This is a genomic window from Yersinia enterocolitica subsp. enterocolitica, from assembly GCF_901472495.1.
GTDB classification, from domain to species: domain Bacteria; phylum Pseudomonadota; class Gammaproteobacteria; order Enterobacterales; family Enterobacteriaceae; genus Yersinia; species Yersinia enterocolitica.
On the sequence record NZ_LR590469.1, the window covers coordinates 2,244,616 to 2,302,286 of the forward strand.

The window sequence follows — 57,671 nt, forward strand, 5'->3', positions numbered from 1 at the left end:
ATTCTGACTTTACATTTTTATTACTATCAATCTGCTGCCAGATATTTATTCTGTAACCTTTAATATCGCGAAACAGACTAAAAACGATGACTATTGTCCCTTTCCATCGCAAATAACTGCGACAGGCTATAGGGCATTATCCCGTTAGGTTTATTTGTATGATGATTTTTCCGGATAGGTATTTTTTACCGCTTTTAGTTATCTCAAGCAACCGTGAACTAGTGTTTATTAATATTTTTTTACTAAAATAGAAAAGCATTACTGCAATTATCCACAGTAAAAAATATAGTGAAGAGCTAATTAATCGTTTGCGTTCTATAGCTAATGCCATAGCTACTGAATCCTTTTATTTAACATCTAACTTCAGTATGTTTTCTTTGTAATAGAGATACTGTTAAATCAACCGGCTGCTATAAAAAATCGTCTATGATCAATATAGACCAAAACCTGAAAAATTCATCACTAATTGCAAATTTAATAAAAATGGCTATATACAACAATTGAAAAAATGTAAAATATCAAATAAAATCAATTGCTTAAAATAGACTTCAGGAGAGTTTATATTTGTCGCAAATAAAGTACACAACATATTCTCATTGAAAATTTATGCAGAAAAAAACAATAAAATAAAAACAAAACAGTACAAACCACAAGAGCACTCACCTTATGTAATAGTGTATAAAAATACATAACCACGTCCAAAAATGAGTTTAAATTAACCAAGGCATATATTTACCACCCCATCATCTGCCGGTGTAAAGTTCTCTGTCCGTTGTGTTAACGGTTATTCCATCACGTGGTGAATATCTATTTTTATCTATTTAAAAGTAATATGATCTCCATCAATACATTTATAATATGATGCCAGTTAAAAACCACTCGCCCGCAGTTCTATTATCACGTCACATTATTATTTTATTGTTAAGATTTTATTTATCCCTCATTAATTATCATTGAGTTTACCCTGTTTTTATCATCGCCAAACCAAGATGAGGCTTAACCACTGGCCGCGGATAAAGAGGTTTTTCACTTTCTCGCTCAGGTATCCATATACGTGAGCACACCTTTTCCAATAAAGATTTATTATGACTGAAAACAATTAGGCCTAACGGCCGACGAGCCGCTTCTTCCAATAACACTTGCCAAATTTGAGCCTGAATATGAGCATCAAGTTGTGCGGTGACTTCATCGGCAATTAAATAGCAGGTCCGTGGGTCCAGGGCGCGCAGCAGAGCAATTCGTGCGAGTTCCCCGCCAGATAATTCATCAGGCCGGCGTTTTAGCCAAACTGGGTTTACAACCATTCGTTCAAGCCATTGTGCATCGGGTCGCCAGGCATCGTGCAAACTCTCGCCGGTTGTCCGGTAAGGATTGAAACTTTGTTCTGGGTGTTGTGGCACTAACTGAACCGGGCAATAACCTTTTTTAGCCAGTGGTGCGCCGCCTATTAGAATTTGCCCGGATGTTGCCGACTGCCATTGTGCTAATACTCGCCCCAAGGTAGTTTTGCCAAACCCACTGGGTGCGGAAATCCCCAATCTCTCTCCCAGTTTCAACGAAAATGAGACCGAATCCCATAGCCGTTTCCCCCCTTGATCAATGGTCAGATTATCGACACTAAACATACTCGGCCACCTCCGCCGGTGACATTTTCTGGCTGACAAACTGTTGCTCCGGCAATGCAGCCCAGAGCGACTGTAACCACGGGCTGCCGCCGTTATTTTTCAGCTCTTCAGCGCTCAGCGTTTCATGTAGTTCGCCTTGATGTAATACCGCAATCTTATCGGCAAAGCGCGCCGCCAGAGCTAAGTCATGAGTGACCCATAAAATACCGCGCCCTTGCTGACAAAAAGCACGTAAGTGGGTCAGTAGCTGGCAAGCATGCTCATCATCGAGCCATGAAGTCACTTCATCCGCCAGAATATAACGAGCATTAGTTAAGGTTGCACAACTGGTCAGCACCCGTTTTGCCATGCCGCCAGAGAGTTGTCGAGGGAAGTCATGGACCAACCCCGGTGCGAGATTGTAGGTTTGCAGTTGCAGCGCGACATCTTCCAGCCGCAATTTTACCCCGCTGAGTTGGGCAGCTCGGGTCATCTGTGACCCCACTTTTATCAGAGGATTCAGGGCGCTAACCCCTTGCGGGACATAACATAAAGTTTTGCCGCGCCGTTCAATTTTATCTTGGGCGCACAGAACTTCGCCATCCAGAATAATCTCACCACGGCAACGCATGTTTTCCGGTAACAGGCCCAACACACTTTGCAGTAACAGGCTCTTCCCTTCGCCGCTTCCCCCGACCAGCGCGACCAATTCCCCTGGGTTTACTTCCAAAGAAATATTATTCAGCAAAGGGTGCCAGCTTTTCCGACCTAGCCAGCGATAATGGGCAACATCAATGGCAAACCTTGAAAATCTCAGCATCAGGCTATCCTCACCCACAGTTGTTGCAGTGCTCGGGCAAACTGGTCAAATATCAGTACCAACCCGACCAAAATCAAGCCAGGGAAGAATGCCAGCCACCATGCTCCACTGCTCAGATAACGAAGTGCATCGGCCAATAAAATCCCCAATGACGGTTCATGGGGAGACAACCCGAACCCTAAAAAACTTAGTGCCGCACTGTGTAACACCGCATGGGGGAACATCAGCAACGTGCCAACAATCCATTGTGGTAGTAATAACGGTAGCAGATGATGACGCCAACGGTAAAAATTACTGTTACCTAATCGATGTGAGAGCATCACATAATCAGTTTCACGAATACGTAAAATCTCGGCGCGCAAAATCAAGGCAAGTTTTGGCCAGTGAGTTAATGCCACCGCCAAAATAACGCCGTGCTTCCCTCCCCCCAAAGTGAAACAGATCAGTACCAATAAGAGTAAATGCGGTAAAGCCAGCATACTGTCAATCAATCCACGAATCAGATAATCCAGTGTTTTATTTATTGAACATAAGCTGGCGGTGAGCATCGCCAATAGGCCACTGGCAAAGGCAGCGATCAAACCAATTTGCAGGCTGGTAGTCATTCCCTGAAAACAGCGCAACCACAGGTCACGCCCTAAACTGTCAGTGCCAAACCAATAAGCGGGTGACGGCGGCTGGCGACGGGCCATTAAATCCATTGGAATTTCAATGGGGTATATTGCCCATCCGTAAACAACCAATGCAGCTAATAGTACTAAGGAAACAAAAAGCCGGAATAAAGCTCGGTTTGGGTTATAAGTCATAATTGCCGCGCGGCCCCTCTATTCAAGCGGTGTAACAGGGCATTGGCGATGCTGTTACCACAAAAGACCAAGATGGCGCAAAACATCACAATCCCCATCAATAACGGAATATCGCCGTGTAACCCGGCATCAATAGTCGCCTGCCCCAACCCAGGGTAAGCAAAAACTTTCTCCGCTAATAAAGATCCACCCAACAATTCGCCCACCGAGGCAAATTGCAGACACAGCGCGGGGGTAATGGCATGGCGCAAAATATGGAAATTGACCAATGGCCACCCTTTATCCCCCTGCGCTTGTGCATAGCGAATAAATTCACTGTTCATCACTTCAGCCACCCTGGCACGGGTATGCAGCGCAATATTACCGACACCCAGTAATCCTAACGCCAGCATTGGCAAAATAAGATGATGCAACTTGTCACTCCAGCTGGCTGTTTCAGCATTACTCCCGGGAGTCCACGCACAACAAATCGGCGCCCAGTTCAGTTTCACTGCAAATAATGACAACAGTAATAGACCAATCCAGAAAGTCGGCAATGAGGCTAATAAATAGGACAGACTTGAAATCACACGATCCGGCCAGCGATTAAGGTAGCGCCCCGCCGTCAACCCTAGTAATAACCCGACAATGCCGGAGAATAACCATGCCGAAAATAGCAACGCGAACGAGGTAGCAAAACGCTCTCCGATAACTTGTGAAACCGGCGCGTTATATAACATCGAATAACCGAAATCCCCTTGTAATACTTGGGTAAACCAATGCAGGAACCGCTGCCACAAAGGTAAATCCAGCCCCCAACGTGCTGCAATCAGTGGATACTGCTCCGGTGGCACATGCAGCAAATCACTGCCGATATAGGCGCGTATTGGGTCAACGGGAGAGAAACTCAGTAGCGTAAAGGTGCCTACTGCCGTGACCAGCAGCAGGCAAACTAAACGCAGGGTAAATAGCGAAATCCCCTTCATTACTGACAGGTCCATTTCCAGCTATCGAGGCTATTAAGCAGTGACCATGAGCCGTGGATTTCCGGCGCACCTTTGCCTAAATCGACACAATTATTGGCCAGATACGTATGCTGGATATTTAATAACCATGCCCATGCCGCATCGCCCCGAATACCGGTACCGGTGGTGCCATCCCAATCCACTTGTTGCCAAAATGGTACGGCTTGCTCCCAAGTTTTGGCATCCAGCGCTTGTTGCAGATGTTTATCCACCACTGGGTTCTGGTAGTAGCCAGGATTATAATATTCCACCCCCGCCGCTTTGCTGCTGTAGTGGTGATACAGCTCCATCGGGTCAAGGCTGCCCCAACCAAACAAGGTCGGGTTGGCATGCATATTCCGCTCTACGGTTTCCCAGCTACCGGATTTCAAATCAACTTCAATACCGATAGGTTTGAGCATGGAACGTACCGCCTGCGCTAAGTCGCGGCGAGTGGTATCACCGCTGGCATACCAAAGTGTGATTTTAGCCGGAACACCATTTTTCTCTCTTATACCCGCGCTGTTCAGCTTCCAGCCAGCCTGTTCCAATATCTGTTTGGCTGTTTCAATATCACCATCTTTGATGGCTGAGTCCGGATTATTCCATGGCAACCCCTGCACGCCGCTATAAGCGGGGATGGCATGGCCTTCCATGATTTGGTCAGCCAGCAGTTGGCGGTTAATCGCGTAGTTAATCGCGCGACGAATCGCGACATCGGCGGTGACATCATTACCAATTGGGTAACCCTGTGCATCCTTTTTACCCGCTGGCGTGGTCGGGAACACAATCCCTCGGTTTTCCACGCTCGGTCTGACCCATAACTTCATGTTATTAACCGGGCCAACTGCCATTGATGGAGGAATACGAACTACGCCTAACTGCCCACTTTGTGCGGCGGCAAAAGCGCTGTCCTCATCAAGAAACACGAAAATCAGCTTGTCGAAATCATTTTTGTTGCCCGCATAATAAGGGTTTGCTTCGACAATCATTTGTTGACCCGGCTGGAAACTCACTAAGCGGTAAGGGCCAGCACCAATAGGTTTTTGTGCATAGGTTTTAGCATCATATTTATCCGCTGAAACAATCCCCAGTGAGCCTAATACGTTCACAAAGGTGCTTTGTGGCGCTTTCAGTTGGATACGAACATTAAGAGGGTCAATTACTTCTGCACTGACGAAGTTACCCATGTCAACCTTGCCGCCGCTGGCCGCCGCATTGTTGTAGGTAAAAGCCACATCTTTGGCGGTCAGAGGTGAGCCGTCGGAGAATTTGAGGTCTGGTTTGAGTGTCAGAGTCCAGGTTTTGCCATCATCACTGCTTTTATAATCGCTGAGTAAAAAACCATTCCAACTGAGATCTTCATTTTGTTTGAGTAACGGGCTGTGCAGCAGTAGATAACTGCCATGACTCCAACCGAGCATGGGATCAAAACCTTCGGTTGGTTCGTCACCAATAGCCAGTTGTAGTGTGTGAGTTGGCGTTGCAGCACTGACTGGAACAGAAAAAGCACTTAATAGAGCGGCTGTCAGCAAGGTATTTCGGAGCCATAGACGTTTAGACATGAATCATCCTTTGATAAATTAGCTAGCGAATATAAGGCATTGCCTGTCAGACAAAGATTCAACAAGTAATTAAGCGTAGCACTAAACATTAATATGGGTAATGTGCATTTTATTTAGTATTAATGACTAATTTTAACTCAATTATTAGACATTTAAAGCATTTATATGACAAATGTCAGGTTTATATGAGGAAAATCAAAAAAAACCAAGGTAGAAATAAAATGCCTTATAAATAAAATTGATCCAGGTCTATAAAAGTCACAAAAATAGAGAGATTAAAATGATAGAAATAATCTTTAAGGAGCGAATTAACAACAGACTCACCTATTAGTCAGAGATCACCAAGAGATAAAACCTATTAGTTAGGCTGCTTACTAGTTAAGGAGGCTTAATCAATCTGATAAATGATATCGTAATCCCTTTAGATATTATTATTTATTTAAAATAATCAGAAAGAATGGCCAATAATAAGATAATCCCCAACCGAGAATAAGTATCCGCTGATTGAAACTTACCATAACAGAAGAGAGAAGAGAGTGATTAGGTAGACATTCCTGAGTATATAAATATCTTTAATAACCAATCTGAAATTGACTATTTTTCGTCACCCAACATTGAACGTAAAATAGCACCTGCATCATCAGGGGGAAGTTTCAATATTTGGCTGTACATATCAATGGACATATCGCAGATATTTTCACGATCGACATCAGGCTTTCTTTGATTTGAGGAAGTTGTCAATTAACTGAGTATAAAGGGCTGGCTCTTGCTGTTTCAGGGTCTGGAAGACAGGATACCCCTCAAATGAACGCTCTATCTGCGCTCGATCCTTGCTTCGGAGCCTATTCGGATTAATATAATGGTAATAAATAATATTCCCAACAATAATGGGGATAATAACCTATAAAATAGCGCCTAACTTGCCCCGTTTATTTCTGTTACGTAATCCTGTGGTGATAACACCTAAAGCCGCTGCAACACCAGCAGATATCAAGACCTCCGTCCAATTAACAACCCACTCCCTAATGTTATAAATATTAAAATAGTGAAACTATTTAACCGTGACTTATATTAAAAATCTTAATCAACTGCCAATCCGTCAGAATCAAGGTCTTTACCGGAAAGTTCACTGGGGAGTTTGATACGTCATTTCGTAAAAATAATCACTAAATGACAATTCATAAATAGCACGAGTACTCTCCAATAATGGGGGAAGAATTCTTGATTCACAGTGTGTGGAGTCTTCGGTTGGATATTCGCGCTGGCAATAACCCCGCGGGCTATCAATAAAACCCATTTTAGGCGTTCGCTTGAGCACCAAAACTTTGCCCACGCTAACTGCCGCCTGCGGTTCAATGAAGAAGAAACTGAGCTGCGATACGAACGCGGTGACAGCAATGGCGACCACGACCACCCACAGATAAACAGAGCGCATATAGAATTCCTGCAATGAATAAAACCGCTATTACTCTACCAGCTAACGCGTTATAAGTGCCAAGAATAATAGCGGTAATAACAATGATACGAGGGATACAAAGCCAAACTCAAATAGAACAACCACAACTAACCACAACTGTATTTTCATTCGCGGAACCCACCAAAGGTAGCCCCTCATCACGCCACCCTATCACCCCTCCTATCATCTCTTTAACCGCGTAGCCAAGCTGGCTTAGATTGATTGCGGCACGATGAACACCATTACAGTGCGGCCCGGCACAATAAATCACAAATAGCGTTTCCATTGGATAATGAGAATGCAAAGTTGCCGTCATTAATCGATGGGGAATATTGATAGCTCTTGGCACATGCGCCGACGCAAATGCAGCCTCACTACGTACATCCACCAAAACAAAGTCCACAGTCCCCTGTTGCTGGCTGGAGTAAACATCTGAACAATCCGTTTCAAATGCCAAACGCTGAGAAAAGTGCTGCAATGCCCGCTCTGGAGATGCGGGTGGAATCTGACTAACTAAACTACTCATATAATTTCCCCATTAAATAATCTGAAGCATCACTTTATGAAATAGTGCTAGCCGATTACAGTGGCAGGAATGACAATAAACCACTGAGATACGCCAATGAATCATTCAGCCACCGGGAGTGTGAAACAAGAGCCAGGCCTGGTCGCTACCTTGGCTTATGATGGTCTGTGCTTGTTTGAGTTTGGTATTGCGCAGGAAATATTCGGTCTGGCTCGCCCAGAATTTGATTTCCCTTGGTATCAGCATCAAGTGGTTGGTGTGGATAAACACATTTCTACGGCCAATGGTGGCCTACACATTCACGTGGATGCCGGGTTGGCTTTACTGGAACAAGCTAAAACTATTGTTATTCCCGGCTGGCGCAGTCCTGACGCTCTCCCTCCAACAGCACTTACCGAGGCTTTGCAACGAGCAGCTGCACGCGGCGCGCGTATTATATCTATCTGTTCCGGTGTTTTTGTACTGGCAGCGACGGGATTATTGCACGGCAAAAGCGCCACCACTCATTGGCGCTATACCGACTATTTGGCGCAACGCTATCCCGATATTCATGTCGATGCGAATGTGCTGTATGTCGATGAAGGACAAATTATCACCTCGGCAGGTAGCAGTGCCGGAATAGATGCCTGCTTGCACCTGATAACCCGTGATTTTGGTGCTCAAGTCGCCAATCAGGTAGCACGACGATTAGTTATGGCCCCACAACGCCGTGGTGGACAACAGCAATTTATTCCTACACCGGTCGCTAAAGCACCCCATCGGGATATGGCAAAACTGATGGAGCGAGTGCGTGGGCAGTTAGGCAAAAATTGGACCATCAGCCAGATGGCTGCAGAATTGGCGCTCAGTGAAAGAACCTTTTTGCGACATTTTTGCGCTGCTACCGGTCAAACACCTAAAATATGGCTACAACACGAGAGAATGCACAAAGCGAAAGCGTTACTGGAAAAGGATCAGATTAATATTGCTGGAATTGCGGAGTATTGTGGATTTCAGACGATTGAAGGTTTTAGAAATGCATTTCGCCAAATAGTGGGGATTACGCCTGCGGTATATCGGCGACAGTTTAAATATAATTAGCGTCACTAGCTTATAAGAATAAAATTATATAAGCCGTAGAAAGTAAAAAACCCCGCTCTATAGCGAGGTTTTCTTATGACTGTATAAATTACAGTGCGACTACGTTTACAGCTGAAGGGCCTTTCTGGCCTTGCTCGATGCTGAACTCAACGTTCTGGCCTTCATCAAGAGTTTTGTAATCATTACCCTGGATTGCAGAGAAATGTACGAATACATCTTTGCTGCCGTCTGCAGGAGAAATAAAACCAAAACCTTTACCAGCATCAAACCATTTAACTAAACCAGTCATTTTATTAGACATAAGGTATTTCCTTCATTATTTTGCGCCAATAGATGGCAATTGAGGTCTGCTTATCAAGAGTTACTTATGGGGGCACTAAAGAAGGAAATTCGTCGGAGAAGTGATGTCTAAAAATATCGCTTTAACTAGGAACTACTTTACTTAAATGGCTTACATAAATAGGTCTGTACTACAAACCGATGAAGCTATTAACGCATGCTGAGATATTAATAGCAAGGCTTATTTATTTCGTACATTAATGAATGATGAAAACGAATTATGATAAAACTAACATTGATATGGCTTACATCGGCAATAAATGACACATTCTAGCGGATGAGGTTATGCTCAGATTTCGCTATACTGCCACTGAAAATCGGAAGCCGTCATAAAGGAAAAGCAATGACAATGCGTGAGATTGAAGTAAAGTTTCTTAATGCAATGAGCGAATTGCAGTCAACTTTTGAGAAGCAACATCAGACATGGCAGGCGAGTTACAACGCGCTGCAACATGAGTTGGAACAGTCAAAAGCACGAGAAGCTGCATTGCGGGCTAAAAATGATATGCTGCTGAGAAAGCTCAACACAGCTAATACCTTGCCTGAACAACACTCACTGGTCAGACAGATCAAAATGCTGGGTGCACATCTTGATGCATTGGCGAAAGATGCCGCCGCGTTTAATCATCATCTGAATAATCAGCAGAAAAACAGCGATAATTTTAGTGGCGATAATCAGTAAACATTTCGTTAATTTATCGATAGCGGCGACTGAGCAGCCTGATAATTTTACGTTGTCAATTTCACCTTTAATGGCGCAAAGAAACACTACATGACGTGGATAATTATTGCTGTTTTGATCGTGGTTTTTATTGTGGGTTATAGTGTACTGACTTCAGATACCCGCAAGGCCGTGGATACATTGGCTAATTTACTGAAGATAAAACCGATTTATATTGAATCCATGCTGCAAGAGATGGGGCAGCGTCAAACACAAATGTTTATTCGCTCCACCAGCAATGGCTATGCTGAAGATGTCAGAAAGGCAGCTTATCTGGTTTTTATCTACCAAACCTTTATCAAAGATCCTTCCGATGAAAATGTGATGCAATGGCGAAATACGCTCATTCGTTCGCACATTTCCCCCATACTAACTGCTGAACATACTGAAGCGGCTTTGTTCTATTTTGCTGAACTGGATTTGGATGCTTTCGAATTAGCGCAATTTCGCCGCAATTATAATCTGCAATTTAATCAGGAAACTGACGCCGTATTGCATTGATGATGGCATTACGGCGCGACGAAATTAATGGCGACAAAGGCGGGCAAACTTTACGGGAACATACTGTTCAGGTAGCGCAATAACATTTCTCTTGAGCTAAATCCGTGGGCAATACCGTAGCGATCTTCTGTTTCTCCCGCGAGATAAAGCGGAAACTCCAGATACTTGTCACTGATGCGAAGTGTTGCTGTCGGTGTGGCAAACAACAAACTTTTATCTTTTTGCGCCGGGTGGATAACCAATGCTGTCCTGCCCATGCGAGCTTCCCGGTTGACATAAACGTAATGCTCCGCTTTCCGATAACCGTAAGCCTGATCAACAGTATAATCCCGCTCAAAACCGGCATTCTCCAAGACCCTAGCCACTTCATCTGGCCGTAAATACATTTATTTCCCCTCTTTTTGACTACTATTGAGCGACCTTACCGTAATAAATAAGGGAAACCACGTATTTATTGGCTCAAAGCGACTATTTCGGAATAGTCTACACGCCATCAAGTTCACCCCGAAACCCACAGTACCAAAACCCAGCCCCAAACCATAAAGCCAGATCTTCCCCAGCACCGCGCGAAAGGCAATGCGTTTGCCCGTCACCACCGAAACCGCTGCTTTACGGCTGGCTAACACTAGCGCCAACAGCACGGCCAGGCAGATAAGCCAGGCGATACCCGCTAATCCCGCAGCAGCTCAAACCGAATAACACGACTTTTTTTGGCCCTAATAAATCAGCATATCGCCCGGCATGTGGGCGGCTAACTAAAGTGGCAAAATATTGGGCGCTGATAACCAAACCGGCCAGCAGTGAACTGTAACCCAAATGGTTATGGACAAAACCGGGTAATACCGCCAGCGGCAGGCCAATTGTCAGGTAACAAACGAAAGTAAAAATAACAATCGAGAGGATACGTTTATTGATTTGGCGAGTGCTAAGTGGCGCACTATTCACCACCGCAGGGGCTGAATCAGCAGACATAAACAGGGCTCAAACAAAAAGAATGTATTCTCACCATACGCCGATCAGTTTGCGGGCTGAATCAGATATGCATAATAAAATATTATTTACTTATTATTCCGCGGCTGCTGGTGCTCGCGCCACAGTGAGGGAGTCATCCCCTTGACCCGCATAAACTCACGGTTGAAGTTAGATTTAGTTTGAAACCCTGCCTCCAACATAATATCGATCACCGACAGCTCGGTTGTCGCCAATAACTGCGCGGCCTGTTCAATGCGCAACTGATTGACATATTGTGAGACATTTTGCCCAGTTTGCTGATTAATCGCCTGTGACACTTTTCGCGCGGGCACCCCGACTTTACGTGCCAATTTAGATAAGTTGAGTTGGCTGTCCAGATACAGATTATGGTGTTTTAAGGCCGATAAAATAGTCGAGAACAATTCATCCAGTGGTTCGCTCTCCGGTTTACCCTTTACTGGTACCTCGGTGATAGGATCCGCACGATGAGCGCTGGTGAACAACGTGTAGCACATTACCAATGTAATCAATAAATTACTGATACTGACTATCACCCCTGCCTGATTTCCGGCAAAAAAGGCATAGTCCACACTGATAATGAGGTCGCCCACCCCAGATCCCATTAGCAAGAGAGCCATCAGTAACCATAAACGATAGCTGAGCCAACTTTTTTCTAACGAAACCTGTTGTAAGCGATCCTCACCAGGGCGCAAATAAAGCAGTACTGCCGTGCCATATAGCAAATAGCTGATAATCACAACCGCATCAAGCCACTGTGGTGCCAACCATACGCAAACCACGGTACCAATAGGTGCCAGACCGTGTTTCCACCATTGCCCCCTCCCCACATTCCCTTTCGCAGTGCTTAATAAAGCTAAATAGGTCAGTGGCGGGATAGTCATGGCAACTATCGGTTGTAGGCCATTAAACAGAGTCAGGTGATAACCATAGCGCAACCCAATCAGAGCACTTTGTAATGCACAAACCAACAATAGCAACAGCAGGAAAACGCCTTGCCGATCGGCTCTAATCAAATAAAAAAACAGACCAAAACATAATAAAGACAGTAGAAAAGAGACCGGGATCAGCGGCATACCATTGCCTTAACAAATAGATATAGTGAATAGCTGTTTTGCAGTGTAGACAGCCAGATGATTGAAAACAAGCAGGATCAGGGACTGGATCATGATCGAGGTCGCAACAGAATTTATGACTCGCTACGGTCATGGGAAACCCAATCAATCAGGATGTTACACCATGAAAACTACGTTTTTGTCTCTCTGCTTTCTGCTGTTTTTTCCGCTGACCGGTTACAGTTGGCAAACAGCAGTGACCCATATTTCATTCCATGACCTCCAGCGCCATCGACAACTTGATAGCATCATTTACTACCCCACGGCTGATCAAGGGGAAACTCAATTGCTAAGTGATACTGCCGTTTTCCGGGGCATATCTGTTTTACCCAACGCCCCCCTTGCTGAAGGTAAATTCCCATTGGTGGTACTCAGTCATGGCAGTGGCGGCAACAATACTAGCCTGGCGTGGTTGGCCGATAAGCTGGTGCAGCAAGGTATGGTGGTGGTCGCCGCCAATCATCCGGGCAGTACCACCGGAGATTCAATCCCAGCACAATCAGCCCAATTATGGTTACAAACTGAAGATATCTCTTTTATCATCAGTATGTTACTGTCAGACCCGCACTGGAAATCGGCCTTGGATGAGCAAGCCATCGGGGTGATAGGCCATTCAAAAGGGGGCTACAGTGCTATCGCGACATTAGGAGCTACACTTTCCCGCCCGCATTTTATTGCAAGCTGTCAGCAACAACCTGAGCAGCCTAATTGCCAGTTTTATACCCATGCAGGCGTGACGTTAGACCAGTTATCTGCTGAGAAATTTGAAGGAAATTATTCAGATAAACGCCTACGTTTTGCGATTGCGCTAGATCCGGGGATGGTTCCTTTTTACCAAAAAAGCAGCCTGCTTCACTTAAGTGCTCCACTACTACTGATCAACGCTGACTATTTTATTTCACCGAATGAATCCCTGAATCTGGGCGGTGCAACATGGGTAAAACAACTGAATCAGCCAGGTATTACCGCTGTGACCTTAACCAATAGTGGGCATTTTGATTTTCTACCGCTATGTAAACCGGCGGCGGGTGCTATTTTGGCAGAAGAAGGAGAGGCCTTTATTTGTGCAACACCGGCAGTTGAAAGAGAGAAATTACATCAGCAGACGGTTCAACAAATACTCATTTACCTTCAGCAACTGCATATTTTGCATTGAGATTAGATAACAGAATCAGTGAGAAACAGCGCACAGGCAAGTAATACACCACACAGAGTCATCACACTGAAAATCAGTTCGAATAGATAGCGATTGATCATGATGGTTAGCCTATAAAAAAAGACACCCGATATTAAACGGGTGTCTGGAATTGGCTAGACTGTGCGGGCCGATATCGCCCGCATTCCGGCGTTATTATGCAGCTGGAGCTGTAGCTGATTTTTTAGCAGTTTTGTGGTGTTTTTTAGCTGCCTGTGCTTTTTGTGCTGGTGCTTTTTTCACGTGTTTTTTAGCAGCCTGAGCTTTTTGAACTGGGGCCTTTTTCACCGCTTTTTTAGCGGCCTGTGCTTTTTGAGCCGGTGCTTTTTTCACAGCTTTTTTAGCAGCTTGTGCTTTTTGTTCGGTAGTTTGTTTAGTCGCTTTGTGTTTTTTATGATGAGTTGCTTTAGCTGGTGCAGCTTTTTCTACAGCTGGAGCAGCAGTAGTGCTGGTTGCAGCTGGTGCTGCTGTAGCGGCCGCAGTTGTTTCGGCAGCGAAAGCAACAGAAGACAGACCCATGGTTGCAGCAACGATCAGCGCTAATACTTTTTTCATTTTAAAATCCTCAGAGTTTGTTTCGCTAAGCCCCCGGTGGGGCCGTTGGAAGAATCATAGAGGAATGGATTTTTTCTTTCCGTGAGTGATTGGTTTCGCTGAGTAACCAAATGTACAAATCATGTTCTGACTATTTATACTTTAAATAATTCGAGTTGCAGGAAGGCGGAAAGCGAATAACAAATCGGTCGAGACCGATTTGAACAACATTCATGCTAGCCCGTAAGGTGAGTCTCAAGGATGAGGCTCATTAATCCCGATGAGTTGACGCCAGTTAATGATTCGGGTGTGAGAGAGCAGCCAACACACATGCAGCTTGAAGGATGACGATTACCTATTCGGATTACTCCTGAAGCTGATTGCCCCTTGCTGTGATGGTCTACGCTTAATGTTCATCAAGCAAAACGGAGAGTCAAATGTTCAATAAATCAGAAAAAGTAGAAAGAGATCTCGATCAGGACGTGACCCTTCTGGCGGATACTCTCGACGATGTCTTGCGCTCATCTGGCGACAAAACAAAAGAAGAGCTGGCCAAGGTGCGCCACAATGCTGAAGGTGTATTACGTGATGCACGAGCGCGTTTTAGCGGCTCGACCAGCTTGAAACAGCATGCACGTGATGTTGCCGGTAATGCCGATAATTATGTGCATGATAAACCTTGGCAAGGTGTCGGTATTGGTGCCGCCATAGGCTTGGTACTGGGTGTGCTGCTGGCTCGCCGCTGATATCTGTTCGCAGGCCGATAAACTGACAGCTCCCTCATTGCTGTGTCTGCTGTAGTTTTTGCTGTTTGCTTATCGGTGGCCCGAGTGATATTCACTGCGGGCCATGTTTTTATAACGCCAATCGATGTTTATCAACCTCAATAATTTTCATTTTAACGCTTCCGCTAAAATTACCTTTGCCAGCTTTGCCACCTGTTTATCGGCCTCGGCTTCAGAAATAAAATTGGTAAACCCCATCAGTAGTGCATTATCCACTCGGCTATTTTTTTCTAATGCCCAATCTGATACCGCCTCAATCGCCAGCCCCTGGCGTTGTGCCCGCGCAGCAACAATGCTGTCAGAAAAACGCTTATCCAACCGCGCCAATAATTGAATGCCACCCGCCTGCTGTTCAACCTCAACAACTCCCGCCAGTTGGCGCATAAGGCTGGCGGCCAATATTTCACGGCGCTCAGCATATAAATGGCGCATACGTTTAAGATGGCGATAAAAGTGCCCCTGACCAATAAACTCCGCCACACTGGCCTGTATCAGTGGCGGACTGGCACAGCTACGCAGTTGGCAACGGTGGTTAAAAACAGCCACTTGCTCAGGCGGTACCACCAGATAAGCCAGCCGCAGTGCCGGAAACATCACTTTACTGAAAGTCCCGGCATACAGCACTCGCCCATGTCTATCCAGGCTCTTTAACGGGGGAAGCGGCCGCCCCTGATAGCGAAACTCGCTATCGTAATCATCTTCAATAATCCATGACTGCTGTTGCTCAGCCCACTCCAGCAGTGCAATGCGCCGCGCTAAGCTGAGTGCCACCCCCAATGGGCTTTGATGCGCTGGCGTGATAATAGCAAAGCGAGCATTGGGGCAATCATGGATAGCAGCCGTCACATCCATACCATCGCTGTCCACATTGACCGGATGCGAAATAAGCCCAGCCTCACGGATCAATTGCTGAGTGGCAGGATATCCGGGGTTCTCCAGCCAACCGCTATCTCCCGGCTTCAATACCGTATTAACCACTAGATCCAGTACCGACTGATAACCCGAGCAAATAAATACCTGCTCAGGTTGGCAGCTGAAACCACGAGATAACTGCAAATAATGGGCAATTGCCTCACGTAACGCCGGTAATCCGGCGGCGGGAGGATGCCCGAGTGAGGTGATGGTCAGATTATGCACCTGTTTGGTGATGAGTCGCCCCCATTGCGCGCGCGGAAAAGCATCCAACGCGGGTAGCCCCAGTTGGAAGGGGCGTGCCATCATACGATCAGCCGAGAGAGAATGATTAATCACTACGGGTTGTTCGTCTGGTTCTACAATTTTCAATGGTGATAGAGGCGCATCGAGTAATTGAGCGGAGACATAAGTCCCCCCCTGACCGCGGCTTTGCAAGAAACCTTCAGCAATCAGTTGGGCATAGGCATTTTCCACCGTTCCCCGCGCCACACCCACTTCGCTGGCCAGCACTCTCACCGAAGGCAAGCGCGTGTCCGGTAGCAAAGTGCCCTGCACAATTGCATCTTTAATACGCTGATAAATCTGGCGATATACCGGTTCGGTATGTTGGCGATCCAGCTTAAACAAATGTGAAAATGCTTTCATCATGGCCCACTAAAATAAGTCATTTATGGCCCTATAGTATAGGTCATGGTGTTGCTAGAGTAGCCTTCATTGAAGAGCCAACATCACAGGTACCTATCATGGTTGAACAACGTCTGTATTTTTCTAAACTCTCGCCAGCCACCTACGAAGCACTGGTCAGCGCCTCTATGTCACTCGATAAAAGTTCGTTGCCAAAAATGCTGATAGAATTGATTTTTATGCGGGTATCACAGATCAACGGCTGTGCTTTTTGCCTGGATATGCACGGCAAATTCTTGCGCAACCATGGTTTTGATAACGCTAAAATGGATGTCATCGCGGGCTGGAAACTCAGTAATCTCTTTAGTGAAGCCGAACGTGCGGCACTAGATTGGGCGGAAGCGGTAACTCACATAACTACCAGCGGCACCCCTGACAGCACCTTTAATGCTTTGAAAGCGCATTTTACTGATACTCAGATTTCTGATTTAACTTTCGCTATCAGCATCATGAATGCATTTAATCGATTAGCCGTTAGTCTGCGTCAGTAAGAATATCCTTCATCACCACCTGCCAATCGAAATATTTTTACCCAGCCAATTATTTATAGAATCTGTCGCCAGCCCCGTGCTGGCGGCCTTGCCTCTGAATTGTGCATAATTCACAACAAACAACTACATATGGTGTGGTTGAATTAAATAAACACTAGATATAGTATCTAATCCATCACCAGCGAGAATGAAATCGTGGCTGATAATCAGGGGCAGGTCGTCGAGAGACACTAACAATCTGCTCAATACGCCTTTCCTCAAGATAAAAGGTAAATGCGAATCATGAGCATTATTATTTACAGTAAACCCGATTGTGTCCAGTGCAATGCAACCTATCGCGCTTTCGATAAACAAGGGATCACTTATCAGGTTATTGATTTAACTGAAGACTCACAGGCCTTAAACCACGTTAAATCTCTTGGTTATCAGCAGGTTCCGGTGATTATCGCCGGTGATGATCATTGGTCTGGCTTCCGCCCAGACAAAATAAGCGCATTGGCTCAGGCAGTCAGTGCCTGATGAGGGCCAAAAAATGAATCCGTTGGTGTATTTCTCTAGTTCTTCGGAGAACACCCACCGTTTTGTCGGGAAGCTGGAGCTACCGGCAATACGTATTCCTATTGCAGGGGCGCGGGAAAAGTTACGGATGGAGCAGCCCTATATTTTGTTGGTACCCAGTTATGGTGGAGGCAGCCCGGTCGGCGCGGTGCCAATTCAGGTGATTAGATTTCTCAATGATCGCCATAACCGTTCATTAATTCGCGGTGTGATTGCTGCGGGTAACACTAATTTTGGCGACGCCTATTGCCTGGCGGGGAAAATTATTTCCCAAAAATGTCAGGTTCCGTATCTGTATCGCTTTGAACTACTGGGTACAGCAGAAGATGTGGCAAACGTGCGCAAGGGGGTAACTGAATTTTGGCAACGACAGAACTGAGAATCACCGATTCATCCAGCAGTGAACTTGACTACCACTCACTGAATGCGATGTTGAACCTCTATGATGCCGATGGGCGTATCCAGTTTGATAAAGACCGTCTGGCTGCAAGGCTATATTTCTTACAACACGTGAATCAAAACACGGTGTTCTTCCATAATTTACAGGAAAAACTCGATTATCTGGTGGAAGAGGGATACTACGAAAAAGAAGTGCTGGAAAAGTATGACTTCAGCTTTATCAAGAGCTTATTCCAACAAGCCTATGGCAAAAAGTTTCGCTTCCCGACCTTCCTTGGCGCGTTTAAGTACTACACCAGCTATACCCTGAAAACCTTTGATGGTAAACGCTATCTGGAGCGCTATGAAGACCGTGTTTGTATGGTTGCCCTGACATTAGCTGCGGGTAATCAGCAAGTTGCGCGAGATTTAGTCGAAGAGATCATCACTGGCCGTTTCCAACCCGCCACGCCAACCTTCCTCAATTGCGGCAAGAAACAGCGCGGTGAGCTAGTCTCCTGCTTCCTGCTGCGCATTGAAGACAATATGGAGTCCATTGGTCGTTCCATTAACTCGGCACTGCAATTATCTAAACGTGGCGGCGGTGTCGCTTTCCTGCTGACTAATATCCGCGAAGTAGGCGCGCCGATTAAACGCATTGAAAATCAGTCATCTGGCGTCATCCCTATCATGAAAATGTTGGAAGATGCTTTTTCATATGCCAATCAACTGGGCGCTCGCCAAGGGGCTGGGGCGGTCTATCTCCATGCCCATCATCCGGATATTTTGCGTTTTCTCGACACCAAACGCGAAAATGCCGATGAAAAAATACGGATTAAATCCCTGTCACTGGGGGTGGTTATCCCCGATATTACTTTTGAGTTGGCGAAGAATAATGAAGACATGTACCTGTTTTCGCCTTATGACGTAGAACAGGTTTACGGCGTTCCTCTGTCGGAAATCAGTGTCAGTGAAAAATACCGCGAGATGGTCGATAATAAGCGCATCCGTAAAAGCAAAATTAAAGCGCGCGAGTTTTTCCAGATACTGGCAGAGATCCAATTTGAGTCCGGTTATCCCTATATGATGTTTGAGGATACCGTGAATCGGGCTAACCCGATCAAAGGCCGGATTAATATGAGTAACCTGTGCTCGGAAATTTTGCAGGTTAATTCACCCACTGAATACAACGACGATCTCAGCTATCGCCATATTGGGAAGGATATCTCCTGTAATCTCGGTTCGCTGAATATCGCCCACATCATGGATTCACCAGACTTTGGTAAATCGATTGAAACCGCCATTCGCGGGCTGACTGCCGTGTCCGATATGAGCAACATCCGCTCAGTGCCGTCAATTGAAAAAGGTAATCAGGAATCCCATGCCATTGGCCTCGGGCAGATGAATCTGCACGGCTACCTGGCACGGGAACGTATCTTCTATGGCTCAGAAGAAGCGCTGGATTTCACCAATATCTATTTCTATACCGTGGCATATCACGCCATCCGCGCCTCTAACCAGCTGGCGATAGAACGCGGCAGTCACTTTAAAGGTTTCGACCAATCGACTTATGCTTCGGGTCACTATTTCACCAAATATATTGAGCAAAGCTGGCAACCTAAAACAGCTAAAGTTAGTGCGCTATTTGCCCAAGCGGGTATTTCCGTTCCGGATCAACAAGATTGGGCCGCACTGCGCCAGTCCGTGATGGAGCACGGGATTTATAATCAGAACTTACAAGCGGTGCCTCCGACGGGATCTATTTCATATATCAATCACTCGACCTCCAGCATCCACCCGATTGTCTCTCCAATCGAGATCCGCAAAGAAGGCAAGATTGGCCGGGTGTATTATCCAGCGCCTTATATGACCAACGATAATCTTGAATATTATCAGGATGCTTATCAAATCGGGCCGGAGAAAATCATCGATACCTATGCCGAAGCGACCCAGCATGTCGATCAGGGGCTGTCACTGACGCTGTTTTTCCGCGATACCGCCACTACCCGCGATATTAATAAAGCGCAGATATATGCCTGGAAGAAAGGGATTAAAACCATTTATTACATCCGGCTGCGCCAGATGGCGCTTGAGGGCACGGAAGTTGAGGGTTGTGTTTCCTGCTCACTGTAATACGCATCACTGAATAAACAGAATCGGGTTAATAAGGAATTGTCTATGAATGCAATAAAAACGATAAAACACGTTAGCGCCATCAATTGGAATAAAATTGAAGACGATAAAGACCTGGAAGTATGGAACCGCCTGACGGCTAACTTTTGGTTGCCGGAAAAAGTCCCGCTTTCAAATGACATTCCTTCTTGGGCCAAACTAACGGCTGATGAACAGCAACTGACTATTCGGGTTTTTACCGGGCTGACATTGCTCGATACTATTCAAAATACGCTGGGTGCACCGGCGCTGATTAAAGATGCCATCACCCCCCATGAGGAAGCGGTATTTTCTAATATCAGCTTTATGGAAGCCGTGCACGCCCGCTCTTATAGTTCCATATTCTCTACCCTGTGTATGACATCGGATGTGGACGAGGCCTATCGCTGGAGTGAGGAGAATGGCCCACTGCAAAAGAAAGCAGATATTATCCTGCAGCATTATAATAATGACGACCCACTGAAGAAGAAAATTGCCAGTGTATTTCTGGAATCATTTCTATTCTATTCCGGATTCTATTTACCTATGTATTGGTCAAGCCGCGCCAGATTAACCAATACCGCAGATCTTATTCGGCTGATTATTCGCGATGAGGCAGTTCATGGCTATTATATCGGCTATAAATTCCAGAAAGGATTGGAGAAAGTAGATAATAATCGCCGTCAGGAAATAAAGAATTTCGCTTTCGATTTGTTACAGGACTTATATGACAATGAAATACACTATACAGAGAGCCTATATGATGGGGTTGGCTGGACAGAAGATGTCAAAAAATTCCTCCATTACAATGCCAATAAAGCATTAATGAATTTGGGTTATGAAGCCCTATTCCCCGCCAGTCAAGCTAATGTCAACCCGGCCATTTTGGCAGCATTATCACCCAATGCTGATGAAAATCACGATTTCTTCTCTGGCTCAGGTTCGTCATATGTGATCGGTAAAGCGGTCAATACTGAGGACGAAGACTGGGATTTCTAAGCTTTTCTACCCCACAAAAACTCCCCTTTTCGCTAATATAACAAAGGGGAACTCCCCCTCGCTGGCGACCAGGGCAAGATGGCCGGATTGCCCCAGCCAAATCTAAAACTTCATCTTATCCCCCATTTGGCTACAGGCCAGAGTATCAGGGGGATTCAGCACTTTCATTGCAGGAAATACATTATCAATAATATTGCACATATATTTCCTATATATGTGCAATATTCACACTATTTACACTCAAATTAGCCATTAGATTCATTATCAATATTAGTCAATTTATCTAAAGTAAAAAACCATAGTATTAACGCAGGTAAATTAACAAGTTAAAAACTTATATATTGGGATGAGGACTATTGCAAAAATGATTATAGGAACATTGAGGGTTGTCTCAGATTCTCATTGTGTTAGGGTATATGGCGCTCTATTTTTTCATCAGGATAATATTGATCGAATAAACATAATTCAAAATTGACAGAGGAATACACCAGCTGCATGGCAATTAAACTCGAAGTAAAGAACTTATATAAAATATTTGGTGAGCATCCAGAACGGGCTTTTAAACTGCTTGAATCAGGTAAGAATAAAGAGCAGATATTCGCCAAAACTGGTTTGTCCGTTGGCGTTAAAGATGCCAATCTGGCCATTGAAGAAGGCGAGATATTCGTCATCATGGGGTTATCCGGTTCCGGTAAATCCACCCTGGTACGCCTTCTCAATCGTCTGATAGAACCCACGCGTGGTGAAGTGCTGATCGACGGCGAAGATATTGCCAAAATATCTGATAGTGCCCTGCGCACCGTACGCCGAAATAAGATAAGCATGGTCTTCCAATCCTTTGCCTTAATGCCCCATCTGAATGTGCTCGATAACACCGCATTCGGTATGGAGTTAGCAGGCGTGCCGCAAGTGGAACGTCATGAAAAAGCCTTGGAAGCATTACGCCAGGTGAGTCTGGAAAGCTACGCTCATTCTTATCCCGACGAGTTGTCTGGTGGGATGCGCCAGCGCGTAGGTTTAGCCCGCGCAATGGCCAATAACCCCGATATCCTATTAATGGATGAAGCCTTCTCAGCACTCGACCCATTAATTCGTACTGAAATGCAGGATGAATTGGTCAAGCTACAGGCCAGACATCAACGAACGATTGTCTTTATCTCTCATGATCTGGATGAAGCCATGCGTATCGGCGATCGCATTGCTATTATGCAAGGTGGCGAAGTAGTACAAGTCGGAACACCGGATGAAATACTGAATAATCCGGCCAATGACTATGTACGCACCTTCTTCCGTGGTGTCGATATCAGCCACGTCTTTAGTGCCAAGGATATCGCGCGTCGTCGTCCGGTATCCTTGATCCGTAAAACACCGGGTTTCGGCCCTCGTTCAGCGTTAAAACTGCTTCAGGATGAAGACCGCGATTACGGCTATGTGTTGGAGCGCGGGCAGAAGTTTATTGGCGTGGTATCGATAGATTCACTGAAAAAAGCATTGGCAGAGAACCAATCACTGGACAGTGCCTTATTGGCTGATCCAGCACCGGTTCCGGCAGATATGCCCCTCAGTGAGCTGATTTCACTGGTTGCACAAGCTCCGTGCGCGGTTCCTGTGGTTGGTGAAGACAACAGCTATATCGGTATTATTTCCAAAGCCATGCTGTTGCAGGCCTTAGATAAGGAGACGCCAAATGAGTGATCAAATCCAAAGTAGCACCCCCGTAGACAGCAACCCATGGGCGACGGATGCAGCAACTTCAGCAGCACCGGTCGCGACCGACTCTGCCACTCAGACCTTATCAGCCGCTGCTGACCCCTGGGGAGCGAGCATGGCCGAGGGTAGCCGTGCCGCAGGCAGCGCGAGTCATGAGGTTGCTTCTCAGGCCGTACAGAGCACTGCGACACAAAGTACCGATTGGCTAAACAGCGCTCCGGCAGCAGCGCCTGAACATTTCAGCCTGATGGACCCGTTCCATAACACCTGGGTGCCACTGGATTCGTGGGTTACCCAAGGTATTGATTGGGTGGTGCTGCACTTCCGCCCGCTGTTCCAAGGCATTCGCGTGCCGGTTGATTTCATTCTCAGTGGCTTCCAACACTTATTGCTGGGCATGCCAGCACCGGTGGCGATTCTGGTTTTCGCATTGATCGCCTGGCAGTTCTCTACCTTGGGGATGGGGGTGGCAACCTTAGTTTCCCTGATTGCCATCGGCGCGATTGGCGCGTGGTCGCAAGCGATGGTGACGCTGGCACTGGTTCTGACTTCGCTGTTCTTCTGTATTCTTATCGGGCTACCGCTCGGGATATGGTTGGCGCGTAGTAATAACGCTGCACGAATTATTCGGCCTTTACTGGATGCAATGCAGACCACGCCAGCCTTCGTTTATCTGGTGCCCATTGTCATGCTATTCGGTATTGGTAATGTCCCGGGTGTCGTGGTGACCATTATCTTTGCCCTACCCCCCATTGTTCGCCTGACTATTTTGGGTATTAAGCAAGTACCGGCAGATCTTATAGAAGCTGCTGAGTCCTTCGGCGCGAATCCACGCCAGATGCTGTTCAAGGTGCAATTACCGCTGGCGATGCCAACCATCATGGCTGGTGTCAACCAGACCTTAATGCTTGCATTGTCGATGGTGGTTATTGCTTCAATGATTGCCGTTGGTGGGTTGGGCCAGATGGTGCTGCGCGGTATTGGTCGCCTTGATATGGGGCTAGCCGCTGTCGGTGGTGTCGGTATCGTGATTCTGGCAATTATCCTTGACCGCCTGACCCAATCATTAGGCCGTGACCGCCGCAGCAAAGGCGTTGGCCGCTGGTATGCCACTGGCCCTATCGGGCTAATCACCAAACCATTGCGTAACAACAAGTAATTTCAATTCATTACGCTCAAATTTAAGCGTAATTGTCGCAGACAGTTTGGGCACGGACAGCGCGCAATCACCGCAGCGTACACGTAGTACGTGAGGATGATGAGCACTGCCCAGGTTCAAACTGGCAAGTAAAATAGCTTAAGATGGGGAAAATTATGCGTAAGACCGGAATTTGGGTGTTAGCCCTCACCACACTGATCAGTACTCAGTTATCCGCCGCAGAATTACCGGGCAAAGGCATCACTGTCCAACCGCTGCAAAGCACCATTTCGGAAGAAACCTTCCAGACCTCGCTGGTCAATAAAGCGCTGGAGAAGCTCGGTTACGACGTCCAACCCACCAAAGAGGTTGATTACAATGTCGCTTACTCTTCTATTGCCGCAGGTGATGCCACTTATCTGGCGGTAAACTGGGAGCCGCTGCATAATGATCAATACGCAGCCGCAGGTGGTGATGCCAAATTCTACCGTCAGGGTAACTTTATTGAAGGGCTGGCACAGGGCTATTTGATCGACAAAAAAACCGCCGATAAATACCACATCACCAATATTGAGCAGTTAAAAGATCCGAAAATTGCCAAACTGTTTGATGCCAATAACGACGGCAAAGCCGATCTCACCGGCTGTAATCCGGGCTGGGGTTGTGAAGCTCCGATTAACCACCAGATCCAAGCCTATGGCCTCAGCGATACGGTAACCCACAATCAGGGTAACTATGCCGCCATGATTGCCGATACCATCACGCGCTACAAAGAAGGCAAGCCAATCCTGTATTACACCTGGACGCCATATTGGGTCAGCGACGTACTGGTTCCCGGCCGTGATGTAGTGTGGTTACAGGTGCCGTTCTCTTCCCTGCCGGATAAAACTATCGACACCCAGCTTTCTAACGGAGCGAACTACGGCTTCCCACCGAGTGTGATGCATATTGTCGCCAACAAAAAATGGGCTGAAGCTAACCCTGCCGCCGCCAAGCTGTTCTCCATTATGAAGTTATCAATTAATGATGTGAATGCTCAGAACATGCGGATGCATGCCGGTGAATCCTCAGATGCCGATATCGAACGTCATGTGAATGGTTGGATCCAAGCTCATCAGTCAACCTTTGATGGCTGGGTGAAAACAGCCGCTGAAGCGGGTAATGCGAAAGCTACGCAGTAAATCCTAAATGGGTTTATTGATCTGTTACCCAAGGGGGGAGTTCTATTATTTTGCCCCCTGCGGCTTCAAGTCCGAAGAGTATACCCAAAGTAATTGGAGTTGCAGGTAGGCAGCAAGTGAATGCATCCCAATGAGCTTACCCAAGTAAGTGATTTGGGTAAGTGAGCGTAGCTAACACCCCTGCGGCTTCAAGTCCGAAGAGTATACCCAAAGTAATTGGAGTTGCAGGTAGGCAGCAAGTGAATGCATCCCAATGAGCTTACCCAGGTAAGTGATTTGGGTAAGTGAGCGTAGCTAACACCCCTGCGGCTTCAAGTACGAAGGGTATAGATACAACAAAGCCCTGAGTTAGCAATAACTCAGGGCTTCTGAATGTTGGCGGTGCGGACGGGACTCGAACCCGCGACCCCCGGCGTGACAGGCCGGTATTCTAACCGACTGAACTACCGCACCACGCTGCTGTTCCGGTTAAGAACGAGTGGAATATTACGTATGCAATACAATCTCGTCAACACTTTTTCCAGTAAAATAAACCGTTTGCACAGTTTTTCATCTGGATATCACTTTATTCAGCGTTGGCACTATTTTTCTGCGCTTATGCTGTCGTCCGTCTCTAGTGGCATACGCCAGAGACAGCTGCCGCCCTTTTTCATCACCAAATCCAGACGTGATTCATGAGCGGCTATTTCATCTTCAGTAGCATAGATTATTTTCAACCCAGATGCTGGCCGAGTGATACGTTGAATATCTTCTGAAGACTCATTCTGCGTCTGATCGCCTTCCATTGAAAAAGACAATGACGTCTGACCACCGGTCATCGCCAGATAAACTTCTGCCAGAATCTCGGCATCGAGTAACGCGCCGTGCAAAGTTCGCTTGGTATTATCTATCTGGTAGCGGTCACACAGAGCATCAAGATTATTTCGCTTGCCGGGGAACAAACGGCGTGCCAGCAACAAACTATCGGTGATAGTACAGAAGGTTTCCGTTTTCGGGATATCCTGCTGCAACATGCGGAATTCGTAATCCATAAAGCCGATATCAAACGCTGCGTTATGAATGATTAACTCAGCGCCGCGGATAAACTCAAGAAACTCCGGTGTAATATCGGCAAAGGTGGGCTTGTCGGCCAAAAACTCATCACTAATACCATGAACACCGTAAGCTTCCGGGTCTACCAACCGGTCAGGTTTGATATAAACATGGAAATTTCTACCGGTCAGACGGCGGTTGATCACTTCAACGGCACCAATCTCAATAATCTTATGGCCTTCATAATGAACGCCCAGCTTATTCATACCGGTGGTTTCTGTATCCAGAACAATCTGTCTGGTAGGGGTACCTTGCATATTGCCAGTGCTCATAGCGCTCGTTTATGTCAGACTTAAGGTTTAATGAAACAGATAGGAAGAGTCTACCAGAGATGACTAAACAGGTAGAAATTTTCACCGATGGATCTTGCCTTGGCAATCCAGGCCCCGGTGGTTACGGCGCAATTTTGCGTTACAAACAACATGAAAAAACCTTTAGCGCTGGCTATTTCCTGACAACAAACAACCGCATGGAGCTAATGGCCGCTATCGTCGCGCTGGAGGCGTTGACCTCACCTTGTGAAGTCACACTCAGCACCGACAGCCAATATGTACGCCAGGGGATTACTCAGTGGATTCATAACTGGAAAAAACGCGGTTGGAAAACCACCGACCGCAAACCGGTGCGTAATGTCGACTTATGGCAACGTCTTGATTTGGCTATCCAAACTCACGTAATTCAATGGGAATGGGTAAAAGGCCATGCGGGACATCCGGAAAACGAGCGTTGTGATGAACTAGCCCGTGAAGGCGCAAACTCACCGACGTTAGAAGATACCGGTTATAATCCCGATTGACCCTTCTTACTTGACGTGACTGTATCATCAAGGTTGGTCGCGATAGCTTTTGGTGGCACCCACTGCCCGACTAAACCAAGGTTTACGCGCGCCGAACTTCATCGGATTAAACGTTAACGGAATAGTGCGTTTGCGGGCAACAATCAAGCTGACACACCCCAACGCCGGCAGATGGGTGCTGATAAAGCGCCCACCTTCTTTATGCCACGGCAACACATGAAAGCGCGACAAATATAAAACTTCATAATTTAATAAACTGAGCCAATCCAATAAGCGCATTTGAGTAAACATGCGGCTAACATGGGGTTGCCGCTGGCGCAATAACGGCACCAACTTCCCTGCCCCTAAGAGACTCATGGGATTAAAGTTGCTGATAACCAACCAGCCGTCATCAATCAGCACCCGATCCACCTCACGTAAAATGCGGTGCGGATCAGCAGCATAGGCTAAAGTATGGGACAGTAAGCAAGCATCGACCGATTTTTCAGCAAAAGGTAACTGATATGGGCTGGCAAGCACCTGCATATTTTTGCCCTGCTCCCCCACATTTACCTGATGGGAGATAGCGCATTTATCGCTGGCAATTTCAGCACTCAAATGGCCTATCTTCAGTAAGTGGAAACCAAAGAATTTCGGCCACCAAGGCTGCAACTGCTGTTCAATTGCCGCACGATAATACTCTCCCCAAGGTAACTCAGCCCAACATGCGGGCGCATCGATCTTTTGGCGTGTTTGTGCTGGTTTCATGTTTTAACTTCTTCTTTCAAACTGTTGCCAATAAAAGAGGTATCTAATGAATCTTATCAGCATTCCAGCATTTCAAGACAATTACATTTGGCTATTGGCCGACGAACAAAAACACTGTGTCATTGTTGACCCCGGTGAATCAGCCCCCGTGCTGGCCGCACTGAGTCAAGGCCAGTACCTTCCTCAGGCCATCTTATTAACCCATCATCATAACGATCACGTTGGGGGTGTCGCTGATTTGCGCCGCCATTTCCCCGAAATTCCGGTCTATGGACCACAAGAAACCGCAAATAAAGGCGCGACAATTATGGTAACTGGGGGTGATCACCTGAGTATTGGCGGCCAAAACTACCAGGTTATTGCCGTTCCCGGCCACACACTTGAGCACATCGCATACTACAGCAAACCTTATCTTTTCTGTGGTGATACACTGTTTTCCGCCGGCTGCGGCAGACTATTTGAGGGCACTCCGGCGCAAATGTACGCGTCTATTCAACAGCTCGCACAACTCCCTGATGAAACCTTAATTTGCAGCGCGCATGAATATACTCTCGCAAATCTTAAGTTTGCCCGTTTTATTCTGCCCTCAGATCAAGACATTGCTACATATCAGCAGCAAATCATGCAATTACGAGCAAAAAACCAACCTAGCTTACCGGTAAAATTGCAAATTGAGCGGAAAATTAATGTTTTTTTACGTTGTGATGACATTGATTTACAAAGAAAAATAGGCGTAATATCTCCACCAAACTCACTTGTCTCAGTTTTTTCCGAATTACGTGCACAGAAAGACCGCTTCTGAGCTTTTAGTTGTGTTTTTTATCGAAGCAAAGTATGATTGGTCGTCTTTTAAGCAACTACATTGACACACACATGAAGACCAAAGCGATATTTCTCGCCTCAGTCTTGCTTGTTGGGTGCCAGACGTCCAAGGTGGGCGTTCAGGCTCCTGTACAGCATGCACAGAGTTTGTCTTCGGCAGGTCAAGAGAGTGAAGCAGGAGAGTACACAAATAGCGCCCGAGTGGGCAGCGCGCGATGGCTGGATAGTGATAGTGGCCTCGCGCAGCAAGATTTGTGGAACTTCATTAGCGACGAGCTGAAGATGAAGGTTCCGGAAAATTCCCGGATCCGTGAACAGAAGCAAAAATACTTAAAAAATAAGAGCTATCTCCACGATGTAACATTACGGGCAGAGCCGTACATGTACCTGATAGTCGAGCAGATTAAGAAACGTAATATGCCGATGGAATTGGTACTGCTACCCATAGTGGAGAGCGCTTTTGACCCACACGCGACATCATCCGCCAACGCCGCAGGGCTGTGGCAGATAGTGCCAAGTACCGGTCGAAATTATGGCTTGAAACAAAACCAATGGTATGACGGCCGCAGAGATGTGGTTGCTTCTACCAAAGCAGCGCTTGATATGATGGAGCGCCTGAACAAGATGTTTGACGGTGACTGGTTGTTAACAGTCGCTGCGTATAACAGCGGTGAAGGCAGAGTCATGCAAGCGGTGAAAGCAAATAAGGCAAAGGGTAAACCGACGAACTTTTGGGCATTGTCGCTTCCTCGTGAAACGTCAATTTATGTTCCAAAAATGCTGGCCTTGGGTGATTTAATCAAGAATAGCAAAAAGTACGGTATAAACTTGCCTGATACTGACAAAGACCGTGCACTAGCACGAGTTGATGTTGGTCAGCAGATAGAGCTAACTCAGGCGGCTGAGATGGCGGGGATGTCACTGACAAAGTTGAAATCCTTTAATTCTGGGTATAAGCGCAATGTAACGGCACCAGCTGGACACGGTCCTCGTTATATCATGTTGCCGAAAGCCCATGCTGAGCAGCTTAAAGATTCATTGGCAGATACTGATATTGCCGCCGTTCAACCAACCAAGTTGGCACAGAACAGCACAAAATCGGCATCAAGTTCGCAGTATAAAGTTCGCCCCGGCGATACCTTATCTACGATTGCCAAGCGGTTGAATATCAAGACCAGCGATTTGCAGAGTTGGAACAACTTAAGTACCAAGAGTACCTTAAAAGTTGGGCAAACCCTGCAACTGGCAAGCAATACAACCAGTAGCAACAGCATCACCTATCAGGTTCGTAAAGGTGATTCGTTTGCCAGTATTGCCAAGCGTCACGGTGTAAACACCGACGATGTGATGCGATGGAATTCGGTAGTCAGCAAAGCTAATAAATTGCTGCCAGGTTTGAAATTGACGCTGTTCGTTAACGGCAAATCAACCCCGGACGCATAAAGTCAGAATCGCTATTAACGCTGCTAAAAAGCACCCTTCGGGGTGCTTTTTTTATGGCTGGAACTCAACCAGAAGCGGATTGTGATCCGAGGCTCGTGTCACTAATACTGAAGCATCAGCCAGAGTAAGGCCACGATAAAACACGAAATCGAGCGACTTGCCAAAAGCACGGCTGCGATTATCGGTACTAAACTCAACTTCTTCCAGACCCAAACCTTGGGCAAAACGCTGTAAAGCATTAACCCGTTGGCGACTCCATGCATTGAAATCTCCCGCTAAAATAACTGGGCCACGGTGCATCGCAATTTGTTCACCAATCGGCTCTAACTGTTTACTGTAAACATCAACACCCAGACTAAAATTCACTGCGTGAATGTTCACAACCATCAATAAGCGGCCATCATGAATAGGATAAACAGTAATTAACGCCGACTTAGACAAGCGCAGCAGCGGCTCCCGTTCTCTCAATGGGCAACAGTAGACTGGGTGGGTAGCCGCTAATGTCATCACGCCTGAGGGGTGTTGAGGCAATGCAAACGCAGGAACCTGATCAGCCGCCTGATAATGAGACGTAGCAAACCTCACCAACTCGGGTGTTGTTTGTGCTTCTTGCAGTAGCATCAGTTGAGCATCACGTCCGAATTCTTTAAGTACAGATAGCCATTGCGCCCGCTGCTGCTTAAAGATATTCCACACCATTACACGCAGAAATTCAGTTGTCGGCAATGGTGCGCCTGGCGGTAACCCTTGCCCCAATTGTTTAGCAGAGCCTGGGAAAATCTGTTCAACCGGTTGACCTGCAACATACCGCATTGCATATGTTCGTTTCGGCACTTTAATGGCCTATTCCTTATCCGAAATCACTCTGGTTTGTAAGATAACCGCAGTTGGTAGTTCACTGATTATACGCTCAGATGTTCCGGTCAGTAATGTCTTTTGCCCATGTTGTCTTTTTGATATTGGGATACTCAGGGATAGATTCAATCTATGTTATTCATAATGCACTAATAAGGCCTCTATGAACAAAAAAGCCCGCAATCTATATGCGGGCTGAAAACGAAAATCTGAAAGTGGCGTTAGCTGATAACCACCTGATTTGAGCATTTCTTATCCAGCTTGCCACTTAACCTCACCAAGAGTAATGCAGCAACAACGATTATTCCGCCAATCCATGGGGTCTGGGCTAAACCCACGCGAGTCACTGCCTGCCCCCCAAGAATTGACCCTAAGGCAATTCCTACGTTAAATGCTGCAATATTCAAACCAGAGGCGACATCAACAGCATGTGGTGTATATTCCTCCGCCTTTTGCACCACATAAACCTGTAAACCTGGGACATTGCCAAAGGCAAAAACCCCCATAATCAGTAATGTAATCAATGCCGCGATACTGTGGTTGGCACTGAACTGGAAAACAAATAACAGACCGGCCAATGCAGTAAAGATAAAGCTCAAAGCAGGCACTGCACCATGGCGATCAGCCAGTTTCCCCCCCCAAATATTACCAATCGCAACAGATATTCCGTATGCCAGCAAAATCCAGCTTACCGCAGCAGCCGAAAACCCCGCCAACTCTTGCATGACGGGAGCTAAGAAAGTAAACATGGTAAAGAAACCGCCATATCCTAATGCAGTAATACCGTAAATCAGCAATAAACGTGGGTGAGTGAGTACCTGCAATTGCTGCTTGATACTGGCTGAAGCTTTATTGGAAATATTATTTGGCACCAGAATAGCACTGGTAATAATGGCAACAACGCCAATCAATGACACCGCGAGGAACGTTTCCCGCCAGCCAAAATGCTGCCCAATAAATGTCCCTAATGGAACACCTGTCACCAGCGCCACTGTCAAGCCACCAAACATAATGGCAATAGCTGAAGCCGCTTTCTCTTTAGGTACCAGGCTGGTTGCGATAGTTGAGCCGATTGAGAAAAAGACCCCGTGCGCCAAACCGGTTAATAGGCGGGCGACAACTAATGATTCATAACTTGGTGATTGCCACGCTAATAAGTTACCTAACGTGAACAATACCATGAGACCAATCAATAGCACTTTTCGAGGGATTCGCCCTGTTAATGCAGTCAGCACCGGAGCACCAATAGCTACCCCCAATGCATAAATTGAAACTAATAACCCCGCCGACGGGACAGAAACCCCCAGTTGTTCGGCGATCGTCGGTACCAGCCCGACAATAACAAACTCAGTGGTACCAATAGCAAATGCACTGATGGTTAGTGCCAGTAAAGCGAGTGGCATTATCAACTCCAGAAAACAGTGATGGAAAACAGCTCAATTTGATAGCGGCTATTATGGGCCTATGTTTAAATGACAAAAATGATCAAAATATCAAAATATTTTTGCTGGAGTGGCAACAATGAAAGCAAACTCAGATGAACTGATTACCTTTGTTACTGTGGTGGAATGTGGCAGTTTCAGCCGTGCGGCAGAACAACTCGAACAAGCAAATTCGGTAGTGAGCCGAACAGTAAAGAAGCTTGAGAATAAGTTGGGTGTCACTTTGCTCAATCGCACCACGCGGCAGATCAGTCTGACTCAGGAAGGTGAGCACTATTTTAGGCGGGTACAAAATATTTTGCGGGAAATGGCGACGGCAGAAAATGAACTTATGGATAATCAATTGAATCCTAAAGGGTTACTCCGTATTGACGCCGCTACCCCAGTGGTACTACATATTATCGCGCCATTGATGGCTGAGTTTCGTCAGCGCTACCCTTTGGTGACTTTATCGCTGGTGTCGTCTGAAACATTCATCAATCTTATCGAGCGAAAAGTGGATATCGCAATCAGAGTGGGGACGTTACAAGATTCAACGTTGCGAGCCAGAAAACTGATGACCAGTTATCGCCATATTCTCGCCTCACCAGCCTACTTGAAGCAATATGGCACGCCGCAAACTGCCGCAGATTTAGAGCATCATTTATGTTTGGGATTTAATGATTTACCCACATTAAATCGCTGGCCTCTGGCAGGTGCTGATGGGCAACTTTATGAGATTAAGTCAGATCTGGCATCCAATAATGGAGAGACGCAGCGCCGCCTGTGCCTTGAAGGTAATGGTATTGCCTGCCTGTCAGATTTTATGATCCAGCAGGATCTGCAACGTGGGGATTTGGTAGCGATACTACGAGAACACACTTTGCCCGTCGCAATGCCGATTAATGCTGTGTATTACAGTGACCAGGCTGTCAGCAATCGGCTGCGCTGTTTTATTGATTTTATCAATGAACGTCTAATATCGACGAATCCGACAAAATAGAAACCACCTCCGGTGGGGGTGATTGAGGTTAATGACAAAGTGCCCGTAACGGTGAAAACAGGCAGATCGTAAAGACGCCGTACTTTCTTTGTTAAAACAAGCATCCCTGATGGCTCGAACCGTGCCATCCGTGGCGCGGACGCTTTACTCTTCTACCTGCCTTCACCTTGCAAGATCGTGTCGTTGGGTTTTGTAAGCAGTCTGAACCACCTCAAGCGAGACAGCTTCGTCAGTACTTAATCTAAAGTTAATCCCACTTTGGTGCTAAACCATCAGGGCTTACCAGCCGTTCGTCACGATCTAGCGTGGCGATCAGCGCCATATCTTCTGCGCTCAGCTGTAAATCCTGAGCCAACAGATTGCTGGCCAAATTAGCCACTTTGGTTGATGAAGGAATAACACTGTAATCCAATTGCATCGCCCAGCTTAAAATGACCTGTGCAGGTGTCGCACCGTGCTGCTCTGCAATTTTCTTGATAACTGGCTCTTCTAATGCCTTGCCATAAGCCAGCGTCATATAAGAAGTGATAGCAATACCATTTTGCTGGGCAAACTCAACAACCTTGCGGTTTTGCAGCAATGGAGACAACTCGATTTGGTTCGTCGCTATGGCCTTGGTGCCTACCGCAGCTATAGCCTGCTTCATTAAATCAATAGTGAAGTTAGAGATACCAATCTGACGGGTTAATCCCAACTCTTTGGCTTTCATCAACTCAGCCATAAATTCAGCAACAGGCACTTCATCATTTGGCGATGGCCAGTGAATTAATGTCAGATCCACATACTCGGTTTTCAGCTTCTGCAAACTCTCTTGCAGGCTGGGAATTAATTTCCCTTGCGCTAAATTCGCTATCCAGATCTTAGTGGTGATGAATAGTTCGTCACGTTTAACACCGCTTTCTGCGATAGCCTGACCAACTGCGGCCTCATTTTCATATATCTGCGCTGTATCGATCGCACGATAGCCCAATGTTAATGCCTGGCTCACCGAATCAATAACAACTTGATCTTGGAGGCGAAAAGTTCCTAAACCGAATGCAGGTACGCTCATTGTAATTCCTCATTTTGAAGCGAGTTGATTTGTATCGTGGTTAATATGCTTTCGGGCAAAAAAACCATTGGTGTAAAAAGCTGGCAGCCACCGGGAAGCAAGTAACTCAGCTTCCCGGTGAAAATCTGAAGTGATTATGCCAAGAGTTTTATTGCCCAAAAATGCCACATTCAACACAATACTTTTGATAAAAAATCAACAATAAGGAAATTAATGATGACTATGGCCAGCGACGGATCACCAAAGACGTATTGATGCCACCAAAGGCAAAGTTATTGGTTTGGAAGAATTCAGTATCAATATAGCGCCCTTCCCCCATCAGATAATCCAGATCGCCGCAGGCAGGGTCTGGGTCTGTTAGATTAATGGTGGGGGCAAAGCGCCCAGCCCTCATCATTTCCAGACTCATCCAAGCTTCAAGAGCGCCGCAGGCTCCCAAGGTATGGCCGAAATAACTTTTCAGAGAGGAAATTGGCGTCCGATTACCAAAAACAGTAGCGGTAGCCTGACTTTCTGCAATATCCCCACGCTCAGTCGCCGTACCATGAGCACTGATATATCCGATATCAGCAGCCGCCAGCCCCGCACTCAGCAAGGCTTTTTCAATACAAACTTGCATGGTTTCTTTTTGCGGCTGAGTAATATGACTGGCATCGCAGTTAGTGTAAAAACCCATGATTTCACCATAAATAGTGGCACCACGTGCTTGTGCATGCTCCAATTCTTCCAAAATCAGAGTGCCGGCGCCTTCACCTATAACCAAACCATCGCGCTGACGATCAAAAGGTCTTGGCGATAACTTTGGCGAATCATTTAGCTGGCTGGTCGCAAACAATGTATCAAACACTGCCGCTTCAGAAGGGCACAGTTCCTCTGCCCCGCCCGCTACCATTACCTTTTGGTAACCATGACGAATAGCCTCATAGGCATACCCGATTGCCTGACTACCGGAAGTACAAGCACTTGAGGTAGGGATAACTCGCCCACGCAAGCCAAAAAACAACCCGGTATTGACCGCAGCGGTATGGGGCATCATTTGTACATAGGTCGTACCGGTAATGTTATTGGTATGCTTTTCAGTCAGCATGGTGGCAAATTCACTGACCGGCTTGGTGCTGCCCGTTGAGGAGCCGTAGGCAATTCCCGTATCACCATTGGTTAGCACGTCTTCCCCCATCAGCCCCGCTTGCTCCAACGCCAGCTCAGTCGCTCGGGTCGCCAACAGCGATACCCGCCCCATTGAGCGAATCCGCTTGCGGGTGTAGTGCTCCGGTGTTACGAAATCATTAATCGGCGCGCCTAAATGCGTATTCAGCCCCTGATATTCCTCCCACTGCGGCATATACTGCACCGCGTTTTCGCCCGCATAAATACGTGCCGAGATATCAGGCCAACTGTTACCAAAGGCGGTAACACCACTCATACCAGTAATCACAACTCGATTGGTGGCAACCATCCTGCTGCTCATACCATTCCTCCATTGATTGAAATCACCTGACGAGTAACGTACCCGGCAATATCTGACATCAGATAGCTGGCTAATCCAGCCACTTCTTCAGCCTCTCCCATCCGTTTAAGGGGGATCATGCGCATTGCTTCTTCCAGAGCTATTGGCTCCATATTGATCATGCCGGTATCAATCAATCCAGGGGCAATACAATTCACAGTAATTTTGCGTTTCGCCAACTCCAGAGCCAGAGCTTTGCAAGCCCCGATAACTCCGGCTTTAGCCGCACTGTAATTCACCTGGCCGCGATTCCCGACCACACCCGAAACTGAGGAAAGCGCAATAATTCGCCCGCCTTTACGTAAACCGATCATGGGCATCACACAGGGATGTAGGACGTTGTAGAAACTGTCCAGATTGGTATGAATAACACCATCCCAATCCTCTTCTGTTAGTGCAGGGAAAGCGCCATCGCGGGTGATACCGGCATTATTTACTACGCCGTAGTAGCCACCATAAGTCGCGATATCCTGCTCCAGAACATCTTTGCACTGTTGCCTGGCACTAATATCAAAACAAATTAAGCGCCCTTCACCACCAGCATCAATAATCTGCTCCAGAGTCGCCTCAGCACCAGCAACATCTCGGTGATAATGCACTACTACTAAAAAACCATCTGCTGCCAGACGAAGAGCAATAGCTCGCCCTATCCCTTTACTGGCCCCAGTGACTAAAACAGAACGCTTCATGCACCATTCCCCAATGTAAGTTTTTTTATTTCTTCGGCATCAGGCTGATAAGTATTTAACCTGCCGCAAGCGACCTGCTTTCCTGCAATGCTGATACTGCACTCAAAACTGCCAATTTTTTCATCTTGTAAGATTAAATGAACACAGACCTGAAGCTCACTGCCAGCTGGGAATACGGCAAGCTCACAACTAATGGCTCGCCCCCCCAACAACATCCCGATAGTCGGTGGCACTACTTGTTGCAAACCGTGCCAGCCACGCCAGACGCCAATAGTTTGCGCCATTAATTCGATAGCAAACCAGTTGGGTAGACAACCATGCGCATCAAGGAAGGGGGCGAGGACGCTATCTTGAGAAACAGTAACGCGACACTCGGCATTGCTCTCCTCTACAGCATAAACTTTATCTAACATCACCATAGGTGATTGGTGTGGTAAGTAGTACTCAGCAGAATGCATCATCTGCCAGCCCCTAATATCAAACACCCGTTGTTACCACCAAAAGCGAATGAGTTAGACAAAATAACCGGTGTCTTGAGCATTGCTGGCCCAGTGACCAAATTAATCTCGGCCAAAGTTGCATCCCGAGATCTTTGAGAAAAATCTTGTATTGGTAGCGGCAAGGAATGGCTTAGCATCAGCCAACTTAGTGCAGCCTCAGTTGCCCCTGCGGCTCCCAAAGTATGCCCGGTAAGATGCTTGGTTGAACTACAGGGTGTCTGATGACCAAATACCCGATTTACGACCTGTGCTTCAACCTGATCATTTAAGCGAGTCGCCGTACCATGCAGATTAATGTACCCGACACCAGCGGGCTGCAACCCGGCCTGAGTTAATGCCATTTTGATGGCCTGTTCCGCCCCGCGCCCTTCAGGATGAGGAGCAGACATATGCCAGGCATCCGAGGACTCCCCTACACCCAATAGTGCTACAGGGGAAGGTTCACGTGATAATAAGATTAATGCTGCCGCCTCACCAACATTGATCCCTTTACGTTCTGCAGCAAATGGAATACAGCGCTCAGCAGACAATGATTCAAGACTGTGAAAACCGTTGATGGGCATACGGCACAAGCTATCTGCACCACCAACTATCGCTGCATCGACCATTCCTGATTCTATCAGGCGCTTACCACTAATAATTGCCCGCACGCTGGAAGAACAAGCCGTGGAGACGGTATAACTCGGGCCAGTTAAACCTAAATAGCGAGTGAGGAAGATGCTGGGATCACCTAACTCTTGCTGTTGGTAATGGTATCCCGCAGGAAACTCACCAGAACCGGGTTGATATTCCCTGACCGCCTGTTCCCCTTCGAAAATACCGGAAGTGCTGGTTCCCATAATCACGGCAACTCGTGATGCACCATAGCGGGCGATACATGCGGTAATTTCAGGTTGAATTTGCAACAAGGCAGCCATCAATAGGCGGTTGTTACGGCTATTGTGTGGCGCGAGTTGTTCCGGTAATGGGGGTAACTCAGAATCAACCGATCCCAACCAAATAGGTGAATCATCCAAGAGCCAACCCGGCCGGGGGGCCATTCCAGGGGCCAGTCCGGCACAAAGGTTATCCTTCACCTCAGATAACGAATACCCCAGGGCATTGACCATCCCGACGGCGGAAAAATAGACCATCGTCGCTAGCCCTCCACATTTTGGATAGTAATACGATAGTGAAACACAAACTGCTCGATAGCTATTGGCTTACGGATACCGCCTGACATTTGGTAGCTAATCTCTGTCACTACCTGCCCCTTATCATCGTATAGCCTGCGTTTATCTCCCTCATCCACCAGCCGCCAATTTGCAGGTAATAACGCAAGCCATGATGCAACGGGCCAATAGCTCAACATAATATCGGCAAGAACCTGATTAGCAGGGGGTAATCCAACAATTTTTATTGTTTGTTCTAAATGAATCCCCTGCTTGTCATAAGCTACTTTAAACAAGCGGATACCCAGAGGGGACAGCCCAACCAAGGTTAAGCGCTGCCCATCTGCGTGGAGGAGCACTAATAATGACTGCTGTTTTCCCTGTGCTGTCGCAGTCAATAGCTGCTGCTGATCAATGGGCTCAGCTATCATCGGTTGTGGCAAATCTACCCTCACTCCTGGTCTAAGCCAGGCTTTAGGCTGCGTTTGGTCCGGTGAGCTTACACACCCCACAATCAACAACGCTAAAACGACTAGTATCCCACTCCGTTTATCGATCACGGACGCTCTCCTTTTGGCTTGGGTAGCGCTAAAGGCGCTAATAAAAAGGCGGTAAATACACCACTGCTCAGCACAATGCCAAAGCTACTGATGGCTTGGGTATGACTAAATACCAACATGCCAAAGGTCAATTGAGTGGTGAATACAGCCATAAAAATGGCAAACATTGATGTACTTGGCGTTCCACGAGGGTTGGTGAAGAACAAGGTATAATTGATGCCAATACCCAGCACCAATATCAATGCTAATAAAGAGAAGAGGTTCAATGAATGGCCTGTGAAAGAAAGCACTGCCAGCCCCATTCCCAATGACAGTATCGTGGGAATGACACAATACAAGCCTCGACTGAAGCCGAATCGCCAACAATAGACCACGGCAATAACAACCACCGCAATCAATAACAGCCATGATAAATAAGCACGATAAACAGAGAATAGCGTGTTGAATTCAGTTTTCCTGTCAACCCAGGTCACTCCTTGCACTGATTTGGCCAACTGCTGTAACGCGGCAGGATTAGTGACACCACTGACAGGAAGCAGCATTGCTGTTCGCCCATCCGGTAATGAGAGCCAAAGTAATCGCCACCCTTCGCTCACCACAGAGTCAAGCCATTGAGGGGGAGTCACCCACACTGTCGAGCTCCCCTCCGCAGGCAATTCAGGCAAAGAAACACTCATACCAGCCTGTTGCAGTTTTTCGATAATTGTTGGGGTTGTTTGCTTAAGCAGTGCAAGATTTTGTTGTTGTCTAAGTAGTGAAGGCAATGGCAATACCCGATAATTTTCAATCCATCCTGCTTTTTTAGCCTGTGACAGATAAGGAGAAAATTGCTCTAAGCGTTGTAACGCCTGTTCAGCATTATCACCATAAACAACAAACCATTTTTGGTCACTGTGTTGCCCTGTAAGTACAGCAATACGCTGTTCCTGCTGTTGGAAATCAGCCGGCATTGCCTGCAATTCACTGATGTCATCATTCACTTGCAATGTGGCTAACCCGATGATAGTAAAAATAATAATCAAGATAGGTAAACCCAGTCGCAGTACTCGATTACATTGCCAACTCTTTAACCACAGATGAATCAGTTTTAAGCTCGGTACTGGGCGAACCGGTAAACGTTTAGCTAATATCGGATACCAGCACATCACTGTGATACAAGCAGCGGTCAGTCCTGCGGAGGCAAAAACAGCCAATTGCTGTAATCCGGGGAAAGGTGCAATGAGTAAAATCAGATAAGCTATCACGGTGGTCAATAGTGCCATTGACAGTGCTGGGAACAGTTTCGTCAAACTCGCAAGCGGTGTCGTCTGACCGCCATGCGCCATACGGTCAGTCAAATAGTAAAGGGTATAATCCGCTGAAATACCGATGATACTGGCACTCAATACCAGAGTCATAACATGGACTTCGCCAAAGATAAGTAATGTGGCAACCGCTCCTGCTAATGCCCCGATGGTTATCGAGAGAAGGCATAAGCCCAGTGGCAATAATGATTTAAACATGAGAAGGATCAGCAGGAATACTCCAGCGACTGATATCAAACCAATGGTCGAAATATCACTTTCGGCCTGCTGACTGGCGTAATTACTGTAAAAAATAGAGCCTCGTTCCAACACTTCAGTGCCAGGCCAACGTTGCTGAAGTTGTTGCTTTAACTCAGCCAATAAATCAACAGTGCTGCGCGCACTGGCCATATCATAAGATGAAGCGCGTAATTCTCCGTGAATCAAATACCATTGGCGGCCATGACTATCTTTAGCCACCAGCCAGCCCTTATTTAAGCTTAATATGCCGCTATTTTGCTGTTGTGCAAGCTGTGAACCACGGACCAGCAGCAAGGGGTCATGCTTTAATTCTTTGCCACTCACCCCGGCAAATGCCGAATAAGTTTGCCCAAGTATCCATTGCGCTTGAGCATCACCGCCATGGCTTAAACGCAGACGGGTCGCATCATCCAGCAATACATTACGGTGCTGAAAGAAAAAAATACCCCATTCCTGTTGCCGCTGAGCAGTCATTTCACCACTGACTTGATGTAGCGCTGGCATTTTTTGTAACTGCTTTAACCACCAGTCCACCGGGGCTAGTGTGTCATTCTCAGAGCTGACCAACCATACTAATTGGCGATCAAGGCGTTGGTTAAACCCCTCAGTCAGCTCAGTTGGAACACCTGCCAGCTCTTGTTTCGGCAACAACGCCAGAACACTGCTATTAATCTGACTACGGGGGATTAACCAGAGCAATGTTGCCAGCAATAGCAGACAGACGAGTAACCAGCCGATAGCCAGTTTTCGATGGCAATCAGTGTGCAAAAAGCTGCTGTTCGGCATGGCTCAGTGTCTTAGGCTCAGTTAATTGGTTGAAAAAACGGATATGAGTTCCATCTCCCTGCATATCTTCTATATCAATCGTTTCCAGAAAATATTGACCATGCAACGTGATGGATTTAAATAACTTATCCAATGGTGTCGTTTTCGGAGTCAGTACTAATACCCAACGGTCTTGGCCACTATCGGTAAAGGTTAACGTAAAGTTTTGCTCCAGAACTGATGTATCAGCATGGAATAATGCAGTTAATAAATGATTAAACTGGAACATTTGAGGATTACTGTCCGCAGTAATTACTTGTGAAGGCTGGCCGTCGATGGTTTGCACCATCCGCTTGTCATCTAACAATAGCGTCAGAACAAAAGGTTTCTGCTGTGACCACCAAAGCCCTTTCTCACGAGAGATAAGTAGGCTACCGCTTGATTTCAAAGGTTTATCCATACCACTTATGCTGCGTTGCTGTTCAAATTCGGCACGCAGTACCGGTTGTTCCCCAAACCGCTGTTGCAGTGATGTCAGTGTCACTGCATGGGCTGTGAGACTTAAGCAAAGTAGTATGGTTGCCAGAATAGATTTCATAGAGTGATACCCATTTTCTCTAACAGCACCGCTGGCGAAACAAAATTCATTTCTTTTGTCGACGCCTTAACCGCGACCTGAATGGTATATCCCGTTGTCATACGCTTGCCGCTGGCGGCATCATAAATCTGGTAACCAATACGTAAGCGATTTTCATATTCTTCGATGGAAGCACAAATATGAATGCGCTGCTCAAATTCCAGCGGAGCAATGTATTTCACTCGCGTGTCTACTATCGGCCATACGTAGCCTGAAGCCTGCATCTCCCGATAGCCATAATCGATTTGATTCAATAATGCCTCTCGGGCAATTTCAAAATAACGGAAATAATTGCCGTGCCAGACTACCCCCATAGGATCGATATCATGGAAAGGGATGTTATGGACTATCCGGGTAGCAAAACGCGGGTCATCGGGTAAATTCATTTCACAAATTTCCTTGGTTTGGCTTCCCATCATTTAGATGCCAGAAGTCATAAAAATTAAACCAATCGAGTGGGGCTAATAGAGAGTAATGCTCCAAACGGGCAGCGTAGCTATCCACGGCATTTTGCAAAGCAGATTGCCGGGTCGCTCGCGGTAATATCAGCGGATCAGCGAAAGGCTCAAAATAAACATGTAATCTTGCCGAACGCTCCGAGCCAATAACACCTGACGCCACCATCGATTTCGCTTGTCTGGACAGTTTTAAACCAAACATTAAAAATACAGGGCAACGCAGTGCAGCAGCCAAAGCAAAAGGCCCGATAGGGAAAGGAGCGGGATGCCCTAAAAACGAGCTCCAAATGACCCTTGGTTGGTCGTCTCGCTGATAAGGACTAACAGAGGTACGATCCCCGACAATAGCCACCCATTCCCCTTCATCTAGCTTTTGACGCAATAAAATAGCTGTATCCGGCCCAATCGATGTAACCTGAATAAGGTTAATCAGGGCATGTGGATTAATTTCCTTCATCACCTGATTAAAACGAGCCGCATGGTGTGTGAAAACCAATGCATTGACCTTTACGCCAACAGATAACTCAGCCAAAGCACGACAAGACTCTATATCACCTAAATGGGATGCCAAAATGAGTAATCCTTGACCAGTGGCTATTTGTGCCTCACAGCACTGACGCCCTACCAAGACCACATCTTTGCCAACCACTAAATCCCCTTGCCAGCTAGCCAATTTATCTAGCATGGATTCACCAAATCGCATGAAATGCCGAAAGCTATTTAAGGATGTCGGTAAGGGATGATTTTGCTGTTTGGCGTAACTCACTAGCCGCTGTAAATAAAGAATCGAAGCTTTGCGTTGACGATGGCCAGTGAGCCACAAATAACTGATAACGGGGTATAGCATTAGATTGAAAGCCGTACGTCCCAGAATCTTGTAACTGCGTAGCATCAACCGCATGCCCCATAAGCCACTGCGTTCTTTAGTTTGAGACCAATGGTATTCGGGCTTTTGCAGATGACGCTTAAGTAAGGTAGGTATGCGCGGCAACATGCCAAAGAATAAACGAGTATGCATCCAGGAAATACGCAGATTGTCATGTAACGCATCAAAATGCGAAATACCATTTTCAGGATAAGTAACCTTTGTTGGTAAGAAGCGGCTTTCTGTACCCTGCCAATATAATTTGACCATCACTTCGGTATCAAAATCCATCCGTACACCCAATGAATTCTGGGCAGCTACAGCCAATGTTTCAGTGACTGGATAGACACGAAAACCGCACATACTGTCTTTTAGCGACAGAGATAATGTCTCAATCCATACCCAGAAGTGAGTGATATAGCGGCCATAAAGTCGCGCTTTCGGTACTGATTTATCGTAAATCGGTCGCCCTGAAATGAGGCAATGAGGATGTTTTTCCGCCTCAGCTAACATGATCGGAATATCTGACAAATGATGCTGGCCATCAGCATCGACTTGTAAGCCATGGCTATAGCCATATTTTTGTGCCACGGCCAATCCATTCAGTACCGCATTCCCCTTCCCTCTATTTTCAGGGTGTGTTACCAGCACAACCCAAGGATATTCCGCCGCCAAACGCGCCAGCTCGTTTGCAGTATCAGCATCACTACCATCATCGATTATCAGGCAAGGGAGTTGATATATAGCCAACTGCGATAATACTCCCGCCATGGTTCCACCATGATTGAAACAAGGTATCACCAGGCACGGTGCAAAAGGGGTTACTGACATAGGGAAATCTTTCCGCTGCTAGCCGTTATTTCCCCATGGATAAGGTATTTGAATATCAGCTTATGTTCCGTTCGCGCCCAATTAAGCACTAAGATCACTTGATCCTCTGGCATCAGTGGTCGCTGAAATTTTACGACATCAATACTCTTCACCGCAGGTAACTCGCCTAGTAACTGATTTGCGTAGTGCATAACCCAATTAATTTGTGCCACACCAGGCAGTATCGGACAATCGGGAAAATGACCACTAAACCAGTGTAATTCAGCAGGCAATACAAGACTGATATTTGCGCAGTGATTGCCTGTTATTGTTTGAGTGATAACAATAGGGAACATCATAAAAACAGCTCCTGTAGCAGCGCATAATCGCGTTTTCCTTGCAAATTAACAGGCATAACATCAATCACACGCAAACGACGGGGAAGAGAGACAGGTTCAAGCCAATTCCGTAAGCTGCTTCGCAAGTTTTGAGTAAAAGAACCCACTGTTGCAGTTGAAAGCTGCTCCTTGCCATAGTCCGTCAACACCACAACAGCAGCAATACTCACTCTTTCGTTTTGGGTTAAAACCAATACCGTTGCTTCGGCAATATCAGGAAGTGATGTTAGACGCTGTTCTATCTCCGTCAGCGAAACACGCTTCTCTTCTATTTTTACGATTCGATCTTGACGCCCTGCCAGGTAAAAACTTTGCCCATCATCTGATAGCTCAATAATATCGCTCATCGGCATCCCGGTTGATTCAGGTATCAAGGCAGAGTAAACAGTAAAAGTATTATCATTATTAATGGCTAGTGTTACCCCTGAGAAAAACTGCCACGGTTGCAGTTGCTCTAACTGTTGACGATAAGCAATCAGACCTGTTTCCGTCGCACCATAAATCTCTGTCGGCAGTACACCCAGGATTTTCAGAGTAGCTTGGGCATCATGGAAATTGAGCGGCCCGCCAGCAGAAAAGATCTGCTGACACTGTATCGGAGGTAATTTCGTATCTATGCGCTTTAAAAACGCGGGGCTACTAATAAATATTGGTGAAAATAACTCAGGTAGTTGATGTAGTTGTTCATGGTAACCAATCAACTCAGCCTGAAAAGGTATGCCTAGCGAGAGTGGTAAAAAGAGTCGAAAAGTCAGCCCATACAAATGTTGATGAGAAACCGAAGCGATAATTAATGGGTTGCTCTTTTTGTCAAAGTACTGCCCCCATTTTGCAGCCAACCAATGGCTTTCAATATCCAGACTAGCAATAGACTTGACCACGGCCTTAGGTGCACCAGTAGACCCTGAGGTGAAAAGAATTAAAGAAGCATCGGAAGGCCAATCAGGAAGTGGATGACAAATAATATCAACTGGGGCGTGGTCTGCCACCATTACAGTCGGGCAATTAAGATTCAGCAGTTGGTCAGTCAACATGCCATCAAACTGATGCAATTGTTCCTTAAGCACGGCCTCGCGCGCATGGCCGAAAATAATGGGTGTTTTTTTACAATATAGCGTGGCAAGTAATGCAATAGTAAACCAATAGCTATTTTCAAAACACAACGCCCAACGGCTTGTAGAGAAAATAGCCATTCTCTCCACAAGATAAGTAACATCACATCTTAGTTGGCGCAAAGTTACCTTTTTCGCCCCGCATAGGGTGATAATCAGGGCATCATCTCGAGAATGATCCAACCAATTAGCCATAGGCAAATTCACTACTGTTGAACCCTTTTCCTGATTATCCATTCCATACCCATCAAAGAACCAATAAATAAATAGCTCAAGCCACCGTTATATAAGGCCCATAAACGCATATCGCCGTACAAACAAGTTGCCAAAGCAATCGTGCCATTTACTGCAAAAAACACGCACCATATCTGAGTCACTTTTCGGGTATAAACCACACCTTGTGGTGACAATTCAGGCTCAGTCAATTTTGCCAATCTTTCAATTATGGGAGGGGGGCGAAACAAAGAGCAGGTAAAGAGCGTCAGTAAAAAGATATTGACTACTACAGGATAAAACAGCAACCACTGGGCTTTCCCTAAACCCCAACTTGCCAAAGATAGGACAACACCAGCAAGTGCAAGCACTTTACCTAGCCAGAGTTGTTGTTTAATTTTGCTGCGTACAACAAAGAGGCGCAATATAAACATCAATAGCAGTATCGGGGCTAATACATGTAATCCCCAGCGTTCCAAGCCAAACCAGACCGCCAGTGGGTAGGCTATAAATGCGATAACCGTAAAGACTTTAAGTAAAACAGTTAGGTGACCAATAAATAAATTACTCTGATTATCTGTCACCTGATTTCACCACTTATGGCTTGGCATTCAATAAATTATCGACTGCATCAACAATATCTTGAACAGTTCGAACTGATTTGAACATTTCCGGCATTATTTTTTTACCCGTAGCTTTCTGTAAATGCACAACCAGATCAACTGCGTCAATACTGTCCAACTCTAATTCTTCATATAACTTTGATTCTGGCTTGATATCAGACTCATTAATATCAAAAAGCTTCACCAGGAGCGATGTAACCTGCTGATAGATTTCTTTTTTTTCCATTATTATAATATCCTGTCAGTTACGCTGTTCAGAAATAAATTTCGCAAGCGTTTCTACCGAATAAAAGTGCTTGCGCATATCTTCACTCTCCGCAGAGAGCACGACGTTATATTTATTTTTGAGTGCTAATCCAAGTTCCAGAGCATCAATCGAATCTAAACCTAAACCATCACCAAATAATGCAGCTTGTGAATCAATATCATCCACCGACATCCCTTCCAGATTTAGGGCATCAATAATTAGTAATTTGATCTCACTACTCAATAATTCCATTAACTCTTTCTCTTAGATTCAGGCATTAACGCACAGGTTAGATGCTTAGTCAGTCGCCTTGCAGCAAGCGCTAGTGATAAATCACTATCATGGATAAATTCATTACTATTGATTTTATTTTGAACAATAATATTAAATTGAGGCTTTACCGGCGGGATATTATACCACTTAAGTTCTTTCGTCAGCATCGGAGGATTACAATCAATATAAACAATCCGGATATCACACCCGCTATGCAATGCAATATTCGCGGCCCCTCGTTGTAAACTCAGTTCGCAACCAGCAGTTGTTCTTGTCCCTTCAGGGAATATAAGGATGCTTCCTCCCCTGGCTAATCGAGCTTTACAGTGTATTAATAACCTATCTGACGCAGTATTAACCAAATAACCAGCAGACTTGATAACACCTGCAACAAATATATTATTTAACAATGCTTCCTTGACAATACAATCACATCTTGGCATATGTGCGGCCAGCAACACATAATCTAATAAGCTAGGGTGGTTAGCCACAATCAAACAACCGGTGTCCTCAGAGAACAGCTTATTATTTTCTATTTGATAATCGAAAACACCGAGAAATCTGGCTATACGTAGAAATAGCTGAAAACTATAACGAATACTTTGCTGAGTGATCTGACTTCTGGTTGCTTCTGAACGAATAATCAGGCGTAAAGAGGAAAACCAAAAAAGGGATAATAACAGCCCTCCTAAGCCAAAAAGCATGAAGCAAAAAGCTGTTGCAACAACTCGCCATGAACGATTTAGCAAAGAAGAATGCTGGGGCGTAGTTTGAACTGCAAGAGAACTATCCATCACTGGCTCCATTGCCAATTATTTTGCTGACCTTGTATTACGAAATAAGACTTTTTATTCAACCAATTATGCAAGAAATTAAGCCCCTGCGGTAATTCAGAATTAATGCTATCGGTGCTAGAAATGCCTTCACACTGCAAATCATCACCAGTAGTTAACAATAATGCTAATGCATAGGGCAACCCTATCGGAGACGTCTGAGAATGATAAAAGTCAGGCATAATTCCATCGAAATCGACTAATAGCACCCGCTCAGCACCACAAGCGAGCATCCCCATCGCTTCGAGGATACCTTGTTGAAAACTGTCTATTCCTGCTGCAAGTGACGTTACAGGCAATGTATCGCTTGCAGTGATAGTTAACCATCCAGATGCGGTATTGTGAACTGACATGGCAAAATCGGTTGGAGAAATGCTCTGCTGCTGATGGAGGCATTGTAGTATCTTGTAAGTACGCTCCAATTCTCCATGGCGGCTGGTAAATATTGCCATATCTGCAGTTTCTGCCCCTAACAATGAAAGCCCTGCTTCAACCGCTAGTCGGCTACCTGTACTCATCCTTCTGGCGGACATCATAGGTATATGCGCTGACTTAGGTAAATCCCCTTGCCAGGCGGTGTGATTTGCACAATTCTTCGCCCAGTCAAGCCACTGCTCACGAACTCCCATACCTGGAGCTAAAGCACACCAATTCAGTATATTCAGCGAATGAGCCACGATCTCCGGACTTCCCAAGTAACAAGCAGTAAAGCGAGACAATTTATTCTATTTCCAGGTAAAAAGCATTTAAAAATTTGATTATTCTTTTTTTGTTTAAGAATTACTTATATTCACACTTTGAATGTGATTAAAATTCCAAAAAAAAATATTTTATATATCGGCATGTTTCTAATAATCTTTAGATGAATTCCAAATTTATTTATATTTACGTGATGAAAAGCAATAAATATGAACAACAACATCCAGATTACATTTATGTAAAATAAAAGCAATATAAGAATATTTGTGTATTTGAATGAGTCAGAGTATTTTATCCTTGCTATACAGCATGCTGCGTTATTCCTCTCATGGACTAACATGAAAATTATTAATTAATTGGATAATCATGAAATTATTAAAAACGATTTTAATCGGGTTTGTATCTCTCGCATTTATCACTGGATGCTCTAGTACCACGCCAATACAAAACGTGAGCCAAACAGTAATTGGCAATCATACTACTGCCGAAGTACAAAAAGCGATTATGGCCGGAGGGATAAAACGAGGCTGGATAATGACTCCTGCCTCTGACGGTGTGATTAACGGAAAACTAATAAATCGCGACCATACGGTTGAAATTCAGATCAATTACAGTGCTAATAATTATCAAGTCAAATACATTGGCAGTACTAATATGGATGCAAAAAATGGGAAGATACATTCAAAATACAATCGCTGGATAGCTAATTTGAACAAAGACATTCAGATCCAACTCAGTCAGCCATCGATATAACATCATAAATAACAATAAGTTATTATAAAAACTCACCATTCAAAGAGAATCATGCTGGGTGGTGAGCTATTACTTGGATTACGAGGACGTAAGCTTGCGCTACGGATATGACAAGGATCAAATCAGTGCTTTGGCGGCAATAACTGAAGCTCAAAAAATAGCTTTTGCACCAATGCTATTTCAAGCTGCACTTAACCTGAGGGAATCAGGGATTCTAGCCGCATTAGATGACTCAGGTAAGAACGGAATAACCTTGGATGAGATTGAAGATCATTGCTCGCTAAGTAGATACGCCATCAGTATCTTATTGGATATGGGGCTGAGTGGTCACATTCTCTACCAGCAGGGAAAACATTTTTATCTGGGTAAGATTGGCCACTACTTGTTACATGATCAAATGACCCGCGTAAATATGGATTTCACTCGAGACGTTTGTTACCAAGGATTATTCAATTTAAAAGAATCCCTGGAAACAGGCAAACCAGCGGGATTATCTGTGTTTGGTGAATGGCCGACAATTTATCCAGCACTGAGTGAATTGCCCAGTGCAGCCCGCGAGAGTTGGTTCGCCTTTGATCACTTCTATTCAGATAATGCCTTTCAACTTGCCCTAAAGACAATTTTTGATCTTGAGCCTAAACATATATATGACATCGGTGCTAATACCGGGAAGTGGGCTCTGCAATGTGCAGCCCATGATCCTGATGTAAAAATAACACTATTGGACTTACCACAACAGATAGCTTTAGCCAATGAGAATGTCAAAAGCAAAGGTTATAGCGATCGTATTAGTTCGTATCCCGTAGATCTGTTACTGGCAGATAAATTACCTGGGGAAGCGGATGTTTGGTGGATGAGCCAATTTCTAGACTGTTTCAGCGAGGAAAGAATTGTACATATTCTAAAGCTTATTCACCGCGCGATGAAACCAGATAGCTATGTATGCATTATGGAGATATTCTGGGATAGGCAACAATTCGAAGCCGGCGCATTTAGCTTAAATGCATCATCTCTTTATTTTACATGCATGGCTAACGGCAATAGCCGTTTTTATCACTCAGATACATTTTACCAGTGCTTATCTGCTGCAGGGTTCTATGTTGAGGAAGATATTGATGGTCTTGGCATTGGTCATACGTTATTAGTCTGCCGTAAAGAATCAGCTTAGTACGAAGCCCTCAGATTGAGGGCTTATACACTCCCCCATTCCTATCCCCTGCTTTAATCACACTTAGTCACCATGACTTTTCATTCGCTGTGGTCTGTTAAATTAAGAACATAATTAACTAAGAGATATCTGCCTACGAGTAGGAGTATTACCGCATGGCTCGATTAAGAGATAGTTATTGGGGGGATAGATTTAGCAGACTAAAAATAGATAGAAGTTAAAATGCAAAAAACCCCTGAATCATCGATTCAGGGGTTTTGCAATAAGTGGCGGAACGGACGGGGCTCGAACCCGCGACCCCCTGCGTGACAGGCAGGTATTCTAACCAACTGAACTACCGCTCCACCGATTCTTTTACGTGTATCTTCCTGATACCCATCCTTTACAGGACCAGCGCTCCTCGCTGTGCAAAACCGCTCATCGCGATTTTGTCAGTTACCAGATGTCATTCTGATAACTCGTGTTTGATGCCTGGCAGTGTCCTACTCTCGCATGGGGAGACCCCACACTACCATCGGCGCTACGGCGTTTCACTTCTGAGTTCGGCATGGGTTCAGGTGGGTCCACCGCGCTATGGCCGCCAGGCAAATTCTGTTTCAATTAACCCGCTACATGTATTAATCACGCAGCCAGCCAATCCAATCTCGGAACTTCGCTGAAAATATCTATCTCTCAAATTCAAAACACCTTTGGTGTTGTAAGGTTAAGCCTCACGGATCATTAGTACTGGTTAGCTCAATGCATCGCTGCACTTACACACCCAGCCTATCAACGTCATAGTCTTTAACGTTCCTTCAGGGGGCTTAAAGCCCCAGGGAAGACTCATCTCGAGGCAAGTTTCCCGCTTAGATGCTTTCAGCGGTTATCTCTTCCGAATTTAGCTACCGGGCAATGCCATTGGCATGACAACCCGAACACCAGTGATTCGTCCACTCCGGTCCTCTCGTACTAGGAGCAGCCCCTCTCAATCTTCCAACGCCCACGGCAGATAGGGACCGAACTGTCTCACGACGTTCTAAACCCAGCTCGCGTACCACTTTAAATGGCGAACAGCCATACCCTTGGGACCTACTTCAGCCCCAGGATGTGATGAGCCGACATCGAGGTGCCAAACACCGCCGTCGATATGAACTCTTGGGCGGTATCAGCCTGTTATCCCCGGAGTACCTTTTATCCGTTGAGCGATGGCCCTTCCATTCAGAACCACCGGATCACTAAGACCTACTTTCGTACCTGCTCGAGCCGTCACTCTCGCAGTCAAGCTAGCTTATGCCTTTGCACTAACCTCACGATGTCCGACCGTGATTAGCTAACCTTCGTGCTCCTCCGTTACTCTTTGGGAGGAGACCGCCCCAGTCAAACTACCCACCAGACACTGTCCTCACCCCAGATTATGGGGCCGAGTTAGAACATCAAACATTAAAGGGTGGTATTTCAAGGTTGGCTCCATGCAGACTGGCGTCCACACTTCGATGCCTCCCACCTATCCTACACATCAAGGCTCAATGTTCAGTGTCAAGCTATAGTAAAGGTTCACGGGGTCTTTCCGTCTTGCCGCGGGTACACTGCATCTTCACAGCGAGTTCAATTTCACTGAGTCTCGGGTGGAGACAGCCTGGCCATCATTACGCCATTCGTGCAGGTCGGAACTTACCCGACAAGGAATTTCGCTACCTTAGGACCGTTATAGTTACGGCCGCCGTTTACTGGGGCTTCGATCAAGAGCTTCGCCTTGCGGCTGACCCCATCAATTAACCTTCCAGCACCGGGCAGGCGTCACACCGTATACGTCCACTTTCGTGTTTGCACAGTGCTGTGTTTTTATTAAACAGTTGCAGCCAGCTGGTATCTGCGACTGGCTTCGGCGCCGGGAGCAAGTCCCTTTACCTAATGCCAGCGTGCCTTCTCCCGAAGTTACGGCACCATTTTGCCTAGTTCCTTCACCCGAGTTCTCTCAAGCGCCTGAGTATTCTCTACCTGACCACCTGTGTCGGTTTGGGGTACGATTTAATGTTACCTGATGCTTAGAGGCTTTTCCTGGAAGCTTGGCATCAACTACTTCACCACCGTAGTGGCTCGTCATCACACCTCAGCGTTGATAAGCAACCGGATTTACCAAGTCGCTCCGCCTACATGCTTAAACCGGGACAACCGTCGCCCGGCTAGCCTAGCCTTCTCCGTCCCCCCTTCGCAGTAACACCAAGTACAGGAATATTAACCTGTTTCCCATCGACTACGCTTTTCAGCCTCGCCTTAGGGGTCGACTCACCCTGCCCCGATTAACGTTGGACAGGAACCCTTGGTCTTCCGGCGTGCGGGTTTTTCACCCGCATTATCGTTACTTATGTCAGCATTCGCACTTCTGATACCTCCAGCAACCCTCACAGGTCACCTTCAACGGCTTACAGAACGCTCCCCTACCCAACGAACGTATCCCTAAGCCAACTCGACTTTATTGGACGCATTGACGTCGCTGCGCTCCGTCAATCATTATCCACTGCCGTGAATTGTCTTGGGTGATACGTTCGCTGCCGCAGCTTCGGTGCATGGTTTAGCCCCGTTACATCTTCCGCGCAGGCCGACTCGACCAGTGAGCTATTACGCTTTCTTTAAATGATGGCTGCTTCTAAGCCAACATCCTGGCTGTCTGTGCCTTCCCACATCGTTTCCCACTTAACCATGACTTTGGGACCTTAGCTGGCGGTCTGGGTTGTTTCCCTCTTCACGACGGACGTTAGCACCCGCCGTGTGTCTCCCGTGATAACATTCTTCGGTATTCGGAGTTTGCATCGGTTTGGTAAGTCGGGATGACCCCCTAGCCGAAACAGTGCTCTACCCCCGAAGATGAGTTCACGAGGCGCTACCTAAATAGCTTTCGGGGAGAACCAGCTATCTCCCGGTTTGATTGGCCTTTCACCCCCAGCCACAAGTCATCCGCTAATTTTTCAACATTAGTCGGTTCGGTCCTCCAGTTAGTGTTACCCAACCTTCAACCTGCCCATGGCTAGATCACCGGGTTTCGGGTCTATACCTTGCAACTATTCGCCCAGTTAAGACTCGGTTTCCCTACGGCTCCCCTATTCGGTTAACCTTGCTACAAAATATAAGTCGCTGACCCATTATACAAAAGGTACGCAGTCACACCACGAAGGTGCTCCCACTGCTTGTACGTACACGGTTTCAGGTTCTATTTCACTCCCCTCGCCGGGGTTCTTTTCGCCTTTCCCTCACGGTACTGGTTCACTATCGGTCAGTCAGGAGTATTTAGCCTTGGAGGATGGTCCCCCCATATTCAGACAGGATGTCACGTGTCCCGCCCTACTCATCGAACTCACAACGTATGCATTTTTGTGTACGGGACTATCACCCTGTACCGTGCGACTTTCCAGACGCTTCCACTAACACATATGCTGATTCAGGTTCTGGGCTCCTCCCCGTTCGCTCGCCGCTACTGGGGGAATCTCGGTTGATTTCTTTTCCTCGGGGTACTTAGATGTTTCAGTTCCCCCGGTTCGCCTTGCATGGCTATGTATTCACCATGCAATAGTGCAACGAATTGCACTGGGTTTCCCCATTCGGGTATCGTCGGTTATAACGGTTCATATCACCTTACCGACGCTTTTCGCAGATTAGCACGCCCTTCATCGCCTCTGACTGCCTAGGCATCCACCGTGTACGCTTAGTCGCTTAACCTCACAACCCAAAGATGTTTCTTCTTTATTGGTGTGGCTGCGAACACACTCTGCGTCGTTGTGCAGTGCGCGCAATCCTCATGAACGTAGCGTTCACTCCGGTTGCTGTGCGCTGTACGCCTTGCTGAGTATCTTCTCGCTCACACTGCAACAATGATAAACACATTGGCATTGCGATTATTTGAGAGACTCTAATACAGGTTAATCCTTATCTCAGTACTTCTACGGAGAGATAAGTTTCAGCTGTATTGTTTCAATTTTCAGCTTGTTCCAGATTGTTAAAGAGCAATATTTCACAACACACTGTGTCTTGCGACCGCAGTACGTTTTGAAATAGTTTTTTATATGGTGGAGCTAAGCGGGATCGAACCGCTGACCTCCTGCGTGCAAGGCAGGCGCTCTCCCAGCTGAGCTATAGCCCCATATAAAAAGCAAAATACCTTATCGGCATAACTCATTCTCAGACCAGGCGTAGTCACGCAGTATGAGGATGAGTTGGTGGGTCTGAGTGGACTTGAACCACCGACCTCACCCTTATCAGGGGTGCGCTCTAACCACCTGAGCTACAGACCCAACAAGGTACTAAAGCCCGACTAATCTCTCAGCCCGGCCTTATTTGCTCGTTACTTTCTATCAGACAATCTGTGTGGACACTACGCAATGCGTATCTGAGGTAAGGAGGTGATCCAACCGCAGGTTCCCCTACGGTTACCTTGTTACGACTTCACCCCAGTCATGAATCACAAAGTGGTAAGCGCCCTCCCGAAGGTTAAGCTACCTACTTCTTTTGCAACCCACTCCCATGGTGTGACGGGCGGTGTGTACAAGGCCCGGGAACGTATTCACCGTAGCATTCTGATCTACGATTACTAGCGATTCCGACTTCATGGAGTCGAGTTGCAGACTCCAATCCGGACTACGACAGACTTTATGTGGTCCGCTTGCTCTCGCGAGTTCGCTTCACTTTGTATCTGCCATTGTAGCACGTGTGTAGCCCTACTCGTAAGGGCCATGATGACTTGACGTCATCCCCACCTTCCTCCGGTTTATCACCGGCAGTCTCCTTTGAGTTCCCACCATTACGTGCTGGCAACAAAGGATAAGGGTTGCGCTCGTTGCGGGACTTAACCCAACATTTCACAACACGAGCTGACGACAGCCATGCAGCACCTGTCTCACGGTTCCCGAAGGCACTAAAGCATCTCTGCTAAATTCCGTGGATGTCAAGAGTAGGTAAGGTTCTTCGCGTTGCATCGAATTAAACCACATGCTCCACCGCTTGTGCGGGCCCCCGTCAATTCATTTGAGTTTTAACCTTGCGGCCGTACTCCCCAGGCGGTCGACTTAACGCGTTAGCTCCGGAAGCCACGCCTCAAGGGCACAACCTCCAAGTCGACATCGTTTACAGCGTGGACTACCAGGGTATCTAATCCTGTTTGCTCCCCACGCTTTCGCACCTGAGCGTCAGTCTTTGTCCAGGGGGCCGCCTTCGCCACCGGTATTCCTCCAGATCTCTACGCATTTCACCGCTACACCTGGAATTCTACCCCCCTCTACAAGACTCTAGCTTGCCAGTTTCAAATGCAGTTCCCACGTTAAGCGCGGGGATTTCACATCTGACTTAACAAACCGCCTGCGTGCGCTTTACGCCCAGTAATTCCGATTAACGCTTGCACCCTCCGTATTACCGCGGCTGCTGGCACGGAGTTAGCCGGTGCTTCTTCTGCGAGTAACGTCAATCCAACAACGTATTAAGTTATTGGCCTTCCTCCTCGCTGAAAGTGCTTTACAACCCGAAGGCCTTCTTCACACACGCGGCATGGCTGCATCAGGCTTGCGCCCATTGTGCAATATTCCCCACTGCTGCCTCCCGTAGGAGTCTGGACCGTGTCTCAGTTCCAGTGTGGCTGGTCATCCTCTCAGACCAGCTAGGGATCGTCGCCTAGGTGAGCCATTACCCCACCTACTAGCTAATCCCATCTGGGCACATCCGATGGCGTGAGGCCCTAAGGTCCCCCACTTTGGTCCGAAGACGTTATGCGGTATTAGCTACCGTTTCCAGTAGTTATCCCCCTCCATCAGGCAGTTTCCCAGACATTACTCACCCGTCCGCCGCTCGCCGGCAAAGTAGTAAACTACTTCCCGCTGCCGCTCGACTTGCATGTGTTAGGCCTGCCGCCAGCGTTCAATCTGAGCCATGATCAAACTCTTCAATTTAAGATTTGTTTGATTTGCTATGAATTAACATAGCGATGCTCAAAGATTACTTTCTGCAAATATGCATTCGAACCGAAGTTCAAATGTGTACTGCTTTGGTCACTCTTCAAGACTTTGATATTGCTTCTGCCTGTCGAAACAGGCTTCGATATCGTCTTGCGAGTGCCCACACAGATTGTCTGATAAATTGTTAAAGAGCGTTCGTTACCCGTTTGCCTTGCGGCGAATCTTACGGTAACGCGGGAGGCAGATAATACGCTTTCCCGCTACAGAGTCAACCACTTAATTAGTTAATTTTCTCTGCTCTTCCCGGCCACTCTGTGAAGTTGCTCACAGCGCCGTGTCGATGGATGCGCATTATAGGGAGCCGCTTCAGAATGGCAAGGGTTTATCTTAAAGTTTTTTCTGACTGCCGATTATTTGAACGTTACGACTACTTATGACGCATTTTTATGGCTTTCGGCAGGTCCGCCAGACTATTTAGTACCAAATCCGCTGCTGCCTCACCTTCCGCGGTCACAGGTTTGCCAGTGCGAACTAATACTTTAGTACCGATATTTGCAGCCAATGCTGCCTGCATATCTTCAATTTTGTCGCCAACCATATAAGAAGCAGCCATATCGATGTTCAATTCACTTTGTGCTTGCAGTAACATGCCTGGCAATGGTTTACGGCATTCACATGTTTCACGGAACTCCGCTACACTGCCATCGGGGTGATGCGGGCAGAAATAGATACCATCTAAATCAACACCGCGATCAGCCAGCGACCAATCCATCCACTCGGTGAGACTCAGGAATTGCTCTTCAGTAAAGATACCGCGTGCGATACCCGATTGGTTGGTGACCAAAACCAGAGCAAAGCCCATTTCTTTCAATTCACGGCAAGCATCAATAACACCGTCTATAAACTGAAAATTATCAATTTCGTGGACATAACCGTGGTCGACATTAATTGTACCATCACGATCTAAAAATATTGCGGGGACGGGCTGAGTCACTTATCTACTCCTGAGGGCTGTTAACGCCACTAGTATCGCATGTTTTATTACCGATTGAGAATGGAAGAGAATCAGTGTTGCCAGTTGACTTAGCCGTCTAGACGCCTTAACATCCAATCCATACTTTGGTTTTGCCAAAGCTTACTTTTTATCTAGCCACGGAAATGACGATAAAATAAGAATAATATGATTAAACTTTCTCACATCAGCAAAGAGTTTCAGCAGGGTTCGCGCACGATTACCGCGCTTTCAGACGTGAGTCTACACGTCCCTGCTGGGCAAATTTATGGCGTCATTGGGGCCTCAGGTGCCGGTAAAAGTACATTGATTCGATGCGCCAATATGTTAGAGCGTCCTACCAGCGGACAAGTTCTGGTAGATGGACAAGATCTCACGACCTTATCTGAAGGGCAGTTGACACGCGCACGCCGCCAGATTGGCATGATTTTCCAGCACTTCAATCTACTTTCTTCCCGCACGGTGTATGGCAATATCGCGCTGC

At 46.4% G+C, this 57,671-nt stretch carries 54 protein-coding genes, 4 tRNA genes, 3 rRNA genes and 1 pseudogene (1 of these 62 running past the window's edge); 20 read left to right on the forward strand and 42 right to left on the reverse strand.

Features of this window, described 5'->3' with window-relative positions:
- Nucleotides 1-959: 959 nt before the first annotated feature.
- The 7 genes from FGL26_RS10655 to FGL26_RS10690 all read right to left on the reverse strand — a co-directional run bounded on the left by FGL26_RS10655 (nt 960) and on the right by FGL26_RS10690 (nt 7,760).
- Nucleotides 960-1,625: an ATP-binding cassette domain-containing protein gene (locus tag FGL26_RS10655; RefSeq protein ID WP_005172990.1), complete on the reverse strand. Its 666-nt coding sequence runs from the start codon at nt 1,623-1,625 to the stop codon at nt 960-962.
- Nucleotides 1,618-2,424, reverse strand: a complete 807-nt coding sequence (locus tag FGL26_RS10660; protein ID WP_005172992.1) for an ATP-binding cassette domain-containing protein — start codon at nt 2,422-2,424, stop codon at nt 1,618-1,620. The genes FGL26_RS10655 and FGL26_RS10660 overlap by 8 nt, the downstream gene beginning before the upstream one ends.
- Nucleotides 2,424-3,230 carry an ABC transporter permease gene (locus FGL26_RS10665; protein ID WP_005172993.1) on the reverse strand — a complete coding sequence of 269 codons (807 nt, stop codon included), beginning with the start codon at nt 3,228-3,230 and terminating at the stop codon, nt 2,424-2,426. Before FGL26_RS10665 ends, FGL26_RS10660 begins: the two co-directional genes overlap by 1 nt.
- Complete coding sequence (locus FGL26_RS10670) at nt 3,227-4,195, reverse strand: ABC transporter permease (RefSeq protein ID WP_005172994.1); 969 nt, start codon at nt 4,193-4,195, stop codon at nt 3,227-3,229. Before FGL26_RS10670 ends, FGL26_RS10665 begins: the two co-directional genes overlap by 4 nt.
- Complete coding sequence (locus FGL26_RS10675) at nt 4,195-5,778, reverse strand: ABC transporter substrate-binding protein (RefSeq protein WP_005172995.1); 1,584 nt, start codon at nt 5,776-5,778, stop codon at nt 4,195-4,197. Before FGL26_RS10675 ends, FGL26_RS10670 begins: the two co-directional genes overlap by 1 nt.
- A 1,126-nt stretch (nt 5,779-6,904) precedes the next feature.
- Nucleotides 6,905-7,213, reverse strand: a complete 309-nt coding sequence (locus FGL26_RS10685; RefSeq protein WP_032912809.1) for a hypothetical protein — start codon at nt 7,211-7,213, stop codon at nt 6,905-6,907.
- A gap of 109 nt (nt 7,214-7,322) precedes the next feature.
- Entirely contained in the window at nt 7,323-7,760 is a 438-nt protein-coding gene (locus FGL26_RS10690) for a rhodanese-like domain-containing protein (protein ID WP_011815713.1), read from the reverse strand.
- 96 nt (nt 7,761-7,856) lie between these two features.
- Between FGL26_RS10690 and ftrA the strand changes: the two genes are divergently transcribed.
- Nucleotides 7,857-8,840, forward strand: coding sequence for a transcriptional regulator FtrA (ftrA, locus tag FGL26_RS10695; RefSeq protein ID WP_005173001.1), 984 nt, complete (start codon nt 7,857-7,859; stop codon nt 8,838-8,840).
- Nucleotides 8,841-8,928: 88 nt separating this feature from the next.
- Here the strand turns inward: ftrA and cspE are convergent, their stop codons facing one another.
- Nucleotides 8,929-9,141 (reverse strand): transcription antiterminator/RNA stability regulator CspE, encoded by a 213-nt coding sequence (cspE, locus tag FGL26_RS10700; protein WP_002212220.1) that lies wholly within the window; start codon nt 9,139-9,141, stop codon nt 8,929-8,931.
- Nucleotides 9,142-9,522: 381 nt separating this feature from the next.
- Between cspE and FGL26_RS10705 the strand changes: the two genes are divergently transcribed.
- Nucleotides 9,523-9,861: an MbeD/MobD family mobilization/exclusion family protein gene (locus FGL26_RS10705; protein WP_005164311.1), complete on the forward strand. Its 339-nt coding sequence runs from the start codon at nt 9,523-9,525 to the stop codon at nt 9,859-9,861.
- Between the two features lie 90 nt (nt 9,862-9,951).
- Complete coding sequence (locus tag FGL26_RS10710; protein ID WP_005173006.1) at nt 9,952-10,401, forward strand: DUF1198 domain-containing protein; 450 nt, start codon at nt 9,952-9,954, stop codon at nt 10,399-10,401.
- Between the two features lie 50 nt (nt 10,402-10,451).
- Here FGL26_RS10710 and FGL26_RS10715 read toward each other — a convergent pair whose 3' ends face one another.
- The 3 genes and pseudogenes from FGL26_RS10715 to FGL26_RS10725 all read right to left on the reverse strand — a co-directional run bounded on the left by FGL26_RS10715 (nt 10,452) and on the right by FGL26_RS10725 (nt 12,467).
- Entirely contained in the window at nt 10,452-10,787 is a 336-nt protein-coding gene (locus FGL26_RS10715) for a DUF2002 family protein (protein ID WP_005173008.1), read from the reverse strand.
- A gap of 114 nt (nt 10,788-10,901) precedes the next feature.
- Nucleotides 10,902-11,373 (reverse strand): annotated as a pseudogene (locus FGL26_RS10720) (MFS transporter); the annotation flags it as partial.
- Between the two features lie 86 nt (nt 11,374-11,459).
- Nucleotides 11,460-12,467, reverse strand: a complete 1,008-nt coding sequence (locus FGL26_RS10725; RefSeq protein WP_005173010.1) for a helix-turn-helix domain-containing protein — start codon at nt 12,465-12,467, stop codon at nt 11,460-11,462.
- Between the two features lie 91 nt (nt 12,468-12,558).
- Between FGL26_RS10725 and FGL26_RS10730 the strand changes: the two genes are divergently transcribed.
- Nucleotides 12,559-13,662 (forward strand): alpha/beta hydrolase family protein, encoded by a 1,104-nt coding sequence (locus tag FGL26_RS10730; protein WP_072075833.1) that lies wholly within the window; start codon nt 12,559-12,561, stop codon nt 13,660-13,662.
- A gap of 195 nt (nt 13,663-13,857) precedes the next feature.
- Here the strand turns inward: FGL26_RS10730 and asr are convergent, their stop codons facing one another.
- On the reverse strand, nt 13,858-14,256 hold the full coding sequence (gene asr, locus FGL26_RS10735) for an acid resistance repetitive basic protein Asr (protein WP_005173016.1): 399 nt from the start codon (nt 14,254-14,256) through the stop codon (nt 13,858-13,860).
- Nucleotides 14,257-14,672: 416 nt separating this feature from the next.
- On the opposite strand from asr, the gene FGL26_RS10740 reads away from it, so the two are divergent.
- Nucleotides 14,673-14,981: an ElaB/YgaM/YqjD family protein gene (locus FGL26_RS10740; RefSeq protein WP_005173019.1), complete on the forward strand. Its 309-nt coding sequence runs from the start codon at nt 14,673-14,675 to the stop codon at nt 14,979-14,981.
- 147 nt (nt 14,982-15,128) lie between these two features.
- On the opposite strand, the gene pdxR is transcribed toward FGL26_RS10740, so the two are convergent.
- Nucleotides 15,129-16,583 (reverse strand): MocR-like pyridoxine biosynthesis transcription factor PdxR, encoded by a 1,455-nt coding sequence (gene pdxR / locus FGL26_RS10745; protein WP_032902992.1) that lies wholly within the window; start codon nt 16,581-16,583, stop codon nt 15,129-15,131.
- 95 nt (nt 16,584-16,678) lie between these two features.
- Between pdxR and FGL26_RS10750 the strand changes: the two genes are divergently transcribed.
- The 8 genes from FGL26_RS10750 (at nt 16,679) to proX (ending at nt 25,225) form a co-directional block, all read left to right on the forward strand.
- Nucleotides 16,679-17,110 (forward strand): carboxymuconolactone decarboxylase family protein, encoded by a 432-nt coding sequence (locus tag FGL26_RS10750; protein ID WP_005173025.1) that lies wholly within the window; start codon nt 16,679-16,681, stop codon nt 17,108-17,110.
- Between the two features lie 282 nt (nt 17,111-17,392).
- Nucleotides 17,393-17,629 carry a redoxin NrdH gene (locus tag FGL26_RS10755; RefSeq protein WP_005173028.1) on the forward strand — a complete coding sequence of 79 codons (237 nt, stop codon included), beginning with the start codon at nt 17,393-17,395 and terminating at the stop codon, nt 17,627-17,629.
- A gap of 13 nt (nt 17,630-17,642) precedes the next feature.
- Nucleotides 17,643-18,047, forward strand: coding sequence for a class Ib ribonucleoside-diphosphate reductase assembly flavoprotein NrdI (nrdI, locus tag FGL26_RS10760; RefSeq protein ID WP_005173030.1), 405 nt, complete (start codon nt 17,643-17,645; stop codon nt 18,045-18,047).
- A complete protein-coding gene (nrdE, locus tag FGL26_RS10765) occupies nt 18,029-20,179 on the forward strand; it encodes a class 1b ribonucleoside-diphosphate reductase subunit alpha (RefSeq protein WP_032902994.1) in 2,151 nt (716 codons plus the stop codon). The genes nrdI and nrdE overlap by 19 nt, the downstream gene beginning before the upstream one ends.
- Before the next feature lie 45 nt (nt 20,180-20,224).
- Nucleotides 20,225-21,196, forward strand: coding sequence for a class 1b ribonucleoside-diphosphate reductase subunit beta (nrdF, locus tag FGL26_RS10770; protein ID WP_005173034.1), 972 nt, complete (start codon nt 20,225-20,227; stop codon nt 21,194-21,196).
- Between the two features lie 495 nt (nt 21,197-21,691).
- Complete coding sequence (proV, locus tag FGL26_RS10775; RefSeq protein ID WP_005173037.1) at nt 21,692-22,891, forward strand: glycine betaine/L-proline ABC transporter ATP-binding protein ProV; 1,200 nt, start codon at nt 21,692-21,694, stop codon at nt 22,889-22,891.
- Nucleotides 22,884-24,065 carry a glycine betaine/L-proline ABC transporter permease ProW gene (gene proW / locus FGL26_RS10780; RefSeq protein ID WP_032912811.1) on the forward strand — a complete coding sequence of 394 codons (1,182 nt, stop codon included), beginning with the start codon at nt 22,884-22,886 and terminating at the stop codon, nt 24,063-24,065. Before proV ends, proW begins: the two co-directional genes overlap by 8 nt.
- A gap of 155 nt (nt 24,066-24,220) precedes the next feature.
- Nucleotides 24,221-25,225 carry a glycine betaine/L-proline ABC transporter substrate-binding protein ProX gene (proX, locus tag FGL26_RS10785; RefSeq protein WP_005173041.1) on the forward strand — a complete coding sequence of 335 codons (1,005 nt, stop codon included), beginning with the start codon at nt 24,221-24,223 and terminating at the stop codon, nt 25,223-25,225.
- Between the two features lie 376 nt (nt 25,226-25,601).
- Here the strand turns inward: proX and FGL26_RS10790 are convergent.
- Nucleotides 25,602-25,678: transfer RNA gene (locus FGL26_RS10790), tRNA-Asp, on the reverse strand.
- A 128-nt stretch (nt 25,679-25,806) separates the two neighbouring features.
- Nucleotides 25,807-26,574 (reverse strand): DNA polymerase III subunit epsilon, encoded by a 768-nt coding sequence (dnaQ, locus tag FGL26_RS10795; RefSeq protein WP_032903004.1) that lies wholly within the window; start codon nt 26,572-26,574, stop codon nt 25,807-25,809.
- A gap of 74 nt (nt 26,575-26,648) precedes the next feature.
- Here dnaQ and rnhA point away from each other — a divergent pair, with 74 nt between their 5' ends.
- Nucleotides 26,649-27,113, forward strand: a complete 465-nt coding sequence (rnhA, locus tag FGL26_RS10800; protein WP_005173045.1) for a ribonuclease HI — start codon at nt 26,649-26,651, stop codon at nt 27,111-27,113.
- 27 nt (nt 27,114-27,140) lie between these two features.
- Here rnhA and FGL26_RS10805 read toward each other — a convergent pair whose 3' ends face one another.
- A complete protein-coding gene (locus FGL26_RS10805) occupies nt 27,141-27,860 on the reverse strand; it encodes a class I SAM-dependent methyltransferase (RefSeq protein WP_005173047.1) in 720 nt (239 codons plus the stop codon).
- A 46-nt stretch (nt 27,861-27,906) separates the two neighbouring features.
- Here FGL26_RS10805 and gloB point away from each other — a divergent pair, with 46 nt between their 5' ends.
- Together gloB and mltD are read left to right on the forward strand one after the other, a co-directional pair.
- Entirely contained in the window at nt 27,907-28,662 is a 756-nt protein-coding gene (gloB, locus tag FGL26_RS10810) for a hydroxyacylglutathione hydrolase (RefSeq protein WP_005173058.1), read from the forward strand.
- 71 nt (nt 28,663-28,733) lie between these two features.
- A complete protein-coding gene (gene mltD / locus FGL26_RS10815) occupies nt 28,734-30,125 on the forward strand; it encodes a murein transglycosylase D (protein WP_071530631.1) in 1,392 nt (463 codons plus the stop codon).
- Between the two features lie 51 nt (nt 30,126-30,176).
- Here mltD and FGL26_RS10820 read toward each other — a convergent pair whose 3' ends face one another.
- The gene (locus FGL26_RS10820) at nt 30,177-30,959 is read right to left on the reverse strand and encodes an endonuclease/exonuclease/phosphatase family protein (RefSeq protein WP_138060236.1); all 783 of its coding nucleotides are present in this window, start codon (nt 30,957-30,959) and stop codon (nt 30,177-30,179) included.
- Between the two features lie 242 nt (nt 30,960-31,201).
- Entirely contained in the window at nt 31,202-32,383 is a 1,182-nt protein-coding gene (locus tag FGL26_RS10825) for an MFS transporter (protein WP_005173076.1), read from the reverse strand.
- A gap of 118 nt (nt 32,384-32,501) precedes the next feature.
- On the opposite strand from FGL26_RS10825, the gene yafC reads away from it, so the two are divergent.
- A complete protein-coding gene (gene yafC, locus FGL26_RS10830) occupies nt 32,502-33,404 on the forward strand; it encodes a DNA-binding transcriptional regulator YafC (protein ID WP_032912813.1) in 903 nt (300 codons plus the stop codon).
- Nucleotides 33,405-33,651: 247 nt separating this feature from the next.
- Here yafC and dkgB read toward each other — a convergent pair whose 3' ends face one another.
- From dkgB to FGL26_RS10915, 17 genes are all read right to left on the reverse strand, one after another.
- Nucleotides 33,652-34,455 carry a 2,5-didehydrogluconate reductase DkgB gene (gene dkgB, locus FGL26_RS10835; RefSeq protein ID WP_032908630.1) on the reverse strand — a complete coding sequence of 268 codons (804 nt, stop codon included), beginning with the start codon at nt 34,453-34,455 and terminating at the stop codon, nt 33,652-33,654.
- Nucleotides 34,456-34,675: 220 nt separating this feature from the next.
- Complete coding sequence (locus FGL26_RS10840; protein WP_032903005.1) at nt 34,676-35,911, reverse strand: beta-ketoacyl-ACP synthase; 1,236 nt, start codon at nt 35,909-35,911, stop codon at nt 34,676-34,678.
- Between the two features lie 8 nt (nt 35,912-35,919).
- Nucleotides 35,920-36,651: a 3-ketoacyl-ACP reductase FabG2 gene (locus FGL26_RS10845; RefSeq protein WP_005173090.1), complete on the reverse strand. Its 732-nt coding sequence runs from the start codon at nt 36,649-36,651 to the stop codon at nt 35,920-35,922.
- Nucleotides 36,648-37,112, reverse strand: coding sequence for a hotdog family protein (locus FGL26_RS10850; RefSeq protein WP_005173092.1), 465 nt, complete (start codon nt 37,110-37,112; stop codon nt 36,648-36,650). Before FGL26_RS10850 ends, FGL26_RS10845 begins: the two co-directional genes overlap by 4 nt.
- Nucleotides 37,109-38,284, reverse strand: a complete 1,176-nt coding sequence (locus FGL26_RS10855) for a beta-ketoacyl-[acyl-carrier-protein] synthase family protein (protein WP_005173094.1) — start codon at nt 38,282-38,284, stop codon at nt 37,109-37,111. Before FGL26_RS10855 ends, FGL26_RS10850 begins: the two co-directional genes overlap by 4 nt.
- A 5-nt stretch (nt 38,285-38,289) precedes the next feature.
- Nucleotides 38,290-38,862 (reverse strand): DUF3261 domain-containing protein, encoded by a 573-nt coding sequence (locus FGL26_RS10860; protein ID WP_005173096.1) that lies wholly within the window; start codon nt 38,860-38,862, stop codon nt 38,290-38,292.
- Nucleotides 38,859-41,192 (reverse strand): MMPL family transporter, encoded by a 2,334-nt coding sequence (locus FGL26_RS10865; RefSeq protein ID WP_005173097.1) that lies wholly within the window; start codon nt 41,190-41,192, stop codon nt 38,859-38,861. The genes FGL26_RS10860 and FGL26_RS10865 overlap by 4 nt, the downstream gene beginning before the upstream one ends.
- The gene (locus tag FGL26_RS10870) at nt 41,164-41,769 is read right to left on the reverse strand and encodes a LolA family protein (protein ID WP_005173099.1); all 606 of its coding nucleotides are present in this window, start codon (nt 41,767-41,769) and stop codon (nt 41,164-41,166) included. Before FGL26_RS10870 ends, FGL26_RS10865 begins: the two co-directional genes overlap by 29 nt.
- A complete protein-coding gene (locus tag FGL26_RS10875; RefSeq protein WP_005173101.1) occupies nt 41,766-42,194 on the reverse strand; it encodes an acyl-CoA thioesterase in 429 nt (142 codons plus the stop codon). The genes FGL26_RS10870 and FGL26_RS10875 overlap by 4 nt, the downstream gene beginning before the upstream one ends.
- 1 nt (nt 42,195) lies before the next feature.
- Nucleotides 42,196-43,962, reverse strand: a complete 1,767-nt coding sequence (locus FGL26_RS10880; protein ID WP_005173104.1) for a glycosyltransferase family 2 protein — start codon at nt 43,960-43,962, stop codon at nt 42,196-42,198.
- The gene (locus FGL26_RS10885; RefSeq protein WP_005173106.1) at nt 43,953-44,300 is read right to left on the reverse strand and encodes a dehydratase; all 348 of its coding nucleotides are present in this window, start codon (nt 44,298-44,300) and stop codon (nt 43,953-43,955) included. Before FGL26_RS10885 ends, FGL26_RS10880 begins: the two co-directional genes overlap by 10 nt.
- Nucleotides 44,297-45,688 carry an AMP-binding protein gene (locus FGL26_RS10890; protein WP_032903000.1) on the reverse strand — a complete coding sequence of 464 codons (1,392 nt, stop codon included), beginning with the start codon at nt 45,686-45,688 and terminating at the stop codon, nt 44,297-44,299. Before FGL26_RS10890 ends, FGL26_RS10885 begins: the two co-directional genes overlap by 4 nt.
- The gene (locus FGL26_RS10895; RefSeq protein ID WP_005173113.1) at nt 45,658-46,248 is read right to left on the reverse strand and encodes a COG4648 family protein; all 591 of its coding nucleotides are present in this window, start codon (nt 46,246-46,248) and stop codon (nt 45,658-45,660) included. Before FGL26_RS10895 ends, FGL26_RS10890 begins: the two co-directional genes overlap by 31 nt.
- 13 nt (nt 46,249-46,261) lie before the next feature.
- A complete protein-coding gene (locus FGL26_RS10900) occupies nt 46,262-46,513 on the reverse strand; it encodes an acyl carrier protein (RefSeq protein WP_005173115.1) in 252 nt (83 codons plus the stop codon).
- A gap of 15 nt (nt 46,514-46,528) precedes the next feature.
- Nucleotides 46,529-46,786 carry a phosphopantetheine-binding protein gene (locus tag FGL26_RS10905; RefSeq protein WP_005173118.1) on the reverse strand — a complete coding sequence of 86 codons (258 nt, stop codon included), beginning with the start codon at nt 46,784-46,786 and terminating at the stop codon, nt 46,529-46,531.
- On the reverse strand, nt 46,786-47,601 hold the full coding sequence (locus FGL26_RS10910; RefSeq protein ID WP_005173121.1) for a lysophospholipid acyltransferase family protein: 816 nt from the start codon (nt 47,599-47,601) through the stop codon (nt 46,786-46,788). Before FGL26_RS10910 ends, FGL26_RS10905 begins: the two co-directional genes overlap by 1 nt.
- Nucleotides 47,601-48,317, reverse strand: a complete 717-nt coding sequence (locus tag FGL26_RS10915; protein WP_005173127.1) for a beta-ketoacyl synthase chain length factor — start codon at nt 48,315-48,317, stop codon at nt 47,601-47,603. Before FGL26_RS10915 ends, FGL26_RS10910 begins: the two co-directional genes overlap by 1 nt.
- Nucleotides 48,318-48,705: 388 nt before the next feature.
- Between FGL26_RS10915 and FGL26_RS10920 the strand changes: the two genes are divergently transcribed.
- Together FGL26_RS10920 and FGL26_RS10925 are read left to right on the forward strand one after the other, a co-directional pair.
- Nucleotides 48,706-49,092: a lipoprotein gene (locus tag FGL26_RS10920; RefSeq protein WP_005173129.1), complete on the forward strand. Its 387-nt coding sequence runs from the start codon at nt 48,706-48,708 to the stop codon at nt 49,090-49,092.
- 94 nt (nt 49,093-49,186) lie between these two features.
- Nucleotides 49,187-50,260, forward strand: a complete 1,074-nt coding sequence (locus tag FGL26_RS10925; protein WP_032903007.1) for a methyltransferase — start codon at nt 49,187-49,189, stop codon at nt 50,258-50,260.
- Between the two features lie 267 nt (nt 50,261-50,527).
- Here the strand turns inward: FGL26_RS10925 and FGL26_RS10930 are convergent.
- The 7 genes from FGL26_RS10930 to gmhB form a co-directional block, all read right to left on the reverse strand.
- A tRNA-Asp gene (locus FGL26_RS10930) sits at nt 50,528-50,604 on the reverse strand.
- A 125-nt stretch (nt 50,605-50,729) separates the two neighbouring features.
- Nucleotides 50,730-50,845: ribosomal RNA gene (gene rrf, locus FGL26_RS10935) — 5S ribosomal RNA — on the reverse strand.
- A 114-nt stretch (nt 50,846-50,959) separates the two neighbouring features.
- Nucleotides 50,960-53,953: ribosomal RNA gene (locus FGL26_RS10940) — 23S ribosomal RNA — on the reverse strand.
- A 345-nt stretch (nt 53,954-54,298) separates the two neighbouring features.
- Nucleotides 54,299-54,374: transfer RNA gene (locus FGL26_RS10945), tRNA-Ala, on the reverse strand.
- Between the two features lie 74 nt (nt 54,375-54,448).
- Nucleotides 54,449-54,525: transfer RNA gene (locus FGL26_RS10950), tRNA-Ile, on the reverse strand.
- A gap of 101 nt (nt 54,526-54,626) precedes the next feature.
- Nucleotides 54,627-56,169 (reverse strand): 16S ribosomal RNA (locus FGL26_RS10955).
- The 16S, 23S and 5S rRNA genes sit together here with 3 tRNA genes alongside, the layout of an rRNA operon.
- A 433-nt stretch (nt 56,170-56,602) precedes the next feature.
- The gene (gene gmhB, locus FGL26_RS10965) at nt 56,603-57,169 is read right to left on the reverse strand and encodes a D-glycero-beta-D-manno-heptose 1,7-bisphosphate 7-phosphatase (protein WP_005173139.1); all 567 of its coding nucleotides are present in this window, start codon (nt 57,167-57,169) and stop codon (nt 56,603-56,605) included.
- Nucleotides 57,170-57,355: 186 nt separating this feature from the next.
- Here gmhB and metN point away from each other — a divergent pair, with 186 nt between their 5' ends.
- Nucleotides 57,356-57,671, forward strand: partial view of a methionine ABC transporter ATP-binding protein MetN gene (gene metN, locus FGL26_RS10970; protein ID WP_005173141.1) — the start only. The gene runs 716 nt beyond the window's last position; only the first 316 of its 1,032 coding nucleotides appear in the window; its start codon is at nt 57,356-57,358; the stop codon falls past the right edge of the window.

Bases quoted from the DNA above. Each gene is read 5' to 3' on its own strand.
- FGL26_RS10730 (WP_072075833.1), top strand. From the start codon at position 12,559: ATGATCGAGGTCGCAACAGAATTTATGACTCGCTACGGTCATGGGAAA.
- FGL26_RS10905 (WP_005173118.1), bottom strand. From the start codon at position 46,786: ATGGAATTATTGAGTAGTGAGATCAAATTACTAATTATTGATGCCCTA.
- gloB (WP_005173058.1), top strand. From the start codon at position 27,907: ATGAATCTTATCAGCATTCCAGCATTTCAAGACAATTACATTTGGCTA.
- FGL26_RS10670 (WP_005172994.1), bottom strand. From the start codon at position 4,195: ATGAAGGGGATTTCGCTATTTACCCTGCGTTTAGTTTGCCTGCTGCTG.
- asr (WP_005173016.1), bottom strand. From the start codon at position 14,256: ATGAAAAAAGTATTAGCGCTGATCGTTGCTGCAACCATGGGTCTGTCT.
- nrdI (WP_005173030.1), top strand. From the start codon at position 17,643: ATGAATCCGTTGGTGTATTTCTCTAGTTCTTCGGAGAACACCCACCGT.
- FGL26_RS10660 (WP_005172992.1), bottom strand. From the start codon at position 2,424: ATGCTGAGATTTTCAAGGTTTGCCATTGATGTTGCCCATTATCGCTGG.
- FGL26_RS10865 (WP_005173097.1), bottom strand. From the start codon at position 41,192: ATGCCGAACAGCAGCTTTTTGCACACTGATTGCCATCGAAAACTGGCT.
- rnhA (WP_005173045.1), top strand. From the start codon at position 26,649: ATGACTAAACAGGTAGAAATTTTCACCGATGGATCTTGCCTTGGCAAT.
- proV (WP_005173037.1), top strand. From the start codon at position 21,692: ATGGCAATTAAACTCGAAGTAAAGAACTTATATAAAATATTTGGTGAG.
- proW (WP_032912811.1), top strand. From the start codon at position 22,884: ATGAGTGATCAAATCCAAAGTAGCACCCCCGTAGACAGCAACCCATGG.
- proX (WP_005173041.1), top strand. From the start codon at position 24,221: ATGCGTAAGACCGGAATTTGGGTGTTAGCCCTCACCACACTGATCAGT.
- FGL26_RS10750 (WP_005173025.1), top strand. From the start codon at position 16,679: ATGGTTGAACAACGTCTGTATTTTTCTAAACTCTCGCCAGCCACCTAC.
- FGL26_RS10675 (WP_005172995.1), bottom strand. From the start codon at position 5,778: ATGTCTAAACGTCTATGGCTCCGAAATACCTTGCTGACAGCCGCTCTA.
- mltD (WP_071530631.1), top strand. From the start codon at position 28,734: ATGAAGACCAAAGCGATATTTCTCGCCTCAGTCTTGCTTGTTGGGTGC.
- FGL26_RS10705 (WP_005164311.1), top strand. From the start codon at position 9,523: ATGACAATGCGTGAGATTGAAGTAAAGTTTCTTAATGCAATGAGCGAA.
- FGL26_RS10880 (WP_005173104.1), bottom strand. From the start codon at position 43,962: ATGTCAGTAACCCCTTTTGCACCGTGCCTGGTGATACCTTGTTTCAAT.
- FGL26_RS10910 (WP_005173121.1), bottom strand. From the start codon at position 47,601: ATGGATAGTTCTCTTGCAGTTCAAACTACGCCCCAGCATTCTTCTTTG.
- FGL26_RS10725 (WP_005173010.1), bottom strand. From the start codon at position 12,467: ATGCCGCTGATCCCGGTCTCTTTTCTACTGTCTTTATTATGTTTTGGT.
- pdxR (WP_032902992.1), bottom strand. From the start codon at position 16,583: ATGATGAAAGCATTTTCACATTTGTTTAAGCTGGATCGCCAACATACC.
- FGL26_RS10715 (WP_005173008.1), bottom strand. From the start codon at position 10,787: ATGTATTTACGGCCAGATGAAGTGGCTAGGGTCTTGGAGAATGCCGGT.
- FGL26_RS10690 (WP_011815713.1), bottom strand. From the start codon at position 7,760: ATGAGTAGTTTAGTTAGTCAGATTCCACCCGCATCTCCAGAGCGGGCA.
- nrdF (WP_005173034.1), top strand. From the start codon at position 20,225: ATGAATGCAATAAAAACGATAAAACACGTTAGCGCCATCAATTGGAAT.
- dnaQ (WP_032903004.1), bottom strand. From the start codon at position 26,574: ATGCAAGGTACCCCTACCAGACAGATTGTTCTGGATACAGAAACCACC.
- FGL26_RS10840 (WP_032903005.1), bottom strand. From the start codon at position 35,911: ATGGTTGCCACCAATCGAGTTGTGATTACTGGTATGAGTGGTGTTACC.
- FGL26_RS10665 (WP_005172993.1), bottom strand. From the start codon at position 3,230: ATGACTTATAACCCAAACCGAGCTTTATTCCGGCTTTTTGTTTCCTTA.
- ftrA (WP_005173001.1), top strand. From the start codon at position 7,857: ATGAATCATTCAGCCACCGGGAGTGTGAAACAAGAGCCAGGCCTGGTC.
- cspE (WP_002212220.1), bottom strand. From the start codon at position 9,141: ATGTCTAATAAAATGACTGGTTTAGTTAAATGGTTTGATGCTGGTAAA.
- FGL26_RS10850 (WP_005173092.1), bottom strand. From the start codon at position 37,112: ATGATGCATTCTGCTGAGTACTACTTACCACACCAATCACCTATGGTG.
- dkgB (WP_032908630.1), bottom strand. From the start codon at position 34,455: ATGAGCGTACCTGCATTCGGTTTAGGAACTTTTCGCCTCCAAGATCAA.
- FGL26_RS10900 (WP_005173115.1), bottom strand. From the start codon at position 46,513: ATGGAAAAAAAAGAAATCTATCAGCAGGTTACATCGCTCCTGGTGAAG.
- FGL26_RS10710 (WP_005173006.1), top strand. From the start codon at position 9,952: ATGACGTGGATAATTATTGCTGTTTTGATCGTGGTTTTTATTGTGGGT.
- yafC (WP_032912813.1), top strand. From the start codon at position 32,502: ATGAAAGCAAACTCAGATGAACTGATTACCTTTGTTACTGTGGTGGAA.
- FGL26_RS10825 (WP_005173076.1), bottom strand. From the start codon at position 32,383: ATGCCACTCGCTTTACTGGCACTAACCATCAGTGCATTTGCTATTGGT.
- FGL26_RS10920 (WP_005173129.1), top strand. From the start codon at position 48,706: ATGAAATTATTAAAAACGATTTTAATCGGGTTTGTATCTCTCGCATTT.
- FGL26_RS10685 (WP_032912809.1), bottom strand. From the start codon at position 7,213: ATGCGCTCTGTTTATCTGTGGGTGGTCGTGGTCGCCATTGCTGTCACC.
- FGL26_RS10855 (WP_005173094.1), bottom strand. From the start codon at position 38,284: ATGGTCTATTTTTCCGCCGTCGGGATGGTCAATGCCCTGGGGTATTCG.
- FGL26_RS10885 (WP_005173106.1), bottom strand. From the start codon at position 44,300: ATGATGTTCCCTATTGTTATCACTCAAACAATAACAGGCAATCACTGC.
- FGL26_RS10740 (WP_005173019.1), top strand. From the start codon at position 14,673: ATGTTCAATAAATCAGAAAAAGTAGAAAGAGATCTCGATCAGGACGTG.
- FGL26_RS10655 (WP_005172990.1), bottom strand. From the start codon at position 1,625: ATGTTTAGTGTCGATAATCTGACCATTGATCAAGGGGGGAAACGGCTA.
- FGL26_RS10875 (WP_005173101.1), bottom strand. From the start codon at position 42,194: ATGAATTTACCCGATGACCCGCGTTTTGCTACCCGGATAGTCCATAAC.
- FGL26_RS10870 (WP_005173099.1), bottom strand. From the start codon at position 41,769: ATGAAATCTATTCTGGCAACCATACTACTTTGCTTAAGTCTCACAGCC.
- FGL26_RS10845 (WP_005173090.1), bottom strand. From the start codon at position 36,651: ATGAAGCGTTCTGTTTTAGTCACTGGGGCCAGTAAAGGGATAGGGCGA.
- FGL26_RS10805 (WP_005173047.1), bottom strand. From the start codon at position 27,860: ATGAAACCAGCACAAACACGCCAAAAGATCGATGCGCCCGCATGTTGG.
- FGL26_RS10890 (WP_032903000.1), bottom strand. From the start codon at position 45,688: ATGGATAATCAGGAAAAGGGTTCAACAGTAGTGAATTTGCCTATGGCT.
- FGL26_RS10755 (WP_005173028.1), top strand. From the start codon at position 17,393: ATGAGCATTATTATTTACAGTAAACCCGATTGTGTCCAGTGCAATGCA.